Here is a 57,671-nt window from a genome sequence, read left to right on the forward strand (position 1 = left end):
GCTGGGGGCCGTGTGGTCGCAGGTTCAAATCCTGTCATCCCGACTAAATAGGTGTCAATTGACATTATTAAATAGGTAATTATATGATTTCAATGATTTGATTTGTTGTTGATTTCATATAATTCTATTTAAAGGCATATTCAAGGTATGCTAATTATTACAACTAGTATTATATCTGATTTTGAAGCGATTTAGCTTTCATTAACGAATTCATTCATTATCCAAATTCCCCCAAACCAAAGGCTGTTCACTAGTTAAATTCTGCTTCTGTTTCTTTCAAACATCTCGTGTCGTTTTTCAAGCTAAAGTCTTTTTAGAAAATAGATAAACAAATCACCATAAACCACTGAAAATTATTAAATTCACTTTGTAAAAGCAATCAAAAAATAATATACATTTGCGCAAATTTTTAAAAGCGCAGTGCGCTCGAAATGAACAAATACATTGTTGTAAATCAGCCTGAAAAATGGAATTTTTCAACTGATAATGTTACAGTAATTTCCTCTCAGGATTATCTTACTAATCCCGAGTATTCCCTTATAAAAAACGCACGAATTTTCAATCTCTGCAAGAATTACTCGTATCAATCTAAAGGGTATTACGTATCGCTTTTGGCTGAAGCCAGGGGGCATTTACCAATTCCCACCACTAAAAACATTGTGGATTTAAAAGCTTTAAAACTGGTTAGAATTGTTTCCGATGAATTTGATGATGTGATTCAGCAAAGCCTAAAAAATATCAAGTCGCAAGATTTTACCCTGAGTATTTATTTTGGGCAAAACGTGGCACAAAAATATAAAGCGTTGAGCGCGCTTTTTTACAAGCATTTTCAAGTGCCATTTTTACGTGTAAACTTTAACCATACAACAAAGTGGAATGTACAAAGTATTAAGGCGATTGCAGAATCTGAAATTCCTAAAGACCACATCCCAAGTGTACACGAATTTGCAAACGAGTATTTTGCAAAAAAACGTTACGATACGGCAAAAGTAAATAATTACGATTTCGACTTAGCGATTTTGGTAAACCCGAACGATGCTGCGCCTCCAAGCAATTCGAAAGCTTTAAAAAAGTTTGTGGATATTGCGGAAAAAATGAATATCTATGCCGAAATCATTGAACCCAAAGATTTAACACGTTTATCTTCTTTTGATGCTTTATTTTTAAGACAAAGCACCGAAGTGAATAACGAGGCCTACACCTTTGCCAGAAAAGCACAGCAAGAAGGTATCGCCATTATCGATTATCCTGATGCCATTTTAAAATGCTGTAACAAGGTTTATATGGCCGAAGCTTTAAATAACGCCAATATTGCTACGCCAAAAACCGTTATCGTCCATAGCAATAATCGCAATTCGGTTTTAGAACAAACAGGATTACCCTGTGTTTTAAAAGCACCCGATTCTACCTTTTCTTTTGGTGTGAAAAAAGCAAAAACGGAAGAAGAATACGATGCTTTGGTTACTGAAATGCTAAAAGAATCCGACTTGATCATTGCTCAGGAATTTTGTCCTTCAGACTACGATTGGCGCATTGGGATTATTGATAACAAACCATTTTACGCGTGTAAATATTACATGGCTAAAGGCCATTGGCAGATTTATAACTGGAAGGCAACCGACAAAAACGAACAAGATGGCGATGCCGATTGTTTGCCCATTGAAGACGTTCCGAAAAACGTTATTGATATGGCATTGAAATCTGCTAAATTAATGGGATTAGGGCTTTATGGCATCGATATTAAAGTGGTAGATGGTAAACTGATGGTGATAGAAATCAACGACAACCCAAATATTGATTTTGGTGTAGAAGATGCACATTATGGCGATTTGGTTTATACCGAAATTCTATCAGCATTAAAAAAACGACTGGACTAAACATGAAAAAACCATTTCACTTATTCGACGTTTACGGTATCGAACTCGAATATATGCTTGTAAATAAAGATACTTTTAAAGTTGCACCACAGGTAGATGAGCTGCTCACCAAAAAAGCTGGCGAGCTAAAAGCAGATGTTGAAAATGGAGACATTGCTTGGAGCAACGAACTTGTAGCCCATGTTATAGAACTAAAAACCAATGGTCCTACAGAAAACACGGACGATTTAGCGGAGAAGTTTCACGCTAATATTTTGGAAATTGATGCGCTTTTACAACCTCTAAATCTTCAGCTTTTAGGTTCGGCTTCGCATCCTTTAATGAATCCAAATACAGATACACAACTCTGGAAACACAGTTATAGTGAGGTTTATGCGCTTTATAATACTATTTTCAACTGTAAAGGTCATGGTTGGAGCAACGTACAAAGCACACATATTAACTTACCTTTTTACGACGATAAGGAATTTGAAAAACTGCATGCAGCCATTCGGATAATATTGCCATTATTACCGGGGCTTTGTGCGAGTTCGCCAATTCTCGAAGGGAAAATTACAGGGTTTAAAGACACGCGATTGGAGTTTTACAAAACCAACCAAAAGGAAATACCTGAGTTAACAGGTTTGGTAATTCCGGAACGGGTGTTTTCTAAATTAGATTATCACGCAACCATTTTCGAACCTATAAAAAAGGCCATCAGACCTTATGATAAAAATAAGATTTTAGACCAGCATTTTTTAAATTCCCGAGGCGCTATTGCACGTTTTGACCGTAATGCCATCGAAATTCGATTGGTGGATATTCAAGAAAGCCCAAAAGCCGATATTGCCATTTGCGCTTTGATTATTGAAGTTTTAAAAGCATTGGTTAAAAAAGAGTTTGCTGTTTTAAAAGAGCAAAAGAGCTGGATAAAAGAAGCCCTATTCACTATTTTAAATGATGCGATAAAACATGGTGAAGATTCTGTAATTGAAGATGAAGCCTATTTAAAATTATTCAATTTGAAGCCGACTGCATCAGTAAAAGACGTTTGGAAACATTTATACCAAAGCGTAAAATCGACTTTGCATAAATCGCATCACGAAGCTATTGAACTGATTTTAGAGGAAGGCACCTTGGCAACGCGTTTATTAAAAGCCGTTGGTAATGACACGTCTGAAAACCACATTGTTTCGGTGTATCGCGACATGCAAAAGTGTTTAAAAACCAATACGTTATTTAAGCCGTGAAACTTGTTTTAACTTGTGAGCACGGTGGAAATGAAATTCCTGAAGCTTATAGCGCATATTTCAAAAATAAAGACGTTTTAAAAACACATCGTGGTTTTGATTTGGGTGTATTGGATCTGTTTCAAACTTTAAAACCATTGGCCGATGCTTCATATTTCAGCACCACGTCTCGTTTGTTGGTGGAACTTAATCGTTCACGTCATCATAAAAACTTGTTTTCAGAATTCACAAAAAGCTTGCCTCGAAATGAAAAAGCTGAAATCATAAAAACACATTATTTGCCATACAGAACCGCTGTTGAAAATACCATAAGAACTTATATTGAAAATGGCGATTCTGTACTTCATTTATCCATTCATAGCTTTAAACCGGTTTTAAACAATATCAGAAGGAACTGTGATATTGGTTTGCTTTATGATTCTCAAAAAAAAACCGAAAAACAATTTTGCAAACAGCTTAAAGTCCAAATTTTAAGGCAAGAAGCTAACTTAAATATAAGATTCAATTACCCGTATTTGGGAAAAGCTGATGGCTTTACGACCTATTTGAGAAAACAAAGCCCTACTGATTATTTAGGCATTGAGATAGAAGTGAATCAAAAATATGCAAACAATAGCGTTATGGATTTAAAACTGAAACAAGCTCTGTATAAGGCCTTAAAGGAATTGGATTAACATTTCAAACCCTGTATCTCAGTCGAAAAAAAGAGGCTGTCTAAAAAGTCTAACTTCTTGCCGTATGGAGTGCTTCGACTGCGCCCAGCACAAGCTTTGTCGAAATAATTTAACTTATTGGCGACCAAGATTGGTTTTGACAAGCTCAACCTGATAAATTAAATTCAAAAAGACATTTTAGACAGCTTTTTATATTATTTATTCTCGATCCACTTTCTGGCATTAACAAAAGCTTCCAACCATGGCGATGCTTCGTCTTTTCTGTTTTCTGGGTAATGTGCCCAATTCCATTGGAATGTGGAACGCTCAATATGAGGCATCGTTACCAAATGACGCCCCGTTTTATCACACATCATTGCGGTATTAAAGTCCGAACCATTTGGGTTATGAGGATATGATTCGTAACCGTACTTGGCAACGATATTGTATTTGTTTTCAGGATAAGGTAAGCTAAATTTTCCTTCGCCATGAGAAATCCAAACCCCTAAGGTTGTGCCCGCAAGTGTTGCCAGCATCACCGAATTGTTCTCTTGAATTTTAACCGATGTAAACGCACTTTCGTGTTTTTTCGAATCGTTGTACGTTAATTTTCCGTGTACGTCGTGCTCTGGATTAACCAAGTCTAATTCCATCCAAAGTTGTGCACCGTTACATATTCCAACAGAAAGTGTATTTTCTCTATTGAAGAATTTTTTAAGTGCTGTATTTGCTTTTTCGTTGTACTTAAAAGCACCGGCCCAACCTTTGGCAGAACCTAAAACATCGGAGTTTGAGAACCCTCCAACGGCGCCAATGAATTGGATGTCTTCTAAAGTTTCACGACCGGAAATTAAGTCGGTCATGTGTACATCTTTTACATCAAAACCAGCTAAATACATGGCGTTTGCCATTTCGCGCTCGGAGTTACTTCCTTTTTCACGTAAAATCGCAGCTTTGGGTTTTGGTTTTTTCGAATCAATTATGGGGAGTTTTCCTGTAAAATGACTTGGGAAGGTGTATTGTAAAGGTTGATTTTTATAATTATTGAATCTGTCTTCTGCTAAACCATTTGCCGTTTGTTTTTGGTCGAGTAGGAAAGAGGTCTTGTACCACATATCCCTTAAACGGGAAACGGTCATGGTGAACACATCCGTATTGTTGATGATGCTCAATACATCGGAAGTCGTTACTTTTCCTATGTTAAAAAACTCAATGTTTGCCGCTTTTAAAGCAGTTTCAACAGAAGCATCTTTAGCTTGAAACACAATACCCGAATTTTCGGCAAACAACACTTTAAATGAGTCTGTTTCATTTAGTGCCGTAAGATCTAATTCTGCTCCAAGATTAGTGTCGGCAAAACACATTTCTAACAATGTTGTAATTAAACCACCCGAAGCCACATCGTGCCCTGCAACAATCTGTTCGTCTTTAATTAATTTTTGAATGGTGTTAAATACATTTTTAACATAAGATGCATTTTTTACATTTGGTGCATCATTTCCTATTTTATTTAGGATTTGAGCAAACGAGCTTCCTCCCAATTTAAAATCGTCTTGCGAAAGGTTGATATAGTAAATATCTCCGCCATTTCTTTGTAAAACGGGTTCAACCACTTTGTTGATGTCATTACAATTTGCCGCGGCTGAAATAATAACGGTTCCGGGAGAAATAACCTCTTCGTTTGGGTATTTTTGCTTCATGGAAAGCGAATCTTTCCCTGTTGGGACGTTAATCCCTAAATCGATGGCAAATTCCGAAATGGCTTTAACCGCCTCGTACAATCGCGCATCTTCACCTTCGTTTTTACAAGGCCACATCCAGTTTGCCGATAATGAAACGGATTTCAATTCTTCTTTTAAAGGTGCCCAAATGATATTGGTTAAGGCTTCGGCAATACTGTTTCTGCTGCCGGCAACGGGATTGATTAACCCAGAAATAGGCGAGTGCCCAATGGAGGTTGCAATTCCTTCTTTTCCTTTGTAATCCAATGCCATAACACCAACATTGTTAAGCGGAATTTGTAACGCACCAACACATTGTTGTTTGGCTACTTTTCCGCCAACGCATCGGTCAACCTTATTGGTCAGCCAATCTTTGCAAGCCACCGCTTCCAACTGTAAAACTTGGTCTAAATAATCATAAAAATTATCAGGATTATAAGTTAAATCACTGTAATTTCTTTTGATTGTTTTGTCGGTCATTACCGTTTTTGGCGAACTGCCAAACATGTCTTCCATAGCTAAATCCATAGGTTTATTGCCATGGGTTTTTGACTGAAATGTAAAGCGGTCGTCTCCCGTAACATCACCAACGGTGTACATGGGCGAACGCTCACGCGCTGCGATTTTCTGTAGTGTATCTATGTGTTTTTCAGCAATAACCAAGCCCATACGTTCTTGAGATTCGTTGCCAATAATTTCCTTATCGGATAATGTTGGGTCGCCAACCGGAAGTTTATCTAAATCGATATGTCCTCCCGTATCTTCAACCAGTTCCGACAAACAGTTTAAGTGCCCTCCAGCCCCGTGGTCGTGAATGGAAACAATGTGATTTTCATCACTCTCCACCATACCTCGAATAGCGTTTGCAGCACGTTTTTGCATTTCAGGATTGGAACGTTGTACGGCATTTAACTCGATACCAGACTCAAACTCGCCGGTGTCTGCCGACGATACCGCGGCACCCCCCATTCCAATACGGTAGTTTTCACCACCTAAAATAACTATTTTGTCACCTTTTTTGGGCGTGTCTTTTAAGGCTTGTTCCGCTTTGGCGTAACCAATTCCACCGGCTTGCATGATAACTTTATCGAACCCCAGTTTCCGCGCTTCTTCCTCATGCTCAAACGTTAATACCGAACCGCAAATTAAGGGTTGCCCGAACTTGTTTCCAAAATCGGATGCGCCGTTTGATGCTTTTATTAAAATATCAATGGGCGTTTGGTACAGCCATTTGCGTGCTTTAAATTTTTGCTCCCACGGGCGATTGGCTTCCAAACGAGAATACGATGTCATATAAACCGCTGTCCCCGCTAATGGCAGCGAGCCTTTTCCGCCAGCAAGTCTATCTCTAATTTCGCCTCCAGAACCTGTGGCAGCGCCATTAAAAGGTTCGACGGTAGTTGGGAAATTATGTGTTTCCGCTTTAAGCGAAATAACTGAGTTAAAATCCTGAGTGGTATAATAATCCGGTATATCGGCACGTTTTGGTGCAAATTGTTCCACTTTTGGACCTTTTATAAAAGCGACATTGTCTTTGTAAGCCGAAACAATATCGTTAGGATGTTGCTTCGAGGTTTCTTTTATAAGCTTAAAAAGCGATGTTGGCTTTTCTTCGCCATCAATAACAAAGGTGCCATTAAAAATTTTATGACGACAATGCTCTGAGTTCACTTGCGAAAACCCAAACACTTCCGAATCGGTTAATGGGCGCCCTATTTTCTTGCTCACACCGTTTAAATATGCAACTTCTTCATCGCTAAGCGCCAAACCTTCTTGTTGGTTGTAAGCCGCAATATCTTCAATGTCTAAAATAGATTCTGGTTGAATATCAATGGTAAACGACTCTTGATTTAACCCTTTGAATTTTTCAGAAATCATGGGGTCGAAATCCTTAAAATCTTCGGCAATCGCTTTAAATTCTTCAATTCTAAAAATACCATCAATACCCATGTTTTGGGTAATTTCAACGGCATTGGTGCTCCATGGTGTAATCATTGCAGCGCGAGGACCAACAAAAAAAGCATCTAAAGATGCTTGTTCCAATTTTGGTTCATTGCCAAAAAGCCAAGTTAATTTTAAAATGGCTTCGGTTGATAATTCTTTTGTTGTTTGAACAGCAAAAACTTTGCTATTTGCGTTTCCAAAGAAGTGAATCATTAGGTCTGGATTTGTTTGTGTTTAAAGAAAGTGCAAATTTACTTCTTTTTAGTGGAATTTTAAGCAAAAATATAATGCGGAAAATTTAGAGTTATTAAGGGGTTTTTAACAGGCGCTTTTGTTTTTGGGCGTTACCCGATGGGTCGGGCTTTCCGCTATATCTTTTTTGTGCTAAACTTGTTTCAGTATCTCGTCAAGTTTGTTTTCCAAATTGTAAATACGTTGTAACACAAACTTTATAGTTAAGCACAAAAAAGGATGCCGCTGCAATCCCTAACGCGCCTATCCGCCCATACGGTTGTTTAACCCATGATTTTGTCATTTTTGCGAAGACAGGAATTAAAATATACGAACTTTTTTTTCAGACCTAACAGGTTTCAAAAACCTGTTAGGTCTTACTGTTTAAGGTTTTTACTTAATTAGCTTTTTAGAAATACTGCCTTTGTCCGAATCCATTTTAATGATGAAAATACCTCGATTTAGGTTGGAAACGTTAATCGTTTGATTGTTTCTGTCCAAAACACCCGATAGTATTGGTTTTCCTAAAATATTGTAAATGGTGTATTTAATATTTTCAACCGTGCTAATATTTAAAATAGGGCCATTTAAGGGGTTTGGAAATATTTTTAAATTATTCAAATTTTCATCCTCTGTACTTAATGCCGGATAACAGGTCCATGTTAAATCATCTATAATTACCCGATCTCCCCCAGAAGTGGATTCGGAGATGGTTATAATTACATTTCCGGTAACATTTATGTCTGAAATTGTTGTGGTTTGTACGGTGTCGTCATAGGGTATAGTGCCTACTAAATTACCGTTTACTTCAACTTCCAAAGCGCCAGTGCCACCAGAAAACGCACGTTGGGTTGAAACCGTTAAACTACCCACGCCATTCGGTAAGTTAGGCGATGTAACAGAGCCCGCGGTCGAACCTCTAATATCTATGGCAATGGCCCTGTTGTTTAAGACCTGATCGGTTCTTGCTTCGGTAGCAACCCATGTTCCGCCATCGTCACCGGTCCACATTCTATCTAAATATTGGCTATGTGCTGCCGGCATATTTTGAAAAGTTTCAAAAGCACAAGCATTTCCGCCTCCAGCTGCTAAAGTTGTTGCATTTACCGGTTGGCTTAACGGGGAAGTGTTGTTTGCCAAATCTGTAGCTAAAACCGCAAACTCATAAGTTGTTTCGGAAGATAAACCTGTAACCGTAAAACTTGTTGCCGAAGAATTTGTGGATACATAATAAGCGTTGTCCACATATATGTTGTACGCCGTAACACCAACGTTATCCGTGGAGGCGGTCCAATCTAAATCTACCGTGGTGGCCGTCTCATTTGATGCCATTAAATTCGTGGGTGTTGTTGGTGCTTCGGTATCGGCGGGCGGATTACTGCCCCAGCGATTTGTAGCTGGACTGCCTCCCCATATTACCGTTGCTAAATAGGGGTTATCTATAAAAGGGTTTCTGTTACCTTGTGCATACGTATTGCTGGTATTTTCATGATAGGTATTTCTGGCATCTTCAATTGTTGAAACAGGATCGTCTGCATTCCATTGCAATAAAAGGTTAATCATATTGGAATCAACAGAATTTGTTGTGCCAACTGTCACATAAGAAGGTAAGCATTGCGAGCCATACCTCAAGTACATATACATAATTATTCGGGCAACATCACCTTTCCACTCATCTCCGGGATACCAATTACTGCCAACTTCAGTTGCATTGCCACTGCCGTCATCAAATTTTCTGTTACCTCTATCTTGATTCATTTGAATGTCAGACGGTCTTAAGTTATGCGCATCGGCATAAGGCGCATTGTTGGTTCCGTTAGTGTCTAATCTGGGGTTGCCTAATGAATTTGGAAACGTGTGTTCCCTATTCCAATGGACGCCATTGGTTCCTCCGTTTAGCGTTTTGCTCCTCGATCGGTCTGTTACATGATTTCCGTCGCCATCATTGTAGCCGTAAATCAATAATACGTTTGCGCTATTTAGTGGGTCTTCATCGGTAATTTTATCTGCTTCCCATATTCCCGGGGTGTACGAAAGAAAATTTGTGTGTTTTGCAACCGTTTTAGTGGCCAAATCATTAAACAAATCCATTTGCGTTTGGGAGAAATCAACATCCGTATAATAGGCCTGTAAGTTTGCAGGGGGCGTTAATTGCGCAAACGAAATGGAGGCAATTAAGAAAAACAGAAAGTAAAGATGCTTCATTTAAGATTAGTTTTTTCTTTCTAAAAGCGCCATATAAAAACCATCAAACCCAGATTTATGGGCCAACACTTTTTTGTCTTTTATAAAGATAAAACTTTTTCCGGCATCGGAAGTTAAAAATTTATCAACTTGTTTCTGATTTTCAGAAGGTAATACCGAACATGTCGCGTAAACCATTTGTCCGCCTACTTTTACCATTTTTGAATATTGCTGTAAAATATCTTGCTGCGTGGTTTTTATTTTTTCGATAAATTCGGGTTGTAATTTCCATTTGGCATCGGGGTTTCTACGCAGCACGCCCAAGCCCGAACAAGGGGCATCAATTAAAACACGATCGGCTTTATCATACAGTTTTTTTATGACTTTTGTCGATTCAATGGTACGGTTTTCAATGTTATGTGCACCGTTTCGTTTGGCACGTCGTTTTAATTCGTTGAGTTTGTTTTCGTAAATATCCAAGGCTATAATTTGACCTTTGTTTTCCATTAAGGATGCAATATGCAAGGTTTTTCCGCCGGCTCCAGCGCAAGCATCAACCACGCGCATACCGGGTTTTACATTTAAAAACTCAGCCACTAATTGCGACGAGGCATCCTGTACTTCGAAATGCCCTTTTTTAAACGCTTCGGTAGAAAATACGTTAGCACGTTCTTTAAGTTTTAATGCGCTTGGGTAATTATCTAAAAATTCGGTTTCAATATCCAAATCGAATAATTCGGTTTGAAGTTTTTCCTTGGTGGTTTTAAGCGTGTTTACCCTTAAAATAACATCGGCCTGTTCGTTTAAAGCCGTAATTTCCTTAGTCCAAACGGCATCGCCTAATTCTTTGCGCCCCATGTCGTCCATCCAATCGGGAATAGAAGCTGCGAATTTTCTAATTTTAGACAACTCATCAAAACGCCCTTTAATTTTACGCAAAGGGGTGCCCTCAAAATATTTCCAATCGGGCAGTTTTATGCCTTTTAGGGTCGCCCAAACAGCAAACATGCGCCACAAATTATCTCTGTCAAACGGTTCTTTTACATCAGCTATTTCGGCGTATAAACGCTTCCATCTAACAATATCGTAAGTGGTTTCGGCAACAAAACCCCTGTCGCGCGCGCCCCAACGTTTATCGCGTTTTAAAAGTTGCTGAATAACTTTATCGGCATACTTTCCTTCGTTAAAAATTAGGGTTAAACCATCAATAACCGCAAAGCTTAAATTTCTGTGTAATCGCATCGTGTGTAAATAAGGCTGCAAAGGTACGTTAAAAGTTTATGTGTTTAAAAATAATACCTATGGATTAGCTTTTTGTGAAGATAAAGAAGTTGAATATGGCTTTAAAAAACAACAAAGAAATCGCTAAACTGTTTAACAGCATGTGAATTTTGAAAATTAATTTTGAACGGAATTGAAAATTTATGACAGTTCAAAAAAACCAGTGCTGCCGCCCACCCAGGTTTTATCTTTATTGTATTTAACACCAATCATTTCGCCTTTGCTTAAACGCACCAGATTACTAACAATTTTAGTGGTATTCTCTTTTTCGCAATGTAGCAACATCATGCGTATTTCGCATTTTGCAGGCACGTCCAGAGTTTTTATAATAGGATGATAAGCCACTTTTTCTTGTAACAAATAATTGGATTTGTCTTTAATTTGGTCAATCATTTCTCGTGTTACGTGTATTTGAACTCCGGCACCAGCAAAAGAATAGAGCGGTTTTAAAACATAGTTTTCCAAATCTTTAGGAATGCTTTCCAATTGATTTAGATAATAGGATTTTGGCACATAATCGCCTTTTAACAAAGGCATGGTGTATTTGCTAATCCTGAAAAACCAATTGGGATGTCCAATCCATTCAATATCAACTTCATCTTTAAAATCGAATTCGCGTTTTAAATCGTCACGCTGATTCAATTCATCAAAAATAATACGGTTATAAATTTTTAAAACCTGAATTTCTTTACATTCATCATTTAAATAAAACAGTTTTTTGCCTTTTTTAATCAACTTGCTAATGCACAAAACCTTAATGCCCAACAGGTTTGCGGTACAATAAAAATCGATGGCAGTGGCTTGTTTTTCGGGTTCTATTTCCAATAAAATAACTTGATTGGGATCGGTGTCTCCAACGATTTCCGTACGTAACAACTCGACAAACTCAAGTGAGCTGATACCGGTTGGATGTATGGAAAGGTGTTGTGGAATATCATAATGTTTTTGATACATGGATTCTAAAAGATGCTGAAAACAGTACAGCGATGGAAACCCCTGTAACTCGATAAGCTTGGGTGTTGGCGTGCCATGTTCGTCTAAACAAATTCCGAAATCCAGTTGCACGAACTTTGAGTGCTCGTCTTCGTTGGGTACTTTGTTTTTTTTATCGAAAAAAGCACCTTCGGTTAAGGCTTTAAAATTGGGTTGATTGATAACCGACATAATATCGTTGCAAGCATCAACCAAACGTTTTTTTAAGTCGTTTGGAATAAATATAGGCGTTTCGGCAATTTTGAATGGTGCCGTATAATCAAATTTTTGATTGATACCATTCAATAAAGCTCGATACGTTTCTTCTTTAAAATTACTATTAAATGCTTTACGATATTTTTCTATCATTTCAACCTAAGATATTACGAGTTGTTGCTTGTTCTGTTTAATGGCCAAACGAATAAATGTTGGTAAAATATGGGCATACGTTTTAATGATTTTGTCTGGGTCGTCCATTCTTTCCATCATTCTTTTGTATTTGGCTTCACCAAAATTGGTAATTACAATTTGTTTATTGATATCTTCTGAAAAATGGGCCTGCATCCCGATAGGGTCTGCTTCGGGATGAAATTGGGTGCCCACAAATTCTTTAGAAAACCGAACCGCCATAATTGCACGTTCGTACTCTACGTGTGTTCGTATTTTTTCGAGACTCAATATGGATGCACCGTGCTCTTTAAAGACTTTTAAACGTGGTTGCACAAGCTGCCAATCGCGAGAATCTACGGCATAATACGGGTCGTTGAGTCCTTCCAAAAGAACATCTTTTTTTCCTGCCGCCGTTTTATGAATTGGTAAAATACCAAACGATGTGCTTTTGCGTGGTTTTAATTCGCCCAATTCAAAATAATGGCACACCACTTGAAAGGAGTAGCATATAAAAAACACGTGCTTTTTTTGGCTGTAGGATTTTAGGTTAAAATCCCAAAGCTGTTGTACTAAATTTAAGTAGGGTTGCCTCCAAGCGCCTTCTTCTAAAGGGCTATCGGGTCCACCACTTGAGATATAAATATCAAAATTTAAATCGGGCAATTCGTTTTTTGCCCTAACGTTAAAAACTTGGTAATCTACATCGTAGTTAAACGATTTAACAATATCAACAATACAACGTAAACCTTGATTGGGTTCATCGTTGTTCATGTCTAAAATTGCTAATTTTACTTTTTCATTCTGCATTATCATAATTTTAATCTGTGCCAAAAATAGTTTGTTCTATGATATAATCTACTACTTTGGTTAAATCTTTTGTTTCGTTAAAAACGGCAAGCTGCCTATCGGCACCCGTACCTGTTTTCATTATATTTCTTATATTTTCTATGTCTTTTCTCGAGCCTAATTCATCAACAACGTCGTCAACAAAATCCAATAATTCTTCAATAAGCAGTCGTGTTTCAACTTCACATTCTTTACCAAAATCTATCATTTTACCATCTAAACCATAACGGCCTGCACGCCATTTGTTTTCATTGATTAATGCTCTGTGATAAGTGATGAAATTTAAGTTTTGCATTTTCAATTTATAGAGTTTTGCAACAATAGCTTGAATTAATGCGGCAATGCTTATGGTTTCGTCGATAGACATTGGGACGTCGCAGATACGTACTTCCAGTGTTGGATAGGTAGGATGAATTCTAATATCCCACCATATTTTTTTAGGATTATCGATGCACTTCGTTTTTACCAACAGGTTTATATAGTTTTCGTAATCTGTTAAATTGTCAAACACGCCGGGGATTCCGGTTCTTGGGAATTTATCGAATACTTTAGATCGAAACGACTTAAACCCAGTGTTTCTGCCTTCCCAAAACGGTGAGTTTGTCGAAAGGGCATACAAATGCGGTAAAAAATAGCGCATGGCATTGGTAAGGTGAAGCGCCAATGCTTTGTTTTCTATACCAATATGCACGTGAAGTCCAAAAATTAAATTGGAACGTGCCGTATCTTGAAGCTCGTTTACAATTTCATCGTAACGCGGATTGGGCGTAATAAGTTGTTTTTCCCATTCTGAAAAGGGATGTGTCCCCGCGGCTCCAATTCTAAAACCTAAACCTTTGGCAATATCCGAAATGGATTTGCGTAAAAGCTTAATTTCAGCCCTGGCTTCGGTAACGTTTTTACACACATTGGTGCCCACTTCTACAACCGCTTGGTGCATTTCGGCCTTAACTTGCTCGTCTAAAACCTTTTCGGCTTCAACAACAATTTGCTGGTCGTGGGAAACCAATTCTCTAGTTACAGGGTCTATAACTTGGTATTCTTCTTCTATGCCTAATGTAAAATCCATGGACACAATTATTTAAGTGGTGTTTTTTTACCGGTAATCTGATTTTTAACAAAAGTACCCCATGTTAAATTCATTTTTCCCTTTTTGTATTGTTTCGCTTTTTCAATCGCCATATTTGCAGCATTTTCAACAATCCAATCAAAATTTTCTTGTCCCACCGAATGGATGTCTGCATCTGGCGCTGGATTACAAAAATCGATAGCGTAAGGAACGCCGTCTCTAATGGCGAACTCAACGGTATTGAAATCGTAGCCTAAGGCTTTGTTTAACCGAATACAATATTTTTCAACCAGGTCTAACGTGTCTTGTTTTACGGGAGATCCATCAATAACATAGCGTAAATGGTGCGGGTTGCGCGGTTCGTATTGCATAATATGAACCTTATCGGTATTTAAAACATAGCACCTAAAATACTCGGTAAAGTTGATTTCCTCTTGCAACATCATGACCAAATTTTCGGTTTCACCATGTTTTGTCCATAAATCTTCTGGACTTTCAACACGGTAAACGCTTTTCCAACCACCGCCATCGTGGGGTTTCATGTAAGCAGGAAAGCCAACGGTTTCAAACATTTTCTCCCAGTTAAAAGGGAATTTCATGTTTCTAAATGAGTTTTCATCGGTATCGGGTGGCCTGTGTGAAGTTGGTAATATAAAGGTTTTTGGCACCGGAACTCCAACTTTTTCGGCCAGGGCATTATTGAAAAACTTTTCGTCGGCACTCCACCAAAACGGATTGTTAATTACAGCGGTTCCTGTAATGGCAGCGTTTTTTAAAAAGGCTCTGTAAAACGGAACATCTTGTGAAATCCTATCAATAATTACAGCATATTCGTCTGATTTGGCCTGCTCAACAGTTTCAATTAAAACCGCTTCGGCAATCATGTTTTTAATGCCTTGATCTTTAATTTTTTCGTTTACACGATCAATAAATGCCTGTGGAAATGTGTTTTCCTGCCCAAATAAAATACCAATTTTTCTCATAAAATTATTGTTAGTAGTTAGTTATATTTTTGATAAATAGTGCGGAAACATTTGTCTCCAAATCGGCCAATCGTGTTCTGCCCATTTACGTTCGTCAAACCAAAACGGGATGTTTTTATCGCTCAATATTTTAGCCATTTCTTTATTGGATTCCAAACAGATATCCCATTCGCCCACGCCAAGGATAATTTTCAATTTCCAAAGATCGGGGTGATTGGCACCTGGTAAAAAATCTACAGGATTATTAAAAAACACATTGTCATCGTAATAACCATCTAAAAAAGATTTAATATCAAACGACCCACTTAAACTAAACATGTGGCTCACCTTATCGGGATGTTTAAAGGCGAAGTTTGCCGCCTGATAGCCGCCAAAACTTACGCCGGCAACGGCAACTTTGGCTAGCCCTTTTTCTTTGCAAATGGGGTGCACTATTTCGTTTAGTATAAACTCGTCAAACCAAATGTGGTTTTTTACCCGATCGGCGGGATGAATACCCTTATTGTACCAACTTAACTCGTTAATGCTGTCCGGACAATAAATTTGGACCAAACCTTCTTCTAAATACCACCTTACGGATTCAATGAGTTTAAAATCTTTACATTCGTAGTAACGGCCCGAGGTTGTTGGAAATAAAACGAGTGGATACCCTGCATGACCAAACACGAGCATTTCGGTGTCTTTACTTAAAGTAGGGGAGTACCATTTATGATATTCTTCTTTCAATAGATTGATTTTTAGTTAGATAAAAATTAAAGCCCGCGAAAGTACGATTAATTATAATAGCTGTGGAATTTATTTTTATTATTAAATATAAGGATTAAATAATTAGCTTTCAACAAGATAGTTTTTTTTTGAAAGTTTTAATTTTTTTGAATGCTTTTTTAAGACTGTTTAAATTTTATTTAAAACAGTCAACAAGCTATCACAGCTTTTAATGCCTCGCTCTGTGGCACTTTTTTTAATGATGAGCGAACCACTCATGCTTTGCAAAATATTTTTAAAAAGCTTTTCGTCCTTTAATCCGGATTCGCCTTTTCTCATGGCGCCAAAATCCATATTGAATACCATGTAATTTCCTAAATAGTCTTTGTGGATTATTTCTTGTCTTTCGTAATCCTTTAAAATAGACTTATAATTAGAATAGTGTTCTTCGATAGCGGTCTTTAATCCAAAATCATCAATGAGTTTAAAATCGCCCGAGTTTATCATCGTTTGATAGGTGATGTCTTTTGGGTAAAATTCTGTTAAATTGAACACATTGAATATTTTATAAATCGATTTTCCGCTTGCGGGAGTACCCGTATCCAATAAAGGAATCACCTCGTTTATGGTTTTAATTTTGGATTCGATGGCATCGGAATTGTTTTTTAGATGTTGTTTGTCAATTTCAACATCACTTTTAATGTTTTCTAAATATTGCTTTTTTAAGGCATCGTTTTTTTGAATTTCAGCGCACTTGTTCATGCTAAATGCAATGGAAATGCCAACAATGACAATGAGTATTTCGCCAATAGCATACTTAAACTGTTTTTTCATTTTTGATTAGTTTGTTTAAAGCTATGAAAATTTGGGCAATAAAAAACGCCTCAAAATCAATTGAAGCGTTTTTTTAATACTGAAAAAGTATCTATTATGATATAACAGTGTTCTCAATTTACATCATTCCTGGCATACCGCCGCCGCCCATTGGAGGCATAGCAGGGGCATCTTCTATAATGTCGATTAAAGCACACTCGGTTGTTAAAATCATTCCAGCCACCGATGCTGCATTTTCCAACGCAATACGCGTTACTTTTTTAGGATCGATAATACCCGCTTTAAGCATGTCTACAAAAGTTTCAGATTTGGCATCGTATCCAAAGTCTTTTTTACCTTCTAAAACCTTGTTGATTACCACACTGCCTTCGCCACCTGCGTTTTCAACAATGGTACGTAAAGGCGATTCAATAGCACGTGCTACAATTTGAATTCCTGTAACTTCATCAAGATTTTCGGTTGTAATTTTTTGTAAAACCGATATGGCTCTTACCAAAGCAACACCACCTCCGGCAACAATGCCTTCTTCAACGGCGGCTCTAGTGGCATGCAACGCATCGTCAACACGGTCTTTCTTTTCTTTCATTTCCACCTCACTGGCAGCGCCAACATAAAGTACCGCAACACCGCCAGCTAATTTCGCTAAACGCTCTTGTAGTTTTTCTTTATCGTAATCTGAAGTTGTGGTTTCAATCTGCGATTTAATTTGATTAACTCGCGCTTTGATGTCTTTGGCATTACCTGCACCATTTACAATGGTTGTATTGTCTTTATCAACAGTTACGGTTTCAGCCGTACCCAACATGCTTAAATCTGCATTTTCCAAAGTAAATCCTCTTTCTTCAGAAATTACGGTTCCACCGGTTAAAATAGCAATATCTTCAAGCATCGCTTTACGTCTGTCGCCAAAACCTGGTGCTTTTACAGCAGCAATTTTTAGTCCACCACGTAATTTATTAACTACTAAAGTGGCTAAAGCTTGTCCGTCTACATCCTCAGCAATAATCAATAATGGGCGACCAGATTGTGCCACAGGCTCTAAAATTGGAAGAATTTCCTGTAAGTTGGAAATCTTTTTATCGAACAATAAAATGTACGGATTTTCTAAATCGGCAATCATTTTATCGGCATCGGTTACAAAGTACGGAGATAAGTAACCTCTATCGAATTGCATCCCTTCAACAACATCAACATAAGTGTCCATGCCTTTGGCTTCTTCAACGGTAATAACACCTTCTTTACCAACTTTACCAAAAGCTTTCGCTATGAGTTCGCCAATAGTGTCGTCGTTATTTGCTGAAATAGCAGCCACTTGTTTTATTTTTTCAGAAGAATTACCAACTTGCTTAGATTGTTTTTCCAAATCTTTGGTAATAGCAGCAACAGCTTTATCGATACCGCGTTTTAAATCCATAGGATTTGCTCCGGCAGCTACGTTTTTTAAACCTTCTTTTACAATAGCTTGAGCTAAAACGGTAGCGGTAGTTGTTCCGTCACCAGCCAAATCGTTGGTTTTGCTCGCTACTTCCTTAACCATTTGTGCACCCATGTTTTCGTGTGCGTTTTCTAGTTCGATTTCTTTTGCAACCGTAACACCATCTTTGGTAACCTGTGGTGCTCCGAAAGATTTACTAATAATAACGTTACGTCCTTTTGGGCCTAAAGTTACCTTTACTGCATTTGCCAATGCGTCAACACCGCGTTTTAATCCGTCGCGTGCATCAATATCAAATTTTATGTCTTTTGCCATAATGAAAAATTTTGTTTAAAATTTTTAAAACTCAATGCTCAAATCTTAAATTCCAAAGTTGGAAAATGATTGTTTTGAATGAGATTTTATTGGATTTTGTTTTTTTAATTTATTGGAATTTGCAATTAAACAATTGCTAGGATATCGCTTTCGCGCATAATTAAATAATCTTTACCTTCTAGCTTAAGCTCTGTTCCTGCATATTTACCATATAAAACAGTGTCGCCAACTTTTACGGTAATAGGTTCGTCCTTTGTGCCTTTTCCAGCGGCTACTACTTTTCCTTTTTGTGGTTTTTCTTTAGCGTTATCCGGAATAATAATTCCCGATGCTGTTTTTGTCTCAGCAGGTGCAGGTTCTATAACAACGCGGTCTGCTAATGGTTTAATGTTTAAGCTCATTTTGATATTTTGTTTTTAATTAATTAAATTATGTTTAACGCCTTAGCGTTATGCTAAAAATGTGCCAATACTTTTTAACTGACAAACTTGCAGAAACAAAAAATGCCAACTGGTTGAGTTGGCATTTTTTTACAGCAATATTGAATTACTGCGCTGTATCTTTTGCTGTTGCCGGAGCATCATTATTTGTGGTTTGTAACGGTGTTGCAGATGGTAATGGCTGCGATGTTGTAGCATCGGCATCTAAAGCTTTAGAATCTAAAGTTTCTCCACCTCTGCTAATGGCCACGTTAGACACTAAAATTAAAACCAATAACAATGTTGCCAAAGTCCATGTGCTTTTGTCTAAAAAGTCGGTTGTCTTTTTTACACCACCTAATTGCTGTGTGCCACCGCCTCCAAACGACGACGATAACCCGCCACCTTTTGGGTTTTGTACCATAATTACTACTACTAGTAAAAATGCTACCACTACGATTAATGCTAAAAATATTGTAAACGTACTCATTATTCTTTATTATTTTGTTCTTGTAATTGTTCTACTGCCTTAATTTGGTTTGCAAAGAAACTACTTTTTTCTGGATATTTCAAACTTAAAATGTTGTAAGATTGAATTGCTTTTTTATAGTTTTTTTGCTCGACGTAAATCCGTGCTAAAGTCTCGGTCATTAAAGCTTCGGGCTGTATCATTTGCGCTTTGGCCAGATTGCCTTTTGAAGTGGACGTTTTAGTTGGATTTATTTTTGGGTTTTGGGTGATAAACTTATCGATTAATTCGAATTTCTTAGCCTTTTCGGTTTTATCTGAAACGCTTTTTTCGTCTTTATCAAAATTGGTTTTTTCTCTTTTGATTGGTTTAAAACGCGTTAATTTTAACCACTCGTTAAACGAATGGCTTTCTCTTTTATCAAATTGAAGCGGTTTTCCTAAATTTAAAATATCGGTGACCGAGGCTTCTTGTGTTTTGGTAGCTTCCGTAACGTTTTCAATAAGCTCCGAATCATCTAAAACAAACGCTTTTTTGGGACGCTCTTCTTTAGGCTGAAACAACGCGGGGTCTAAAACGCCATCGGTATCTTTAATTTGTTGTTTTAAGGCATCATCAATAGCCACGCTCTTGTTTATGGAAATATCTTCAACCGTAACATCGATAGCTTTTAAATGCGCCGTGTTTTGTTTGATGAATTGCGATATTTCATTTTGGATAAATGTTTCGGAGGTTATAAAATCGAATAAAATACTCCTGTCGGCGGTATAAGCGGCAGTGGTTTTAAGTTCTTGGTTGTATTTAAAACTGCTTTGGTCTTTTAAACCTTTAAGGTACACCGCGCGAGCCGATTGAAAAAACGGGAATTCATCAATGATGGATTTTATGGCTTCGGTTTGCTCATGCGATATGGCTTGAGGGTTTTGAAGGACATATGTAAAATCTGTTTGATTCATTGAAAATTTACTTTTTAGTTGGGTGATTTCGAGAACCTCAATCACCGATAACTTAATGTTTAATTTAAAAAACGGTAGCTGAGACTATCGAAGCTACCATTTAGCCAAGGTTGCATTAATTATGTCTTGCGTTAAGCGTTCAAAAATTTCCTCATGAGCGGTTGCTTTTTGAGCACCAACAAGTTGTGCGTTGGCCGGATAATCATAAAAGAACGAAAAGCTTTGATCTACATTATCTTCTTCGTTATTGGTATTGTAAAAGCTGATTTTTACGCCAACGGTTAATCGGTTTTGTGCCGCTTTGTTATCCGATGTCGCTGTGGTTGGAGAGATTCTGTAGGTTGTAATTTCGCCTTCGTAAACTAAATCGGCATTAGACGTTTCCAATTTATAATTGGTTTGATCTACTATTTTGTCTTGTAATGCTCTTTGAAAATCTTGATCTAAACCAGGTTCAAACAATAAGGCGCTATTTTCAATACGATTTACCTGAAAAGTATCGGCTTTTATCGAACTGGGTTGCGTAAATCCATAAAAACCACAAGACTGAAATGATATGGCCGCCAATAGTATAAAGATGTATTTTATGTGTTTCATTTTAATTTCCAAATTTTTTTACACTTCGGCTGCGTTCCGTGTGACATTGTAGGTTTTGTTTTTAAAACGATGACTTTTTTATATTGTTGTAATTTTCAATTGCTTACAGAAAACTGCGACTACCAACGCGATTAAAGATCATATTGTTTAATCTTTCGGTATAAGGTGCGTTCACTGATGCCCAATTCGGCTGCCGCTAATTTACGTTTTCCTTGATGACGTTCAAGCGATTTTTTTATTAATTCCAATTCTTTGTCGTGTAGCGATAAGGTTTCCTCTTCTTCAATTTCTTCGGCAAAGTGGTATTTGTCCTGCTTACTTGAGCTTTCGCCCTTCACATTTGAATGCTCGGGAATCGATATCACTTCAGTTTCTGTTAAGGCTTCTTCGTAATCTGTTTCGGTGTCATCATCATCGCCATAAATTTTTTGAATTAAACTGCCGTGGTCCTTTTCAACATCTTTAATGTTGCCATTTTTCATGAGTTCCATGGTGAGTTTTTTCAAATCGTTTAAATCACTTTTCATATCAAAAAGGACTTTATACAAAATTTCGCGCTCGCTACTAAAATCGCTTTCGGCTTTAGTTGTTTTAACAATGGCCGGTAAATTGCTGCCCGATGTTGGTAAATAACTTTTTAGTACTTCGGCGGTAATGATACGGTTTTCCTCTAAAACGGACACTTGCTCTGCGACGTTGCGTAATTGACGAATATTACCGTTCCAACGGTGTTTTAATAAAACCTGAATGGCATTATCGGTTAATTTTACCGTTGGCATTTTGTATTTTAATGCGAAATCGCTGGCAAATTTCCTGAACAACAAATGAATGTCTTCTTGACGCTCGCGCAATGGTGGTAAATGAATATCTACGGTACTTAATCTATAATATAAATCTTCGCGAAATTTTTCTTTTTGAATAGACTGAAACATATTCGCGTTGGTGGCCGCCACAATACGCACATCGGTTTTTTGAACCTTGCTGGAACCTACTTTTATAAATTCGCCATTTTCCAAAACACGCAACAAACGCACTTGGGTGGTTAGTGGGAGCTCGCCAACCTCGTCTAAAAAAATAGTGCCGCCATCGGCCACTTCAAAATAACCGCTTCGGGTTTGTGTGGCACCTGTAAACGCCCCTTTTTCATGCCCGAAAAGCTCACTGTCAATGGTGCCTTCCGGAATGGCGCCACAGTTTACCGCAATGTATTTATTGTGTTTTCTGTGCGATAATTGATGTATAATTTTAGGAATACTTTCTTTACCAACCCCAGATTCGCCAGTTACTAAAACCGAAATATCTGTGGGCGCCACTTGTATCGCTTTTTCTATAGCGCGATTAAGTGCAGTTGTATTGCCTATAATGCCAAAACGTTGTTTTATTGCTTGAACGGATTCCATAAGTAAGCCCCCTAGCCCCCAAAGGGGGAATTTAAAATGTTATTAATATTGTTTCGTTGTATTCTATTTTGAATCATTATTCTTTTGACTTTTTTATGCGTTTGAGTGAGCATTCCTCCCCTTTGGGGAGGTTAGGAGGGGCTTATTGCCTCCCCAATTAAAGTAGCACTCGTACAATCTGTAACCTTTACGTTTACAAAATCTCCAACCTTAAAATCTTCTTTTGGAAACACACAAACTATGTTTTGCGGTGTGCGACCAGACCATTGTGCATCCGATTTTTTTGATTCTTTTTCAATCAATACCTCTACCGTGGTGTTGAGCCATTCTTTGGTTCTTATTTCACTGTGTTCGCGTTGTAAATCTACAATGTCTTGCAGCCTTCGTTTTTTTGTGGCTTCGGTAACATCATCTTCCATATTACGGCCTGCCATTGTTCCGGGGCGTTCGGAATAAGTAAACATATAGCCAAAGTTATATTTTACGTATTCCATTAAGGAAACGGTATCTTGAAAATCGGCTTCGGTTTCGGTTGGAAAACCAACAATCATATCCTGACTTATAGCACAATTTGGGATCATTCTGCGGATATTGTCTATCAGCTCCATGTATTCCTCACGGGTATGCAAACGATTCATCGCTTTTAAAATACGGTCGCTTCCGCTTTGCACCGGTAAATGAATGTGGTTGCAAATATTATCGTATTTCGCCATGGTTTCAATGACATCCAAGGTTAAATCTTGTGGGTTTGAGGTTGAAAAACGAATACGCATTTTAGGTTGTGCTTTGGCACAAAGCTCTAATAACTTTGAAAAGTTTACGGCCGTGGCTTTTTGTAAATCGCTCGCTTTTGTAAAATCTTTTTTAAGGCCGCCGCCATACCATAGATAACTATCTACATTTTGCCCAAGTAAAGTAATTTCTTTATAGCCTTTGTTCCATAAATCGTTAACTTCTTCAATAATACTTTGTGGGTCTCGGCTGCGTTCGCGACCGCGCGTAAACGGCACCACGCAAAACGTACACATATTATCGCAACCCCGGGTTATCGAAACAAAGGCCGTAACACCATTAGTGTTTAAGCGCACGGGCGAAATATCGCCATAGGTTTCTTCTTTTGAAAGAATCACGTTTATGGCGTCTCTACCTTCGTCAACTTCGGCCAAAAGGTTGGGTAAATCCTTATACGCATCGGGACCAACTACTAAGTCTACAATTTTTTCTTCTTCAAGAAATTTCGTTTTTAAGCGTTCTGCCATACAGCCCAAAACGCCCACTTTCATTTTTGGATTATGGTCGCGTTTCACGGCGTTGTATTTTTCTAAACGTTTGCGTACGGTTTGTTCTGCTTTATCACGAATGGAGCAGGTATTTACCAAAACCAAATCGGCTTCTTCTAAACTTTGGGTGGTATTAAAACCTTCGTTGGTTAAAATGGAAGCTACAATTTCGCTGTCGCTAAAATTCATAGCACATCCATAACTTTCAATAAAAAGTTTACGCGTGTTTTCTTTTTTTTGTTCTAAAACCAAGGATTGGCCTTGTTTGTTTTCGTCTATTATCTTTTCCATAATTGATTGCTGCCTCTATCGCGGTCAATAAGTGTGCAAAGATACAACTTATTTATGTTTTTGTGACACAATGTCATGTTATTTTGTGTTAAAAATAACGCAACCTTTTGGAGTAAAATGCATCTTTAAAATAAATGTTGAAAATAATGAAAATCAAAGTTCTTTTTTTATTCGTCCTTTTAATATTTGCCTGTGATAGCAACGAGAATGTTATTCCAGATCCTGATAATTTGTTGATAGGTAGTTGGGTTGAGCCCAATTATAGTGAAGAACAAACCGTTTTTAAAAGAGCAGCGGATTTACCCGAAAATGCTTCGGGAATTATGTTTAAGTCCAATGGCGATTTTATTGAACGCTCTTCGGGTTGGTGCGGTACACCGCCTTTAACCTATTCCGATTATAATGGCAAATGGGAATTGGAAAACGCATTGGTTACCATCACCCAAGAATTTTATCCCATAAATTATGCATGGCGTATTGTATCGGTTAGCGAAACGGAATTGATTGTAGAAAGAGAACTGACCGAACAGGAAAAAGACCATCAAAAATTAATGGATCTGTACAATGAAATTTACAACCTGAGCATAAGCGTATCGTGTACCAATGCCGAGGATTGGACGTTTACCGCATACGGCGCTAAAGCCTGCGGTGGGCCACAGGGGTTTATAGCGTATTCAAATCAGATTGATACCGATGCTTTTCTGCAAAAAGTTCAAGCTTATAATGAAGCCGAAAACGCATACAATATAAAATGGGAGATTGTCTCGACCTGCGATGTGCCGCAACAACCAAAAGGTGTGACGTGCCAAAACGGATTCCCGGTATTAACCTACTAAAATAAAATTTTGTTATGATTAAAAAAATGCTGTTTTCCGTTTTGATTTGCTTCTGTTTTATGAATATGCAGTGCGAGGAAAATGACGATATTGTTGATTTGGATTGCGATTTTGCTGTTGCCATTGATAAAGAAAAATATGATGGTTTAGAAACTGCCAGTTTTAAAATTATAAGCGCTGAAATAATAGATGATTGCTTAGTTATAAAGATTGGCGCCTCTGGATGTAGTACCGATAATTGGAGTTTTAATTTGGTAGATTCTGGTGCAATAGCCGAATCATCTCCAGAGCAACGCTATTTAAAGTTTCAATTGATTAACAATGAAGTTTGTTTGGCCTATTTTGAAAAAACCATATCATTCAATTTAAAGCCTTTACAAATTGATAATAGTGTAAATGAGGTCATTCTGCATATTGAAGGATTGGAATCTTCATTGAATTATACGTATTAAATAAAAAATCAACTAAATAAAAAATACCATGAAATTAAAATTCCTTTTATTAAGCCTCATCTTTTTCGGCATGATGTCCTGTGATAAAGATAACATTGAATACGAGTTTGTTAAAGTTGCAACACCAGAATTAATGAGCAAAACAGCTTTTAGAAATTCAGTAAAAGCCGAAGCGCCCATTGAAATAAAAGAGGCCGGAAAAATTTATGCCTACAGCAACTTCATTTTTATAAACGAAGTAAACAAAGGCATTCACGTTTTAGATAATACCGACCCGAAAAACCCAGTAGCCAAAACATTTATAAACATACCGGGAAATGTAGATATAGCCGTAAAAGACAATCACCTGTTCGCCGATAGCTCCATAGATTTGGTGGTTTTTGATATTTCCGATATTAATAATATAACAAAAACCACAACCTTGGAAGATATGTTTTTGCCCATGCCCAATTACGATTTCCCAGAAGGTGTTCAAGCTGTTAGTTATAAGGATTATGACGCCAACGAGCATATTATTGTTGGGTGGTCGGCGGTTTTAGAGCGTCGGGAAGTTGGCATGCACCCAGGTTATTATGGGCCTTATTTTGACTTGGCAAATTCTAACTTTGCACCCAGCGCCGAATCCAACACCGGAACAGGAGGCTCATTGGCGCGCTTCCAAATCGTAAATAATTATTTGTACACTGTTGGAGAATCTAAAATGAAAACCTTTAATATTAGTAATTTGTCGCAACCCGCTTTTGAGAACGAGATTAACGCTGGCATTAATATTGAAACCATGTTTTACGCCGATAATCATTTGTATTTAGGCAGCACCAGAGGTATGTATATTTATAGTTTAGCAAATCCATCTTTACCGGAATATGTCTCAGAATTTGTGCATTGGGAAAGCTGCGACCCCGTTGTTGTTGATGGCGATTACGCTTATGTTACGCTAAGAGGCGGTAATTTGTGCGGGCAACAGGAAAGCGTTCTGGAAGTTATTGATATCAGCGATAAAACACAACCAACCCTAGCAGCAAGATATGGCTTAGAAAACCCTTATGGTTTAGGGATAAAAGGCCACATGCTTTTTGTTTGCGATGGTACGGCAGGGTTAAAACTGTTTGATAAATCGGATCCGTTAAATATTGAAATGGCTAAGTCGTTTAACGACATTCATGCCACTGATGTTATTCCTTTAGAAAACACGTTAATCATGATTGGCGGTGAAACCTTGTATCAATACGCGTATGGCAGTAATAATGATGTAACGTTAATAAGTACTTATTCGTTGAATTAAATAGGGCTTAAAATAGAATAAAAAAATCCTGCTTTTCAGCGGGATTTTTTTTGTTAAAAGTATATTGTTATATATTGCTGAAAAATTTCTTTTTAAACCTTAACCAAATACTGTTTCAACCAAAATGAATTCATTTCCCCAATTAGAAGAAAAGATAAACCATGTCAAAAGTTTGGATTTTGGCGACATAATTTCCGCATCAATTGATTTGTTCAAACACGTTTGGCTAAAAGGTTTTTTAGCAATCTTATTTTTAATGATTGGTGGTTTTGTTATTGCTTTTACGTTTTCGTTAATTGGATTGGCTCCAGAAAATTACCTGTTTGAAAACGGATTTGAAATGGAATCGTTTTTAACCTTCTATTCGGCAAATGCCCTTTATAGTGTGCCACAATCTATTTTAGCAAGTACGCTAACCATTGCCTTTTTATCGGCATTTTACAGAATATGCAAGAATTTTGTTTTAGGAAAGGATGAAGGCGATGATTATTTTTATTTTTTTAAAAAGGAATATTTTAGCAAAGTATTTATGCTCGGGTTAATTTATACAGGTATTTCAACACTTGCACAACTACTGTTTTTAATACCATATATATATGTGCTGGTGCCGCTATCTTATTTTTCAATCATATTTGCCAATAATCCAAATTTAACCGAAGGCGAAATTGTTAAAGCCAGCTTTAAGCTTGGTAATAAAAAATGGCTGATTACATTTGGAGCTATGTTTGTTACCGGCATTTTAGGAATGTTGGGGCTTTTGGCCTGCGGAATTGGTTTGTTCTTTACCATATCAATTGCTTATTTGCCTGTGTTTTTTATTTACAAAGAGGTTATTGGTTTTGAGGAAATTCATGAAATAGACCAAATAGGAATGGGCGACGAATCAAATTATTAAACTAACCATAAAACTAAAATAAATGAATACTATGAACACATTGTTGCAAAAAATTGAAAATGCCAAAGATTTGGATTTTGGCGATATTTTCGGTAAATCGATTGAGCTTTTTAAAAAGGTTTGGGTACAAGGTTTGGTAATGCTCTTACTAACAATGGTATTGATGATACCTATATATTTAATTACATTTTTACCCATGATGGCAATAGGGTTTATAGATCCAGAATCCATGCAACAGGGGCAAGAGCCAAATTGGGCGCTGCTTATACCTTTTTATCTCATTACGATAGTATTTAGTTTTTTTGCCATGATTATTGCTTTTGGGTTAAAATCTGCTTTTTACAGAATTTGTAAAATAAAAGATTTAAATGAAGCCGGATCCGACGATTACTTTTACTTCTTTAAAAAGCCCTATTTAGGCAAAACAATAAAATTAGCGGCCATGACTTTCGGAATTAGCCTGATAGCAACACTCCTTTGTGTACTGCCTATTTTTTATGTTATGGTGCCCATCGCACTAATCAATGTCATTTATGCGTTTAACCCGGATTTAACCGCTTCCGATATTGTAAAAATTGGATTTAAGTTGGGAAATAAAAAGTGGCTAATAACCTTTGGGCTGCTTATTATATCTAGTATTTTGGCTCAATTGGTTGGAATGATTATGTGTTTTATTGGGGTGTTCGTCACCGCATCTTTTGCATATTTACCAGCGTATTTTGTGTACAAGGAATCTATAGGTTTTAACGAAACAAGTGCTATTGAAGAAATAGGAACAACCGTAGAATAAATTTTATAACAACCGTAAAAGCCTGTGTTTATGCATAAAAATACAGGCTTTTTTTATGAATTAAATCACAGATTATCCATAAAAAGTTACAGATAAACTTTTTTTCATATACATTTGTAGCTTCAAAAAATCAAGTATGGCGAAGAATTTAGTAATTGTTGAGTCACCGGCAAAAGCAAAAACCATTGAAAAATTTTTAGGAAAAGATTTTAAAGTGGAATCGAGCTTTGGGCATATCGCCGATTTACCTTCAAAGGAATTGGGCGTTAATGTTGATGGTGATTTTAAACCAAAATACGAAGTTTCCAAAGATAAAAAAGCAGTTGTAAAAAAGCTGAAAGACTTAGCTAAAAAAGCAGAAATGGTTTGGTTGGCAAGTGATGAAGATCGCGAGGGTGAGGCCATAGCATGGCATTTAGCAGAGGCTTTAAAACTGGATAAAGAAAAAACCAAACGTATCGTTTTTCACGAAATTACTAAAACGGCCATTCAACGTGCTATTGATAATCCACGAGGTATCGATTACGATTTGGTCGATGCGCAACAAGCCCGCCGTGTGTTAGACAGAATTGTGGGTTACGAGCTCTCTCCCGTGCTTTGGCGTAAGGTAAAGGGCGGTTTGTCGGCAGGTCGTGTGCAATCCGTTTCAGTGCGGTTAATTGTTGAGAAGGAACGGGAAATCCAAGAGTTTAAACCGGTAGCGTCTTATAGGATTGATGCCGAATTTTCAAACGAAGACGGTCAAACCTTTAAGGCCAAATTACCTAAGAATTTTTCAACTAAAGCAGAAGCCCAAAAATTCTTGGAAAAAAATGCTTCAGCAGATTTTAAGGTAGCCGATTTACAAAAAAAACCAGCTAAAAAATCACCTGCAGCACCATTTACAACGTCTACATTACAACAGGAAGCCTCGCGTAAATTATATTTTTCGGTAAGCAAAACCATGACGATGGCACAGCGCCTTTACGAAGCCGGTTTAATTACTTATATGAGAACCGATAGCGTGAATTTATCCGACGAGGCCAGAAAGGGCGCAGAAGCAGAAATTAAGGCAGCCTTTGGCAATAAATACAGTAAACCAAGAAATTATAAAGGCAAAGCAAAAGGCGCACAGGAAGCACATGAGGCCATTCGTCCAACAAATTTTGCAACACATGCCGTTGATATAGATTACGACCAAGCCAGATTGTACGATTTAATTTGGAAACGCGCCATCGCCTCGCAAATGAGCGAAGCAGAATTGGAGCGTACCAATGTAAAAATTAGCGCTTCAACGCATAAAGAAGCCTTTACGGCAAACGGAGAAGTCATCACTTTTGATGGGTTTTTAAAAGTGTATTTAGAAGGTACAGATGATGAAGATGTCGAGCAAGAAGGTATGCTGCCGGCAATGAAAACCAACGAGACTTTGCTCAACAATTACATTACCGCAACCCAGCGCTATACGCGTCCGCCAGCGAGATATACCGAAGCTTCTTTGGTTAAAAAATTAGAAGAATTGGGTATTGGCCGTCCATCTACTTATGCACCAACCATTTCAACCATTCAAAATAGAAATTATGTTGAGAAAGGTACGGTTGAAGGCGAAGCGCGAAACTATACGCAGCTAACTCTTAAAAACGGAAACGTAAAAGATAAAACGCTTACTGAGAAAGTGGGCTCCGATAAAGGGAAACTCGTTCCAACAGATATAGGAATGATTGTAACCGACTTTTTGGTGAATCATTTTGAACATATATTAGACTATAATTTTACAGCAAAAGTTGAAGAAGATTTTGATGACATTGCTGAAGGGAAAGTAGATTGGACTAAAATGATGAAAGATTTTTATAAAGATTTTCATCCCACAGTTGAAGATGTTCAAGAAAATGCCGATAGGGAATCCGGAGAGCGTGTTTTAGGAAAAGACCCCAAAACAGGCAAACAAGTAAGTGTGCGCTTGGGTAAATTTGGCCCCATGGTACAAATAGGTACGGTTGATGACGAAGAAAAACCACAATTTGCAAGCCTAAGCCCCGACCAACAATTAAATACCATTACTTACGACGAAGCCATGGATTTATTCCAGCTTCCAAAAGATTTAGGAACTTTTGAAGGTGAAGACGTGCAAGTTAATAACGGCCGTTATGGCCCTTATGTAAAACACGGCGACGTATTTGTATCGTTACCAAAAGGCACCGATCCGTTAAGCGTAGAGCTGGACGATGCCATTGTTTTAATTAAGGAAAAGCAAAAAGCCGATGCACCAATATATATGTATAAAGATTTGCCGGTGCAAAAAGGTAAAGGGCGTTTTGGGCCATTTATTAAATGGAACAATATGTTTATTAACGTGAACAAAAAGTACGATTGGGATAATTTATCAGATGATGATATTGTTGAATTGATTGAAACCAAAATTCAAAAAGAAATAGATAAAGTCATCCATAATTGGGAAGAAGAAGGCATTCGTGTTGAAAAAGCACGTTGGGGAAGACACAACGTTATAAAAGGAAAAATAAAGGTAGAATTGGTAAAAACCATTGATGTGTCAGACATGACATTGGAAGAAGCCAAGGCCTTGATTGAAGCTAAAACACCCAAGAAAAAACCAGCAAAAAAGAAAGCAACCAAGAAAAAAACAACGGCTAAAAAGAAATAATTTATGAACTTTAATTTTCTCGCACCTGTTTCAGATTTGGTTGTAGCACATAACGAGTTACTTTCATCACAGGCTTTAGGACGGAAATTACGAATTCATTCTGCTCAAAATGGTATCCCCGATTTAGATGGTGTTGATATTGCTATTCTCGGTGTTTTAGAAAATAGAAATGACGTTAATTATATAGGTGAAGAATTTCAGCTTAACGAAATCAGAAAATCACTTTACGCACTTTTCCCCGGTAGTTGGAACACCACGGTTGCCGATTTAGGTAATATCAATAAGGGCGAAAGTGTTGAAGATACTTATTTTGCATTAAAAGAAGCCATTACCATATTGGTAAAAAAGAATATTATTCCACTTATATTGGGTGGCTCACAAGATTTAACCTATGCCAATTACAGGGCTTACGATGCCTTGATACCTATGGTTAATATCGTAAATGTAGATAGTAAGTTTAATTTAGGAGATTCGGCAAAACCCATAAAAAACAACAGTTTTGTGGGCAAGATTATTTTAGACGAACCCTACAACCTGTTTAATTACGCCACCATTGGCTATCAAACTTATTTTAATTCGCAAGAGGAAATCGATTTGATGGACAAACTGTATTTCGAATCGTATAGATTAGGTCAGGTGTCGAACGATATAACCATTGTGGAGCCCGTCCTGCGCGATGCCAATATTGTAAGCATCGATTTAAGTGCGGTAAAAGCGTCAGAGCTTAGCACAAACCAAAAGTTTTCACCCAATGGCTTAGATGGTAAGGAAATTTGTGCCATTGCACGTTATGCGGGTATAAGTAATAAGGTGTCGTCGTTCGGTATTTACGAATATAAGCCATCAAAGGACGATGAGATTACATCGCTGTTAATTGCCCAAATGATTTGGTATTTTATTGAGGGTGTTAACTTTAGAGTGAAGGATGATGATTTCTCAAACGAAAAGAACTATCAAAAATTCATTACTTTAGTGGATGAGCAAGAACTGGTATTTTACAAGAGTGTGAAAACCGGCAGATGGTGGATTGAGATTCCTTTTTTATCAGAAGTCAATAATAAATTAAAAAGGCATACGTTATTACCTTGCATGCATCAGGATTATATAGATGCCTGCAAAAATATGGTGCCAGAACGTTGGTATAAAGCATTTCAAAAGAATTGTGTCTAATAGACAAAGTATGGTCAAACTGTTTATTTTGTCGGTGAAATGTAATTTTTTCACGATGAAATGTAATTTTTTTGTAAAAAAAGTTGTTTTTTAAAAAATATATAAATATGTTTACGCTCTCGAATATGAAGCTTAAATAATTAACCTCGAGTTTTCTATGGATATGAAGAAGTTTATTTTATTAACCGCAGTATTAACATTACTAGCTAGTTGTGGCTCTAAAGATAGAGGGGAATTAGTTGGTGTTAAAGGTAAAAAATGGCACCCAGAAAAGCCGTATGGGATGGAACTTATTCCTGGTGGCGCATTTATAATGGGTAAAGCCGACGACGATCTTGCCGGAATACATGATGCTCCTGCAAAAACAGTAACTGTTAGAGCGCTTTACATGGACGCTACCGAAATCACCAATAGTGAGTACCGACAATTTGTTAATTGGGTAAGAGATTCTATAGTAAGAATGAAACTTGCTGTTTTGGCCGATGAGGTTGGAAAAATTCCAGAAGATGGAGGTATTGGAGAGTATGCGTTTAAAGATGCCGATACTGCAAACATGTCGGTTTACGAAAAATACATGTTCGAAAACTACACCGGTTTAGGACCAACAGGTTATGAAGGAAGAAAAATAAATCACGATGTCGATTTAATTTTTGATACCGCTGAATACCCAGATGAGTATTACACCGAAGTGATGGATACCATGTATTTGCCTCTAGAGGAGTCTTACAATGGGCAGCGTACTTGGGATGTTAAAAAGTTTAAGTTCCAATATAGCCACATGGATATCCAAGAAGCCGCTAGAAACAGAGGTGTAAAACGTAAAGACGTTATCATTAAAGAAGAAATTGAGGTTTACCCAGATACAACCGTTTGGATTAGAGATTTTGCTTATTCGTATAACGAGCCTATGCATAACGATTATTTTTGGCACGATGCCTATAGCGAATATCCAGTTGTAGGTTTAACTTGGAAACAAGCCAAGGCCTTTTGCGAGTGGAGAACCATTAACAAAAATGCTTACCAGAAATCTAAAGGGGCAGCCTTTGTTAATAGATTCAGATTACCATCTGAAGCAGAATGGGAGTATGCCGCTAGAGGTGGGCTGCAAGCCGCAACATATCCTTGGGGAGGCCCTTATACAAAAAGTGACAGAGGATGTTTTATGGCAAACTTTAAACCCGTTCGTGGCGATTATGCAGCAGATCAAGCGTTGTACACCGTAGAAGCCAAATCTTATGAGCCAAACGATTATAACTTATATAATATGGCCGGTAATGTTTCAGAATGGGTAAATGCATCTTACGATCCAAACTCATACGAGTACACATCAACAATTAATCCAAGTGTAAACGATAATAACAATCAACGTAAAGTTGTTAGGGGCGGTTCTTGGAAAGATGTAGCTTACTTTTTACAGGTAAGTACGAGAGATTACGAATATGCAGATTCTGCAAGAAGTTATATAGGTTTCAGAACAGTGCAAGATTACATGGGGACACAAGTAACAAGAAACGCTGGAAACAGATAAATATTAAATCAAATCAATAATAATAACTATTAATTAACCTACTTAAGTAATACTACTTAAAATTAAAAACCGAAAATTATGGCACAGTCAAAAGCAAGTAAAAGATTTATGAATATGGCTTACGGATTAGGAGCATCAATTGTAATAGTTGGCGCCCTGTTCAAAATTATTCACTTTGAAATAGGTCCTTTAACAGGTAACGTTATGTTAACCTTAGGCCTTGTAACCGAAGCAATTATTTTTGCAATATCAGCATTCGAACCCGTAGACGACGATTTAGATTGGTCGTTGGTGTACCCAGAATTAGCTGGTGGAACGTCAAGCGCAAAAGAAAAAGAAAACCCACAAGGGTTGTTGTCTAAAAAATTAGACGAATTATTAAAAGACGCCAAAATTGATGGCGAATTAATGGCTAGTTTAGGCGATAGCATTAAAAACTTTGAAGGTGCTGCAAAAAACATATCTTCAACTGTAGATTCTGTTGAGGCTACTAAAAAGTATGGCGAAGAGTTAACCCTTGCTGCTGCACAAATGGAGTCTTTAAACAGTTTATACAAAGTACAGTTGGAAAGCATCAATAAACAAGCAGCTATTAACGAAGAATCTGTAGAAAATGCTGCTAAATTAAAAGAGCAAATGCAATCTTTAGCGTCAAACTTATCGTCGTTAAACGGCGTATACGGTGGTATGTTAACTGCAATGAACAAAAACTAATTAGGGGGTTAACCCAAATTAATAATTAACCAAAAACCTAATTAGACATGGCAGGAGGAAATTTATCACCACGACAGAAAATGATTAATCTGATGTATTTAATATTTATAGCGATGCTAGCTTTAAATATGTCGAAAGAAGTGCTTTCAGCCTTCGGATTAATGAACGAAAGACTTGTAGAATCTAACGAAGCCGCCGAGGCACGTAACAATAGTTTTGTAGCAAGTTTAAACCTAAAGGCAGAAGAGCAGCCTGATAAGTATCTGCCTTTAAAGGCCGATGCTGAAAATTTGCATAAGTTGGCTACTGATTTTGATTCGTATTTATCAGAATTAAAAACAAAAATGACTTCTACGGTCGATGACCCTACCGATTATGAAATTATGGATAAAGGTGATTACCTAGACCAAAATTTCTTTAAAGGCGATAAGCTAAAACCAGAAGGGCAGGAGTTTTTAAGCCAAATAAATACCTTTAGAGAAGGTGTAGTAGCTTTGTTAGAGGATAAAAAAGGAATGGAAAACGTTATTAAAGACGTTAAGGAGAAGTTTAATACCGATCAAGAAATAAACAGGGACGGTATAAAAGTAGATTGGTTGGATTACCACTACAAAGGCTTTCCTTTAGTGGCATCTTTAACTAAAATGACACAGCTTCAAGCCGATATTAAAACGACTGAATCTGAAGTTTTAGGTAACATGTTACAAGGGACACTTTCAAGTGAGGTGTCCATGACCAACTATACAACATTAATGGAAACAACAAAATCGGCTTATTTTAACGGTGAGCAGTTTGATGGACAAATTGTGTTAGGTCGTAAAGATGCTTCTACTAAACCTACTAGAGTAGAATTAACTTTAGATGGCAGACCGTTATCTGAAAACCAATATTCTATTGAAGATGGTAAAGTAAAGTTGAAGATAGGAACTGGTGGTGTAGGCGAGCATAAAATTGAGGGTAAATTAATTTTTGCCCAAGATGGCGAGGAAATTGAAGTTCCTGTAAACTCATCTTTCGCAACCGTTGCTAAACCAAATGCGGCAACCATTTCAGCAGATAAAATGAATGTGGTGTATAGAGGTGTTAAAAACCCAATGACCATTTCATTTGCTGGTATTCCTGATAACAAAGTAACTGCAAGCGCTCAAGGTTTATCAAGAGGTTCTGGTAGTAGCTATGTAATGGATGCTACAAGAATTAAAGGTAGAGAAGTTACTATTAACGTTACCGGTACATTACCGGATGGCGGTAAAGTTAGCGATAACGCAAAATTCAGAATTAAAGATTTACCAAAACCAACAGGTACGGTAAGAGGTGAAGATGGAGCATTAAAAATGCAACGTAACAGTCTTGAAATATCGACTATTGGTGCTAAATTTGACGATTTCGATTTCGAATTGCCATTGCGTGTTACAGGCTTTAAATTTAAAGTTCCTGGGCAACCCACAATAAATGTTAACGGAAACAAGTTAGATAGTAGGGCAAAAGGTGCTTTACGTAAAGCTAAACGTGGTTCTGGAGTTCAAATATTCGATATTGAAGCTAAAGCCAGTGGTGTTAGCGTGATACTAAAAAAGGTATCTCCGGTATTTGTTGAGCTTACAAACTAGATAAAACCATTAGGGATAATTTTATTTAAAATTATCCCTAATAATTAAATTGTAAAATAAAAATTAAGATGAACTTAAAAAGTTTTTTATTAACCGTAACAGCTGTTTTTACAGTGTCTGGTGTAATGGCTCAAGCCAATATATTAAACGCTAAAAGCCCTGAGGAAATTGGGGTGAGAACAGAAGCCCAAAAAGCAGTCGATAACGATAAACCATTGGAATATGGGTACGTTGACGATAGAGATGTTCTTTTCGCTAAAATGGTTTGGGAAAAGATTGTTCTTGATGAGCGCTCTAATTTTCCGTTGTATTACCCTATCGATACCAACAATATTGGTAAAAATAGACGCTCGTTATACGACGTACTTATGAAAAGCGTAAAGGATGGAAAAATAAAAAACATTTACGATGATTCGTATTTTACAACTAAGAGAACTTTAAAGGATATTGAAGCGGCCTTAACCATGATTGATACTACCGAATTGGGTATCGAACAAATTAATGCTGGTGAGGAGTTATCGCCTGAATATATCAACAGACGTGATATAACAGCTGCTGATATTAAAGAGTATCATATTAAAGGACTTTGGTATTTTGATAAACGTCAATCTGAAATGAAATATCGTTTATTGGGAATCGCACCAGTGGCACCCGATGTGAATTTTATTGATACCGACGAGCCAGATTTAGTACCTCTTTTTTGGGTGTTTTTCCCAGATGCGAGAGAAGTGCTGCACGAGGCAAAATCGTTTAACAACGAGAACAGCTCCATTCCTTTTTCTTTCGATCATATATTGAATTCGAGACGTTTTCACGGATATATTTATAAAGAAGAAAATGTTCAAGGTGATAGAAAAATTAGCGAATATGTATCTGAAAATGCATTGATGCAATTATTGGAATCTGATCGTATTAAAGATAAAATTCGAGATTTCGAATTAGATATGTGGACGTACTAAGTCGCACAAAATATAATATCATAAAAATGAGGCTGCCTGAAAAGACAGTCTTTTTTTTGTTATTCCTTTAAAGATTGGAATCCATTTTCTGAGTATCTTCGCAACTTATGCAAGTAGATTACATTATAGTCGGTATCGGGTTGGCGGGCATTGGTTTTTGCGAGCAGTTAAAAGCCAATAACAAAACATTTGTAGTTTTTGATGATAAATCGCAGCAATCGTCTGTGGTTGCTGGCGGTCTGTACAATGCAATCGTGTTAAAGCGCTTCACACCGGTTTGGAAAAGCAAAGAACAATTGCAAATGGCATTACCCATATATGCCAATTTGGAGCGAAGCCTAAACGTTAAATTGGATTATAAAATTCCGGTATATCGGAAATTCGCATCGCTTGAAGAGCAAAACGATTGGTTCGCAGCATCCGATAAACCACAGCTGGCCGAGTATCTATCAACAAACATTATTAAAAACGAAAATGACGCCATTGATGCGCCTTTTGGTTTTGGTAAAGTATTGCGAACGGGTAGAATTGACGTAAAGTGTTTAATAGATGCTTATAAAAAACAGCTGATAAAAGAGAACTTGTTTTTTGAAGAAGCTTTTAATTATGAGGCTGTTGAACTTTTAGAAAATGGTATGGCATACCAAAACATAAAAGCAAAACACATTGTATTCGCCGAAGGTTTTGGAGTTGTTAAAAATCCTTTTTTTAATACATTGCCCTTAGTGCCAACAAAAGGCGAACTGTTAATAATTGAAGCTCCGGACTTAAAGATTGATTTTGTGTTGAAAGCCGGTGTGTTTTTAATTCCGCTGAAAGATGATTTGTATATTGTTGGCGCCACTTACGAGTGGGAGGATACCACAAATAAAACCACGGAGAAAGCCAAGAACGAGTTGTTACCCAAACTTAAAAAACATATTAATTGTTCGTTTAAAGTGGTTAATCAAGTTGCTGGCATACGGCCAACGGTAAAGGATAGGCGGCCTTTAGTGGGGCAACATGCTATACATAAAAACATGTATGTGCTAAACGGATTGGGCACCCGCGGGGTTATGATTGGTCCTTATGTGGCGCATCAGCTTTATAATTTTATTGAAAACGATGTGCCTTTGGATAATGAAGTTGATATTAAACGTTTTACCAATTTGAGTTGAGGTTTTGCGTTAGGGATAGTAGTGGAAAGCCCACAGCGACGCAGGAGCGAGGATTTGTAGCGGATAGCCCGACCACTTGCCCTGAGCGCAGTCGAAGGGTTGTGGTAACGCCCAAAAAGACATTATTTTTTAGCCAAATTTTTGTCGTAATGAATAAAAAGGTTAATCCAAATATTTCTGGAAACCCTTAAAATAACAGGCATAAAAACAATGAGTGTTGCTATTATGGAGATAAAAACGGTATGTATGCTGGCATTGAAAACAAAAAACGAAATGACAAAAGCTGCGGTTGCAAACGCGATACCAACGGCATAACTTACATACATGGAGCCGTAGAAAAATGACGGTTCCATTTTGTATTTGGTGCCACAATTCGAGCAATTTTCGTGCATGCTTAAAGCCTCGGTAAGTATGTACGGATTCTTGTTTTTAAACATAGATTCTTCGTGACATTTAGGGCAAGAGCCAGTAAAAATGCTATATAATTTTGTTCCTTTTTTAAACATATATTTTAATGTACTTTTGCATTCGCAATCGAAAAAATCATTTCTCTACCTTTTGTGGAGATTTACTTTTTAAAATTGTCATTCTCTCGAAAGCGGGAATCTGGTGCAAAAATAAACTTTAATAATAAAGAGTTAGTAATATAAGTTACATTTCTATGATGAACATTCATAATTTATCGATTTCGTTTCAAGGCGAATACCTATTTGAAGACATTACTTTTAAACTTGGTAATGGCGACAGGGTAGGTCTTATTGGAAAAAACGGCGCCGGTAAATCGACGATGCTAAAAATTTTATCGAAAGAAATGGAACCCGATTCTGGGCAGATTGCGGCCGATAAAGAACTTAAAATAGGTTTTTTAAAGCAGGACATTGATTTTGTTTTTGGAAGAACGGTGCTTGAGGAAGCTTACGAAGCATTTACCGAAATTAAAGAACTGGAAGCCAACATGGAAACGGTAAACACCCAAATGGCAGAGCGTACCGATTATGAAAGTGAAGGCTACCACCAACTTATGGTTGATATTAACGAGCTGCAGCATCAATATGAAATTTTGGGCGGTTACAACTACCAAGGCGATACCGAAAAGATTTTACAGGGTTTGGGTTTTAAGCGCGAAGATTTTAATATGCTTACCGATACCTTTTCTGGCGGTTGGCGCATGCGTATCGAACTCGCAAAGCTCCTGCTTCAGAATAATGATATATTATTATTAGATGAGCCCACAAACCACTTGGATATTGAATCTATTATCTGGCTTGAAGGTTTTTTAAAAAACTACCCTGGCGCTGTGGTTATTGTGTCGCACGATAAAATGTTTCTGGATAATGTAACCAACCGAACCATTGAAATTTCGTTAGGTAGAATTTACGATTATCCGAAACCTTATACCAAGTATTTGGTGTTGCGTGAAGAATTGAGGACCCAACAATTGGCATCCCAAAAAAATCAGCAAAAACAAATTGAGCAAACCGAGAAACTTATCGAGAAATTCAGGGCCAAAGCCTCAAAAGCCACCATGGCGCAATCTCTTATAAAAAAGCTTGATAAAATTGATAGGATTGAAGTTGATGAAGATGATAATAGTGTGATGACACTTAATTTTCCGGTATCGATTACCCCTGGTAAAGTGGTGGTTGAAGCTGAAGGTGTTTCGAAAAATTACGGCGACAACCAAGTTTTAAAAGATATAGATTTACTTATTGAGCGCGATAGCAAAACAGCATTTGTTGGACAAAACGGACAAGGTAAATCGACACTTGCAAAAATTATTGTTGGCGATATTAAATACAACGGTTATTTAAAGTTGGGCCATAATGTACAAATTGGCTATTTCGCTCAAAACCAAGCGGAGTATTTAGACGGAGGTAAAACGGTGCACGATACCATGGTTGATGCTGCAAACGAAACCAATAGAAGCAAAGTGCGCGATATTTTGGGCTCGTTTTTATTTAGGGGCGATGAGGTAGATAAGTACGTGCGCGTGCTTTCTGGGGGCGAACGCAACCGTTTGGCATTGGCTAAATTAATGTTGCAGCCTTTTAATGTTTTAATCATGGATGAGCCTACAAACCACTTAGATATTAAATCTAAGAATGTGTTGAAAGAAGCTTTGAAACGATTTGAAGGTACTTTGATTCTTGTTTCGCACGATCGAGACTTTTTACAGGGTTTAACCAATAAGGTTTACGAATTTAAAGACCATAAAATAAGAGAATATTTAGGCGATATCGATTATTATTTAGATCAGCGTAAAGTTGAGAGTTTGCGTGAAGTTGAAAAGCGCACTGTTGTTAAGGAAACGCCTAAAGTAAAAAAACAACAATCTTATGAAGACCAGAAAAAGCTAAAGTCTTTAAATAATAAATTGAGCAATGTCGAGTCGAAGATTAATCAATTGGAACGCGAGATAAAAGCTATTGACCAATCGCTCGAAATTAATTACGAAGAAGTGACATCTCAACCCAATTTCTTTGATAATTATCAGAAAAAGAAATCTGATTTAGAGGGTTTTATGCAAAAATGGGAAAATATCCAGCTTGAGATCGAGCAGTTTGCCGATTGAGATATGTTAAAATTTAATGCATTTCATCGATTAAAATAGTATTTAATCCATTAAACACCTATTTTCGTAAGTGAATTAATCCCAAATCTATTTAAGATGAAGACTTTAAAATTAATAGTTGCATGCTTTCTTGTGTCGGCATATTCTTTTGCCAACATTTCCTCAAACGAAAAAGACGCACTAATAGCCTTATATAATTCAACAAATGGCAGCGAATGGAACTCTTCGTGGGATCTGAATGCATCTATTGATTCGTGGTATGGTGTAACTATTGAGAACGAAAAAATTGTAGAACTTAATTTACCATTTAACAACCTTCAAGGAAATTTACCGAAAGAAATCGGAAACCTTGTTTCTTTGAGAAAGTTAAATTTTGGGTTTAATAAATTAACGGGAAAGATTCCATCCGAATTAGCGAATTTAAAAGCACTGACTTCTTTAGAATTGTTTATGAATAATTTTGAAGGCGAAATACCATCAGAACTTGGAAGCCTGAAAAAATTGGAATCATTAAAATTATACAGCAATAAGCTCACAGGAAATATCCCAATGGAGCTGATGGGTTTAACCAACTTAAAAGAGCTTTTATTGGGAAGCAATTTTTTAACGGGAACGATTCCTAACCAAATTTACGCTTTGTCAAAATTAGAAAAGCTAAGTGTTATGGACAATAGAATGGATGGCGAAATACCAGTTGAGATAGCACAATTAACCCAGTTACAAGAATTACTATTGTCGAGCAATAAATTTTCAGGCGATTTGCCAATGGAGTTTATGAACTTAACAAAGTTGAATACATTTATGGTAAGCGATAATAATTTAAATAAAGAGTACATAAGTGTTTCCGGAAAGAATCCACCGAGTTTAATGCATTTAGAATTACAGAATGCAACAGCTACAATGGATATTGAAAAAGATTAGTTAGAGTAAAGTTTGTTTCATAAATTAGTAAAATAGATAGCAAGTTATTGTTATCTATTTTTTTTAGTTTCTGTTTTGTATGAAAGAACATTATTTTACATGCCCGCATTGCTGGGAAAACATCTCAATGTTATTGGATAGCTCAATCGCAAACCAAAAATATATAGAAGATTGCGAGGTGTGTTGTAATCCCATTCAAGTCTCTGTACAATTTTCAAATTCGGAATTAATACATTTTCAGGCAGATAGCATCGGTCAATAATATTTTTGATTTTTATGTTTGCTAAAATTAAAAAGGGTTGTATATTTGCAGTCCGAAATGATTAGGTCGGCATTATGAACCGAAAGTTAAAAGCTAAGACAATCATTTTTTGGATTATATCGCGGGATAGAGCAGTAGGTAGCTCGTCGGGCTCATAACCCGAAGGTCACTGGTTCGAGTCCAGTTCCCGCTACAAAGAGAAAGTCCTCTAAAACAAACGGTTTAGTTCACTCTAAACCGTTTTTTTATGCAATCTATATACAATTTCATTACCTTCGATGTCGAAAATGAACACGATTTGGAACACGATTTAGAACACAAAACCTTATTTTCCACTCCCAAAATTTACGATGCTGACGGCGATCTTTCAAAACGTTGGTATGTCTATTTTTCATTTGTAAATCCGAAAACGGGAAAATTGAAACGGATGAAAAACATCTACGGAAAGACCAACCGATATAAAACCAAAGAGTCCCGGTATTTTTTATTGAGATTGTATAGAAAGCGGCTACTTAAATTGCTCCAACAAGGGTATAACCCTTTTGAAGACAACACTTGGTTGCTTGAAAAGTATAGTGGCCAATCCACCGAAAACGCTATTGAAAAACCCAAAAACACAAATAATGAAGTAAAAGCGGTAAAGATGTCGGAAGAAACATCTGTGCTAGAGGATGGAAAACAGAAATTAACCCCAAAGGAGGCTTTGGAATACGCCCTGAGGTTAAAAACAAATGTGGTTGGGGAACGAACCTTGGTTGATTACAAAAGCCGTTGCGAATTGTTTGAAAAATGGTTGACCGAGCATTCCAAAGAAACTGAAACCATTGATAAAGTAGGTAAAAAATTGGTGTCAGGGTTTTTAAACGACGTACAGTTGCGGACGTCACCTAGAAACAGGAACAATTACAGAACTTGTTTGAGCAGTATATTCCAGGTATTGGAGGACAACGATATCATAGATAAAAATTTTGTTAAAAGCATTAATACGTTAAAGACCAATCCGAAGCGCAATAAAACATATACGGAAAAGCAACATCAAGATATTTTTGAATATCTCGAAGAAAAAGACCCACTTTTGCTTCTCTATATCAAGTTCGTGTCCTATAATTTCCTGAGGCCCATAGAGGTCTGCAGGTTACGGGTAAAGGATATCGATTTAAATTCTAAAACACTCCAGTTCAAGGCCAAAAACAAGACCTTAAAAACCAAGCTAATCCCGGATTTACTGTTGAAAGAACTGAAAGACCTATCCGATATGGATGGAAGCTTGTTTTTGTTTACTCCCGATGGAATAGGAGGTAATTGGGAGGCTACACTAGGCAGTAGGAGCGGATATTTTAGTAAGCGATTCAGGAAGGTGGTCAAAGAGCATTTTGGTTTGGATAAAAATTATGGACTATATAGTTTTAGGCATACTTTCATAACAAAGCTATATCGATCATTAGTCGAAGAAACATCCCCTTTTGCGGCCAAGAGTGTTTTAATGCAAATTACTGGACATGCTACCATGTCTTCCCTTGAAAAGTATTTAAGGGATATTGATGCAGAACTGCCTAAAGATTATTCAATTTATTTAAAGTAAAAGATATGGAAGCAACTAAGGAAATGGAAGCGCTATTAAAGCGCATATATATGCCATCTGTATTTTATTTCCCAAAAGCGCTGTTTCCCAATTTATCTGCAGAAACCAAAAAGATGTTAATGGAGTATCGGTTTTTTGAGGATATTGGAATAATAAAGACAAACGAAGATATCCGTTCGCTTCGGATACCGACAAACGCTTTAGAAATATATAAAAAAGACAATGTTTTAGAAGGCAATCTTTTTCAGCTTTTGGAAATGAAAGATCGACTTGGACGTGAATCTTTTCGGTTTTTGTTTGATAAGTACCTCTCAAATGTGAAGGCATGGATTTTTGCCTATAAAAGGCTACTTGAGAATTTTGACAGTTGCATGCCCAAAACCTCCAAAAATAAAAAAATATTTTTCGAGTATCAGTGCAGGGCTCTAGATGACCATTTGATAAAACTCAATCAAAAATTCCAGTTTAATTTCAAAAACACCAAGACCACCAATTTGATTGATGTTTTATCAAAGCACAAAAGTGCATTTCCATTTAATAAATCGATTCATCACAGCTTAATAAGAAGTATTGAGAAAAATGATAATGAAAAAGAGCGTGAAACAAAGAAGCCAATAAAAAAACAATTATTGTTAACAGAAAAGGAAGCTGATGAATTTCTGCTAAAAACAGTTTTTAACGTTAAGACAGACCATAAATAATGTGATTAAAGAGACCATAAATGGTTTTTGAAATCAAATCATAAATAAAAACCATGAATAAACCCACAAGAACAGCTTCAATTAACCTAAAGTTGCCTGACGAACTAAAAGCAAAATTAAAAACCAAGGCGGAAATAAAACAGCAAACAGTTTCTAAATATATACGGGAATTGTTATCCAATTATTTTGATGGATCGTTGTGCAAAAATGAAATGGTCAGAGATGAAAAAAAATCTTTTATTAACTCTACGGGCTTTTTAAAACTCATTGTTTGGATGTATTCCAAAAAGCGTTCTGGAACAAAAATTGAAACCCAAACCGATCTTGATAATTACATGGGAACGCTAAAAAAAATCGAACAACATTTGCCGGAAAACTTGGTAAAAGAATTTGATAAAGTATTATTTGATCTTTTAAGAGTGGCTAATTTAAATTCGGATTGTTCTAGTGTTTTTCAATTTGCGGATGGTTCAAGCTCAACACCCCAATTTGACTTTGAAAAATTCGAAAAATACATATATCAGTTTGAAAAACCATTAACAATTCCAGATTCGTTAAAGAAAAGATTCTAAAAAAAGAAAATAATATAAAAGTGATAATTATCGTGATAAAAAGATGATAAAAAAATATCACGCTGTTTTTGCTCCATGGGTTTTTAATGGTTTTGTTATTTAATTCCCCATTTTAAAGGGGTTTTGGGGTGCAAATAAGAGTGCAAAATTCTTTTTGCAGCAAATGTGAAGTGATAATATTTTAGTGTTGTTATGTGTAAATTCAATAAATTATTGTTTTATACAACGTGTTTAAATAATTATACTTGGTTTTCTACATGTTTTAAGCACCTCATTTAGCAAATACAACAGAGCCCGAAAGTATGGCATTAATATATAGAATGGTAGCTTAAATGAAAAAGTGTAAAACTAGGGTTGATTGAACAAGGAATAATTTGCGAAAACAAGGTTATGCCATAGTGAAAGGAGTTGTCTTTTTAAGAGAACTTTGTTTCTAGTTTAGCTTAAAATTGCTTGTTTTTTAACTCAGTTCTTTGTTGTAAAACGTTATTTATTTTGTTCCGTTAAATTTATTCTTTTAAAAAATCCGTAATCAGACAATTCATTTACATACATTTTCTCTTTAGGGTAAAATTCAAAATTTATGCTACTATATTCAGGTCGATTGTCTTTTTCATTTTCTTTTAGTCTAAAGAATTGCAAATAATCTACTATTCCATCTGTTTCTCTAATCCAAATTCCGCCTTTTTGAATAGTTAGTGTGTCGGTTTGTAAGTTTCCGTGTTTTCTTTCGATTCCGTAAAAAGTAAGCTGGTATTTACTTTCTTTTACTTTATCAAAATAGTATAAATGTTTTTCATTCCAACCAGATTTATTCTGGTAATATTTTATGTTGACATTTATATCTTCATAGTTTTTGTTTTCTGTTTTTATATAACCATTGTCTGAATTTCCATTGTTTAGCGATAAATCAAGGGATTTAATAACATTGTTTGAATCAATTTCTGTAATGAGTCCAGTTTCAACTTCATAACTTTTTTTTGATGTAAAATTTGATGTTGAATCGAGAATCACAGTTCCACTTCTGTGACTATCATAATTTCCGCTATATGTGTATTTATAGATTACTTTTTCACTATTATGAATCTTCTGTATATAAACGCTTGCTAATTTTTCATTATAATCACAATTCGAAAGAATCAAGGTCATAAATAAAATGTACAGAAGTTTCTTCATAATGTTTTACAACGGTTGGTATAAGATTAGTGCGCCAACCAAAAAATAAGGTCGCTAATCGTTAATTTGCAACAGCGCATTAATTTTATACGATGTTGTACAATGTTTTTTTAAATCAGTTTATAATGTCAGATGTAGATTTTGATAAGTTATTCAATAAAGAACCTAAAGATGTTCGTTTTTTGTGGTCAAACAAAGAAAAGTCAGAGGTCAAAGCGTTTTATGAGCCAAAAGATGTTTTGAAAACTCTTATTGATGTTTTGGATAGTCCAAAATTCAATGAAAATGTTTTAGCAAATCATCTATTGATTCTATCGACAGCCTTTTCCATTCAACACCTTTCCCGTTTTGGACACGAAGATAAATTTTATCAAGAGCTATATCGTCTATGTCAAAACCATATTTCTGGTCAGACAACAAATCGTGAAAAATCAACAGGTCATTAAACTCAAATAGTTTGAAATCAATTCTGGTATATTCTCCGTCTTTAATTTTTAAAATCATTAGTTTTTTGTCTAATGACAAAGGTGGTAAAACGTATTCAGTTCCGTTTCCAACGTTCCATCGTGAGTATGTTACGTCTAAATCATTGTTTTCAAAATGTTTATTCATTTAATGTTCTGTTTTTAAATATTGTACAACGGTTGGTATAAGGATAGTGCGCCAATGAAAAGAAAGTCACTATCCATTAACTAAGCATCGTATGGCGCATTATTTTTATACGGTGTTGTAGCAAGTTTTTATTATGGAGTATAAAGATAAAGAAAACGAGTTGTTCTTTAAGTCATGTTTTGAATTAGATAAATGCACTGGTTTAATCAGTCCTGTTATTCAAAAGATGTTTTCGGCTCAAAAATTATTTGACAACAATGAATTAAATTACAGAGAGGCTATAAAAGACATTGAAGACAAGGAAAGGTTTTTAAGCATTCTTAATTGTCTTTCTTTCGCTTTAAAAGAGTTTGACTCCTTCTCATATAGTAGTCGTTAAGCTCAGGATTGTCTTTGTAAAGACTAGATAATTCGGCGGCTAATTTAGATGCGTTTTCTAATTCGTGGTTTCCGATTTCTCTTGAATCTAATCCGCCTAAAAGTGTCATTATGATTCTCTTGTCAGATTCCGAGTAAAATGAATTGTATTTCATGTCTGTTTCTAACTTTGTCATTTCTTTGTCTTTAATAGCAGATGCTAATTGTTTTATTCTATCCATTGGTGTTCTGTTTAAATTTGCTACAACGGTTGGTATAAGGATAGTGCGCCAATGAAAAGAAAGTCACTATCCATTAACTAAGCATCGTATGGCGCATTATTTTTATACGGTGTTGTAATTAGTTTAAATCCCATTTACCATGTCTATTGTAAAATCAGAGTGTGTTCAAGAAATAGATCTAATAAAAGGAGCTCTCCCTAGAGTAATTAAAAAAATCTTTCAGTCAGAGACTTATATTGTCAGTGACGAGCAATTTTTTAATATTGTGGTTAAAGACCCTGAGAAACTAAACGAATTATTGTCTAACCTTTTATCGTCTTTACAATCTTTTTCAGACGGTCTTGATAGTACTCTTTATTCTGGCTTTCGTGGTCGATAAAGTACTGTCCGATGTCTTGCGCTAATTTTCTCTCGCTATTGGAATAGTCACGCCCACCTAATACTAAGTACTTAAGGGCATTTCTTTTCGTAGCATCTTTAATTTTAGCATTGTCGAATACGGACTGTAATTGTCCGAAATCTAAATCTATGAATTGATCGCAAAAAACTTGAAATTCGTTTCTTTTCATTTGGGTTGGTTTAAATTAATTACAACGGTTGGTATAAGGATAGTGCGCCAATGAAAAGAAAGTCACTATCCATTAATTAAGCATCGTATGGCGCATTATTTTTATACGGTGTTGTGTGACGTTTTATTATGTTTAAGTCGGTTTATAATTTTATTAAATCAGTTTTCAATTCAGATAATTGGATTCCTTTTAGAACACATTATAAACGTGAATTTAAGTGTTATAAGTTCTTTTTCATTACTGTCGCTAAAATCAGTCGCAAGATTCATTAGGAAGCATTGCGATTTACAAATAAATTCGTCTAATTACATTCGTTATGGATTTAGTATTAAAAAAATTAAATAAAGCGAAACAACTTTTAAATCTGTCAGAAGATGAATTTAAAGGTATTTGTCTAGCTATTGAAGAAATGAAAATTAAAGAAAAACACGATTTATTTTATATAAGTCAACAATTAAATGACATTAAAGAGATTGAAGTTCTTTGTCAGCGTATATTAAAGCGTTCAGAAAAGCGAGAAAATTCAGGTCAACCGACAAGAATTTCCCTTGTAGAAGCGATGAACGATGCGATTGAGGAAGAGCTTTCAAGAAAGACATCGTAACTCTGTGTAATTTTTCGAGTTCTTCTTTTGTTTTGTTATTTTCATAGTTCAAAATTTTATTATTAACGTGTCTTAAATGACACACAACGGTTGGTATAAGGATAGTGCGCCAATGAAAAGAAAGTCACTATCCATTAATTAAGCATCGTATGGCGCATTATTTTTATACGGTGTTGTAAACAGTTTTTTTATGTCAGACAATAACTCGGTTTTCCAAGACGATTTAAATAAAATCAGACATGACATTGAGTGTTCATCAAATGAGATTAAGTTTTTAATTCCTAACTTAATTACTAAAATCGAATACAATAAAGTAGTCAATAGTTTGTCAAATCCGTTAAACCTGAATGAAGAACAGTTAAGAGAATACTTGAAAGAAACTAAATCCTTTGTTTCGCTTCTTGAATCTTACTGTAAATCTGTTTAAGTTCATTTTTTGCCATTGTATTGTTGTCTATTAACCTTGATACAACAATACCAATCGAACATAAAGGACCGAATGACATTTTTGAGATATCATTAAGCAAAGCATCTTTAAGGCGGTATTCAAATTCCGAAATGCTACTTGATTTTATTTCTAATACCATATAGTGCATATCGTCATAGGTTTTGTCTTTATATTTATTTATAAACCTCTGTAATTCGATTTCGTGCTTTTCTGTTGGACTTGAATGTTTGTTCATAAATGTATTGTTTTTAATTGTTTACAACGGTCTTGTATATGGCTCGTAGCGTGCAAATTATGAAATTATTTTCGGATTAAGCACGAGCCAAATTTTTTAATTTTCTTATTACCTTTTTCTCAATAAGCCAAATTAAAAAATTTGGCGGACTGGCAAATATGCCTTAACTTCGTTTAAGCAACTGATTAGCTATGAGCTATATACGTTGTTACCACCAGTTTTTTTATCCGATGTTGTTTGTGTTTTCCTTTACCCATTTTATCATAATTCCCAACGCCATTTTAAATTGAAAAATTTCGCCTAAATCAAAACTTGGTTCTGGACTTGACAAAGGATGTTCATAAAAGCACGAAAATATTTTACTTGGTACATTTTCAGGTTCTGAAAGTTGATTAAATTCATTAGCGTAGAAACCCAATCGGCTGACAATAAAACCCATCAGTTCGTTTTCAGCTGTCGGAATGTTATAAGTTCGTGCTTGGTCAACAATCTTCATTATATATTTTGGATTGTTTATTGGATTGTCAGGATTATTTTTTGAATAATACCACATTGCTATTGTTGAATTGAACAGAATAACTTCAAATTTACCTTCGTCAGTTAAATCTTTATATGCTTGTTTTAATTCTACAATTCCGCCTTTTGCAATCATAAATACTCTATCCTCAATGGTAAAATTTCCAAATGGTGTTTCTGTATATTTTGATTTGTTTTTAGCCGGTTCGTAGCTCTGATTGTTTAATGGATTTGAAGGGTCGTTTAAAGCATCTTTAATTTCTTTTTTTGATTTGAAAATGTCGAATAGTCCCATTTTTTAATTTATTAGTTAAACATTTGATTTGATTTCCACTCCATATATTCTCCGATTTCATCGAGCATTTTTTGTTGTGGATAGTTATGTGGATAAGTCCATTTGTGATTATGTTTCCCTAACATTGCCATTTGACCAACCCATTCAATTTCGGTTTTATTGAAGGTTTCTGTAATAATGAAATTTGTTGCAGTTGTTTGTCCTTCTGCTCGAATATGGATTTGGTCTCGCGTAACTTTTACAACTTTTGCGCTTGGTTCTTGAGTTAGCTTGCCAACAAGAAATTCATATTTTTTAGCCATTCCGCCTTGCATATCAACTTGGCGTTTTAGCATTTGGTCTTTATCACGAAAAAAATTATATAGAACAAAGCCAATAATTCCGATTATTAGTAAAATCCAAATCATATTTTAAATATTATCAATTAGTTGTGGTGGAATAGTTTTTTCAATTTTATAATATGCTGGACCTTTGTCTAAAACTTCTTGAACGATATTAGACATTTCGAGTTGTTCCGCCATAATATGTAATTTTCCGACTGTTTGTTGATAAGCATACATTATTGTTATAAAACCTCTTTGAATTGTTGGAACTATAATTTTCGCATCGATAGCTATATTTCCTTCTTCAATTCTGTCATCTACACCTTTAGATGCGATAAATGCAATTGCAAGTAATGTTTCTCCAAATTCGGAACGACTTGGATTTTGCTGAATTTGTGGATAGACGTCTTGAACCATAACATTAATTCCGTTGAAGGCTTTTGCTAATCGGTTAAATTCTTTTCCTTTTTTTAAAAAATTGAACATAGGCTTGAATTTTTTTCAAATTGGTGGTAACGGTTGGTATAAGATTAGTGCGCCAACCAAAAAATAAGGTCGCTAATCGTTAATTTGCAACAGCGCATTAATTTTATACGATGTTGTGTTTAGTTTTTATTCAATGTCGGAAGAATTAATTGTTTCCAAAGATGTAAAAGAATTAAGAAGTAAAAAACACATTAACGTAGCAATTACAATTGTTAAGTTATTAAAAGGTTATAGTGTTTCTGATATTAGTCAAATTATACGAGTAACAGAAACATTAGTTAAAGATAACTCTAAGTTATAACCTGTTTTCTATATTACTGTTTAACAATCTTAATTTACCTGATAAATCTTTGTTAGATTTTTTTAGGTTTTTTACTTCTGTTTTTAATTGTTCCGTTACAGAAACTAAATCGCTTATAGCGTCTAAAATGTTTTGTTCATTCATAGGTGTTGTTTTTAACATCGTATTTTTTGTCAGTCGCACGCAACAGTTGCGCTCTGCTAAGGTCAGTAAAAAGTTATGTCTTTAAAATCCGAAATAGAACCAAAAAAAAACGAGATAGCCAATGCCGATGCTATTAAAGAGTTTCTTTACCATAGCCTTAAAGAAAAGGACTTAAAAGAACTCGACCAAATGTTTACTTCTTTAGAGGGTCAGAATTTTACAAACTTTGATGATGATTGTATAAATGTATATTTAGCCAAAATTAAACTTTTAGGTCTTATTTGTTCCAAATCTCCAACAAGCCTTCGTTCAGTTCGTCTAAAAAATCCAAACATTTCTTTGCTTGTAACTGACCATTAGGTAATGATTCCATTCTTTCAAATTTAGGTACTTTATGCATAAACATAATAGGTAGTTTGGTTTTATTCTCTAATTGAAATTCTATTAATTTTTCTTTCGCATAATCTTTCACTTCTTTATATTTATCTTCTTGAAATACAGCATTTTGTAATCCGTCTGTTAAATCTTGATATATATTTATTTCTTTATAATTTTCGTCTTTCTCTTCCATGTTCGGTTGTTTTAAATTAAACACAACTTATTTATATGGGTTATTAAATGCATCATAATATTCCATTACGGCGGGATAACGATGTATTTTTAATAAAATTTCCATTGTTATTATTTTAAGTTCTTCATTGCAATATAATAAAATTCTTATAATGTGTCGAGGGGATTCTTAATGTCTTTTAAATTGGTTGTGGTAACATGGGTATAGATCATTGTGGTTTTTGGACTGTTATGACCCAGTAGTTCCTGAATATACCTTATATCCGTTCCACTTTCCAATAAATGTGTGGCAAAACTATGTCGTAAGGTATGTAACGTGGCATGTTTTTGTAGTTGAGCTTTTAGTAGGGATTTTTTTAAAACCTGTCGCGCACTGACTTGGGTATAAGGCGCTCCATCGCGTCCTTCAAATAAGTAAACTTTGGGTTTATAGTGATTGGTGTATGTAGTAAGTAATGGTATTAAAGAGTTCGAGAGTAATGTGTATCGGTCCTTTCTGCCTTTTGCAGCTTTAATGTGTATTAAATTTCGCTGATAATTTATGTCTTCTGGTTTTAGCGAAAGTGCCTCTCCAATTCTAAGACCTGCCGAATATATGAGACTTAAAAGTGTTTTATGTTTAATGTTTTTGGTATTGTCAAGTAAACTTTTTATTTCGTTCTTACTAAATACGGTTGGCAACTTTTTGTCCTTATCAGGGCGTTGTATATCCAGTGATTCTACATCAATATTTTTAAAAGAAAAAAAATGTTTAATGCCGCTAATACATTGATTTTGATAAGAAACAGATTTTCTCGATTTGAAGATAAAATCATAATTAAATTGTTCGATACTTCTAGTGGAAAGACTACTTATTTGCTTTAAATTCATGTACCGTATAAATAATACCGTTACTTCAACATAGGTGTTAACTGTGTTTAGACTAAAGCGTTTTTGCTCCAACCACCTTTTAAATTTGTCCATTTCTGTTTTTTGCTCAAAGTTTAAAACAGGCAATTTGGAAATGATAGTTGTCTTTTTTTGACTCGTCTTTTCTATAGATTTTGATATCGACTTAAAGGCACTATAGTCAACAAACCACTTTTGTGTTCTAAAATAGTTGAACAATTCTGAAATGGCATTTTTATGGTAAGGCAGGTAATACGTATTATGGGTTTTGCTATAATTTACATTGGGAAAAGATTTCACACAGTTCGCAACTTGTTTATTATCCTTAAAGTTAATTAGAATGTATTGTATTTCCTTCTTCCAAATAGGTTTTAGGGTTATAATGGTCATAAGTTTTTTCTTAAAAATACTTTTAATATTTAATTTATAAGTATATTAAACGAATATTATACGTGTAATATTCGACTAACTCATTTATATGAAAACAATAAAATGCCTAACATGCGCTAAGGAAATTCAAGGGAGGTCTGATAAAAAATTCTGCGATGTACACTGTAAAAGCTCTTACCATTACAAACGTGCTCAAGAAGAAGCACCACGCTTTTACAACAAGGTAGACAATCAGTTAAAACGCAATAGGCGTATTTTAAAATCCTATAATAAAGCAGGAAAAGCGACGGTGCGGGCCCAGGTTTTACAAAATCAAGGGTTTAACCCTAAATTTTTTACCCATTATTGGAAAAACCACAAAGGCGATGTTTATCTTTTTGTTTATGAATATGGTTTTTTAAGAAAAAATGAAAATAACATCGAAAAATATATTTTAATCCAATGGCAGGATTATATGGATTAAATGTTTTTAGCTAATTACCGAGTAATAATAAATACCAGGATTTGCATTTATTTATTTATTTGTAATGGCTCATCTGAATAGCTTGTAAACCTATTGAGATACTTAAACTCGTGTTAATTGTATACTGCCTTTTTTAAAAATTTTGTATTTTTGTAACCGGTATGAATAAAGTGTTCCATAAAATAGCGTCTTTTGCAATGGCCTTTGTAGTGTTGTTCTCTACAATGTCCTTTACCCTTAATATGCATTATTGTGGAGATACTTTGGTGGAAACTGCCATATTCCATAAAGTAAAAGGATGCGGCATGGAAATGGAAAAACCTTCTACCGAAGGATGTGCTATTACTAAAAAGGATTGCTGTAAAAACGAACAAACCGTAGTTGAAGGTCAGGATGAATTACAACTTCACGTTGATAAAATTTCTTTCGAACAGCAAGTATTTATAGCTTCATTTGTTTACGCTCATGTTAACCTTTTTGAAGATGTAAATAAAAAATCATCTTCGTTTGAACAGTACAAACCACCACTCGTCACAAAACAAATCTTCAAGATTGACGAGACCTATTTAATTTGATTTTAAACAGAAAACCGTGTTATCCTATGGCTGTAATGTTATACGGATAATTTGTTGTATTCGGTGTTTTCTTAACACCAATGTCTAACTGTTTAATTATCAATTTTTATGCTTAATAAAGCGATCAAATTCCTTATCGAGAATAAACTCGTAGCCGTTTTGTTACTCGCCCTTTTTATAGGTTGGGGAACAGTAAATGCCCCTTTTAATTGGAATACTGGATTTTTGCCTAGCAACCCAGTTGCGGTAGATGCCATTCCGGATATTGGAGAAAATCAGCAAATTGTTTTTACCAGATGGGACGGGATTTCGCCTCAAGATATTGAAGACCAAATTACCTATCCCTTAACCACAACATTGCTGGGAATTCCTGGGGTGAAAACCATCAGAAGTTCGTCTATGTTTGGTTTTTCGAGCATCTATATCATTTTTGAAGAAGATATTGAGTTCTATTGGAGCCGAAGTCGGATTCTTGAAAAACTCAACTCCTTACCAAGTGGTTTATTACCGGAGGGTGTTAATCCTGCTTTAGGGCCAGACGCTACGGGCTTGGGGCAAATTTATTGGTACACCTTAGAGGGGCGCGATGAAAACGGAAACGTTACAGGTGGCTGGGATTTACATGAGTTGCGAAGTGTTCAAGACTACTATGTAAAATATGCTTTGTCTTCGGCAAGTGGGGTTTCCGAGGTCGCTTCAATTGGTGGCTATGTTCAGGAATATCAAATTGATGTGAACCCAGAACTCATGCGCCAATACAATATTGGATTGAACCAAGTTGTAAAAGCTGTAAAGGAAAGTAATAAGGACATTGGTGCACAAACCTTGGAAATCAATAAAGCGGAATATTTAGTACGCGGTTTGGGCTATGTGAAATCCATTTCAGATATTGAAAATGCTGTGGTGACTTCAGAAGATTTCACGGCAATCAAAATTAAGGATATTGCTAAAGTAGCTTTAGGGCCTGCAGCTCGAAGAGGCATATTGGATAAAGAAGGTGCAGAAGTTGTTGGAGGTGTAGTTGTGGCGCGTTATGGTGCCAATCCGATGGAAGTGATTAACAACGTTAAAGAAAAAATCAGTGAATTAAGCACTGGATTGCCGTCTAAAATACTAAAGGACGGAAGAACATCACAACTAACCGTAGTACCTTTTTATGATCGTTCCGAACTCATTCAAGAAACCTTAGGCACCTTAAATGAAGCCTTAACTTTAGAGGTTTTAATTACCATTTTGGTGATTATCATTATGGTATTCAATCTTCGGGCATCCATTTTAATTTCCGGCCTATTACCCGTCGCCGTATTAATGGTATTTATCGCCATGAAACTCTTTAATGTTGATGCTAATATCGTGGCGCTTTCTGGAATTGCGATTGCTATTGGAACCATGGTGGATGTTGGGGTCATACTTTCAGAAAACATCATCAGGCATTTGGATGAGGACGATGGAAAAGAATCTATAAATACAGTGGTGTACAACGCTACCGCTGAAGTATCTGGAGCTATCGTAACCGCAGTAATGACCACCATTATCAGTTTCATCCCTGTGTTTACCATGATTGGTGCCGAAGGCAAATTATTCCGGCCATTGGCCTTTACCAAAACCTTTGCGTTAACCGCTTCCATTTTGGTGGCCTTGTTTTTGATTCCACCCTTTGCTGCGTTTTTATTCCGAAGAAAAAGCATTAAAAAAAGTTTCAGTTATATTTTAAATGCGGCTTTGGTTTTAGCAGGATTAATAGGTCTTTTTTATGGCTATTGGTTAGGCATTATTCTGATGGCTTTTGGTGTTACCGGCGTTTTAAAAGGTCAAGAGATAGTTAACGCAAAACGAGCAAATCTTATAAATATCATAATTTCTGCAACTGCCATTGTATTTCTTTTAGCGGAATATTGGCGACCATTGGGTGTTGATAAAAGTATTTTCTGGAACCTCATTTTTGTTGGGGTCATTTGCTTCGGATTGTTAGGTGTATTTGCCTTATTCATAAAGTTTTATACGCGAATTTTAAGATGGTGTTTAAATAACAAGTTGTTGTTTCTATCTGTACCAACAGCCATTGTGATTGCCGGTTTTTTCATCATGAAAAACACAGGTAAGGAGTTCATGCCATCGCTAAATGAAGGTTCATTTTTATTGATGCCGACCTCGATGCCACATTCTGGAGTTGAAGAAAACAAACGGGTTTTACAACAATTGGATATGGCAGTTGCCAGTATTCCTGAAATTGAAACCGTTGTGGGTAAAGCAGGTAGAACCGAATCGGCTTTAGACCCTGCGCCTCTCTCAATGTACGAGAATATTATTCAGTATAAACCAGAATATATGCTGAATGAAAAGAGAGAACGTCAACGCTATAAAGTAAATGATGATGGTGAATATGTATTAAAAAACGGAATGTCATTGCGAGCGGAACAAAGTGAAGCGTGGCAATCTGTTAATGTCAAAGAACAACTAATAGAAGATAACGACGGAGAATTCTACCGCAACTGGCGACCGGAAATTAAATCACCTGATGATATTTGGGACGAAATCGTAAAAGTTACCAAATTACCAGGAGTAACCTCGGCACCAAAACTACAACCTATTGAAACGCGACTGGTGATGCTTCAAACAGGCATGCGCGCTCCTATGGGAATCAAAGTAAAAGGTCAAGATTTAAAGCAAATTGAAGCCTTTGGAGTCCAATTGGAAGATATACTAAAGCATGCCGAAGGAGTTAAACAAGAAGCTGTTTTTGCAGACCGAATTGTTGGGAAACCGTATCTGTTAATTGATATCGATAGAGAGAAAATTGCCAGATATGGCATCACGATTGAAGAGGTTCAAAATGTACTAAAGGTTGCCATAGGTGGTATGGTGCTCACGCAAACCGTTGAAGGTAGGGAGCGTTATGGCGTTCGTGTGCGATACCCAAGGGAGTTACGAGGAGATCCTTCCGATTTAAAACAAATTTATATTCCAGTTGAAAAAGGCAGTCCGGTGCCGTTAAGCGAATTGGCAAGTATTCGTTATGAACAAGGGCCACAGGTGATTAAAAGTGAAGACACCTTTTTAGTGGGTTATGTGCTTTTTGATAAATTGGATGATTTTGCAGAAGTAACCGTTGTTGAAAACGCACAAGCTTTGATACAAAGTAAAATAGATTCCGGTGAACTCATCGTGCCAAAAGGCATTAATTACCAATTTACAGGAACTTATGAAAATCAAATAAGGGCCGAAAAAACCTTATCGGTAGTTGTGCCATTGGCATTGGCCATTATCTTTTTGATTCTTTACTTCCAATTCCGTTCCGTAACCACGTCTTTAATGGTGTTTACAGGAATTGCCGTGGCTTTTGCGGGTGGGTTTTTAATGATTTGGCTTTACGGTCAAGGTTGGTTTTTAAACTTCAATTTCTTTGGCGAAAATATGCGAGACCTCTTTCAAATGCATCCTATTAATTTAAGTGTGGCCGTATGGGTTGGGTTTATTGCACTCTTCGGAATCGCAACCGATGATGGTGTGGTTATGGCAACCTACTTAACGCAAACCTTCCGTAGAAATACACCCGAAAACAAGAAGGAAATTAGAGCATCCATTGTCGAAGCTGGAGAAAAACGAATCAGACCGTGTTTGATGACAACAGCAACCACCATTTTAGCTTTATTGCCCATTTTAACATCTACAGGACGCGGAAGCGACATTATGATTCCTATGGCAATCCCAAGTTTTGGAGGCATGCTTATCGCGTTAATTACCTTGTTTGT

Annotated in this window: 53 protein-coding genes and 2 tRNA genes (2 of these 55 only partly in view); 28 read left to right on the forward strand and 27 right to left on the reverse strand. The window is 36.2% G+C overall.

The window, feature by feature from the left end:
* The 4 genes from RNZ47_RS10425 to RNZ47_RS10440 form a co-directional block, all read left to right on the forward strand.
* Window positions 1–43, forward strand: a tRNA-Pro gene (locus tag RNZ47_RS10425) (it extends 32 nt beyond the left edge of the window).
* A gap of 388 nt (window positions 44–431) precedes the next feature.
* Window positions 432–1,877, forward strand: coding sequence for a RimK family ATP-grasp domain-containing protein (locus RNZ47_RS10430; RefSeq protein WP_311939685.1), 1,446 nt, complete (start codon window positions 432–434; stop codon window positions 1,875–1,877).
* A 2-nt stretch (window positions 1,878–1,879) separates the two neighbouring features.
* Window positions 1,880–3,106, forward strand: coding sequence for a glutamate-cysteine ligase family protein (locus RNZ47_RS10435; protein WP_311939687.1), 1,227 nt, complete (start codon window positions 1,880–1,882; stop codon window positions 3,104–3,106).
* Window positions 3,103–3,780 carry an N-formylglutamate amidohydrolase gene (locus RNZ47_RS10440; RefSeq protein WP_311939689.1) on the forward strand — a complete coding sequence of 226 codons (678 nt, stop codon included), beginning with the start codon at window positions 3,103–3,105 and terminating at the stop codon, window positions 3,778–3,780. The genes RNZ47_RS10435 and RNZ47_RS10440 overlap by 4 nt, the downstream gene beginning before the upstream one ends.
* Window positions 3,781–3,974: 194 nt before the next feature.
* On the opposite strand, the gene purL is transcribed toward RNZ47_RS10440, so the two are convergent.
* The 16 genes from purL to miaB all read right to left on the reverse strand — a co-directional run bounded on the left by purL (window position 3,975) and on the right by miaB (window position 24,081).
* On the reverse strand, window positions 3,975–7,637 hold the full coding sequence (gene purL / locus RNZ47_RS10445) for a phosphoribosylformylglycinamidine synthase (protein WP_311939692.1): 3,663 nt from the start codon (window positions 7,635–7,637) through the stop codon (window positions 3,975–3,977).
* A 411-nt stretch (window positions 7,638–8,048) separates the two neighbouring features.
* Window positions 8,049–9,860: an endonuclease gene (locus tag RNZ47_RS10450; RefSeq protein ID WP_311939694.1), complete on the reverse strand. Its 1,812-nt coding sequence runs from the start codon at window positions 9,858–9,860 to the stop codon at window positions 8,049–8,051.
* A 6-nt stretch (window positions 9,861–9,866) separates the two neighbouring features.
* Complete coding sequence (locus RNZ47_RS10455) at window positions 9,867–11,081, reverse strand: RsmB/NOP family class I SAM-dependent RNA methyltransferase (protein WP_311939696.1); 1,215 nt, start codon at window positions 11,079–11,081, stop codon at window positions 9,867–9,869.
* 180 nt (window positions 11,082–11,261) lie between these two features.
* Window positions 11,262–12,461: a hypothetical protein gene (locus tag RNZ47_RS10460; RefSeq protein WP_311939698.1), complete on the reverse strand. Its 1,200-nt coding sequence runs from the start codon at window positions 12,459–12,461 to the stop codon at window positions 11,262–11,264.
* 6 nt (window positions 12,462–12,467) lie between these two features.
* Window positions 12,468–13,289, reverse strand: a complete 822-nt coding sequence (locus tag RNZ47_RS10465) for a type 1 glutamine amidotransferase (RefSeq protein WP_311939701.1) — start codon at window positions 13,287–13,289, stop codon at window positions 12,468–12,470.
* A 10-nt stretch (window positions 13,290–13,299) separates the two neighbouring features.
* A complete protein-coding gene (locus tag RNZ47_RS10470) occupies window positions 13,300–14,397 on the reverse strand; it encodes a carboxylate-amine ligase (RefSeq protein ID WP_311939703.1) in 1,098 nt (365 codons plus the stop codon).
* 8 nt (window positions 14,398–14,405) lie between these two features.
* A complete protein-coding gene (locus RNZ47_RS10475) occupies window positions 14,406–15,380 on the reverse strand; it encodes an ATP-grasp domain-containing protein (RefSeq protein ID WP_311939705.1) in 975 nt (324 codons plus the stop codon).
* Between the two features lie 21 nt (window positions 15,381–15,401).
* Window positions 15,402–16,106 (reverse strand): esterase family protein, encoded by a 705-nt coding sequence (locus RNZ47_RS10480; protein WP_311939707.1) that lies wholly within the window; start codon window positions 16,104–16,106, stop codon window positions 15,402–15,404.
* Between the two features lie 168 nt (window positions 16,107–16,274).
* Complete coding sequence (locus RNZ47_RS10485) at window positions 16,275–16,919, reverse strand: DUF6090 family protein (protein ID WP_311939709.1); 645 nt, start codon at window positions 16,917–16,919, stop codon at window positions 16,275–16,277.
* A 118-nt stretch (window positions 16,920–17,037) separates the two neighbouring features.
* Entirely contained in the window at window positions 17,038–18,669 is a 1,632-nt protein-coding gene (gene groL, locus RNZ47_RS10490) for a chaperonin GroEL (protein WP_311939711.1), read from the reverse strand.
* 125 nt (window positions 18,670–18,794) lie between these two features.
* A complete protein-coding gene (locus RNZ47_RS10495) occupies window positions 18,795–19,070 on the reverse strand; it encodes a co-chaperone GroES (protein WP_311939713.1) in 276 nt (91 codons plus the stop codon).
* 145 nt (window positions 19,071–19,215) lie between these two features.
* Window positions 19,216–19,578 carry a preprotein translocase subunit SecG gene (gene secG, locus RNZ47_RS10500; RefSeq protein ID WP_311939715.1) on the reverse strand — a complete coding sequence of 121 codons (363 nt, stop codon included), beginning with the start codon at window positions 19,576–19,578 and terminating at the stop codon, window positions 19,216–19,218.
* Entirely contained in the window at window positions 19,578–20,513 is a 936-nt protein-coding gene (locus RNZ47_RS10505; protein WP_311939717.1) for a DUF8458 domain-containing protein, read from the reverse strand. The genes secG and RNZ47_RS10505 overlap by 1 nt, the downstream gene beginning before the upstream one ends.
* Window positions 20,514–20,606: 93 nt before the next feature.
* Entirely contained in the window at window positions 20,607–21,110 is a 504-nt protein-coding gene (gene lptE, locus RNZ47_RS10510; RefSeq protein ID WP_311939719.1) for an LPS assembly lipoprotein LptE, read from the reverse strand.
* 131 nt (window positions 21,111–21,241) lie between these two features.
* On the reverse strand, window positions 21,242–22,510 hold the full coding sequence (locus RNZ47_RS10515) for a sigma-54 interaction domain-containing protein (RefSeq protein ID WP_311939721.1): 1,269 nt from the start codon (window positions 22,508–22,510) through the stop codon (window positions 21,242–21,244).
* Between the two features lie 131 nt (window positions 22,511–22,641).
* Window positions 22,642–24,081 carry a tRNA (N6-isopentenyl adenosine(37)-C2)-methylthiotransferase MiaB gene (gene miaB / locus RNZ47_RS10520; protein ID WP_311939723.1) on the reverse strand — a complete coding sequence of 480 codons (1,440 nt, stop codon included), beginning with the start codon at window positions 24,079–24,081 and terminating at the stop codon, window positions 22,642–22,644.
* 146 nt (window positions 24,082–24,227) lie between these two features.
* Between miaB and RNZ47_RS10525 the strand changes: the two genes are divergently transcribed.
* From RNZ47_RS10525 to RNZ47_RS10580, 12 genes are all read left to right on the forward strand, one after another.
* Entirely contained in the window at window positions 24,228–24,917 is a 690-nt protein-coding gene (locus RNZ47_RS10525; protein ID WP_311939725.1) for a hypothetical protein, read from the forward strand.
* 59 nt (window positions 24,918–24,976) lie between these two features.
* Window positions 24,977–25,369, forward strand: coding sequence for a hypothetical protein (locus tag RNZ47_RS10530; protein WP_311939727.1), 393 nt, complete (start codon window positions 24,977–24,979; stop codon window positions 25,367–25,369).
* 28 nt (window positions 25,370–25,397) lie between these two features.
* Window positions 25,398–26,651, forward strand: coding sequence for an LVIVD repeat-containing protein (locus RNZ47_RS10535; protein WP_311939729.1), 1,254 nt, complete (start codon window positions 25,398–25,400; stop codon window positions 26,649–26,651).
* Window positions 26,652–26,775: 124 nt separating this feature from the next.
* A complete protein-coding gene (locus tag RNZ47_RS10540) occupies window positions 26,776–27,546 on the forward strand; it encodes a hypothetical protein (RefSeq protein ID WP_311939731.1) in 771 nt (256 codons plus the stop codon).
* 22 nt (window positions 27,547–27,568) lie between these two features.
* A complete protein-coding gene (locus tag RNZ47_RS10545; protein WP_311939734.1) occupies window positions 27,569–28,336 on the forward strand; it encodes a hypothetical protein in 768 nt (255 codons plus the stop codon).
* A 136-nt stretch (window positions 28,337–28,472) separates the two neighbouring features.
* Entirely contained in the window at window positions 28,473–30,977 is a 2,505-nt protein-coding gene (gene topA, locus RNZ47_RS10550) for a type I DNA topoisomerase (protein ID WP_311939736.1), read from the forward strand.
* 3 nt (window positions 30,978–30,980) lie between these two features.
* Entirely contained in the window at window positions 30,981–32,147 is a 1,167-nt protein-coding gene (locus RNZ47_RS10555; RefSeq protein WP_311939739.1) for a formimidoylglutamase, read from the forward strand.
* Window positions 32,148–32,310: 163 nt separating this feature from the next.
* Entirely contained in the window at window positions 32,311–33,675 is a 1,365-nt protein-coding gene (porK, locus tag RNZ47_RS10560) for a T9SS ring complex lipoprotein PorK/GldK (protein ID WP_446497230.1), read from the forward strand.
* Between the two features lie 78 nt (window positions 33,676–33,753).
* Window positions 33,754–34,389 (forward strand): type IX secretion system motor protein PorL/GldL, encoded by a 636-nt coding sequence (gene porL / locus RNZ47_RS10565; RefSeq protein ID WP_311939742.1) that lies wholly within the window; start codon window positions 33,754–33,756, stop codon window positions 34,387–34,389.
* Window positions 34,390–34,436: 47 nt separating this feature from the next.
* Entirely contained in the window at window positions 34,437–35,999 is a 1,563-nt protein-coding gene (gene porM / locus RNZ47_RS10570) for a type IX secretion system motor protein PorM/GldM (RefSeq protein WP_311939744.1), read from the forward strand.
* A 68-nt stretch (window positions 36,000–36,067) separates the two neighbouring features.
* A complete protein-coding gene (gene porN / locus RNZ47_RS10575; protein WP_311939745.1) occupies window positions 36,068–36,958 on the forward strand; it encodes a type IX secretion system ring subunit PorN/GldN in 891 nt (296 codons plus the stop codon).
* Window positions 36,959–37,065: 107 nt separating this feature from the next.
* Window positions 37,066–38,115: an NAD(P)/FAD-dependent oxidoreductase gene (locus RNZ47_RS10580; RefSeq protein ID WP_311939746.1), complete on the forward strand. Its 1,050-nt coding sequence runs from the start codon at window positions 37,066–37,068 to the stop codon at window positions 38,113–38,115.
* A gap of 122 nt (window positions 38,116–38,237) precedes the next feature.
* Here RNZ47_RS10580 and RNZ47_RS10585 read toward each other — a convergent pair whose 3' ends face one another.
* Window positions 38,238–38,621, reverse strand: coding sequence for a DUF983 domain-containing protein (locus tag RNZ47_RS10585; protein WP_311939748.1), 384 nt, complete (start codon window positions 38,619–38,621; stop codon window positions 38,238–38,240).
* A gap of 155 nt (window positions 38,622–38,776) precedes the next feature.
* On the opposite strand from RNZ47_RS10585, the gene RNZ47_RS10590 reads away from it, so the two are divergent.
* The 7 genes from RNZ47_RS10590 (at window position 38,777) to RNZ47_RS10620 (ending at window position 44,725) form a co-directional block, all read left to right on the forward strand.
* Window positions 38,777–40,687, forward strand: coding sequence for an ABC-F family ATP-binding cassette domain-containing protein (locus RNZ47_RS10590; protein ID WP_311939750.1), 1,911 nt, complete (start codon window positions 38,777–38,779; stop codon window positions 40,685–40,687).
* A 96-nt stretch (window positions 40,688–40,783) separates the two neighbouring features.
* The gene (locus RNZ47_RS10595) at window positions 40,784–41,608 is read left to right on the forward strand and encodes a Two component regulator three Y domain protein (RefSeq protein WP_311939752.1); all 825 of its coding nucleotides are present in this window, start codon (window positions 40,784–40,786) and stop codon (window positions 41,606–41,608) included.
* Window positions 41,609–41,687: 79 nt separating this feature from the next.
* Complete coding sequence (locus RNZ47_RS10600) at window positions 41,688–41,870, forward strand: CPXCG motif-containing cysteine-rich protein (protein ID WP_311939754.1); 183 nt, start codon at window positions 41,688–41,690, stop codon at window positions 41,868–41,870.
* 120 nt (window positions 41,871–41,990) lie between these two features.
* A tRNA-Met gene (locus RNZ47_RS10605) sits at window positions 41,991–42,063 on the forward strand.
* A gap of 54 nt (window positions 42,064–42,117) precedes the next feature.
* The gene (locus RNZ47_RS10610; RefSeq protein ID WP_311939756.1) at window positions 42,118–43,452 is read left to right on the forward strand and encodes a tyrosine-type recombinase/integrase; all 1,335 of its coding nucleotides are present in this window, start codon (window positions 42,118–42,120) and stop codon (window positions 43,450–43,452) included.
* Window positions 43,453–43,457: 5 nt separating this feature from the next.
* A complete protein-coding gene (locus RNZ47_RS10615; protein WP_311939758.1) occupies window positions 43,458–44,153 on the forward strand; it encodes a hypothetical protein in 696 nt (231 codons plus the stop codon).
* 53 nt (window positions 44,154–44,206) lie between these two features.
* Window positions 44,207–44,725, forward strand: a complete 519-nt coding sequence (locus RNZ47_RS10620; protein WP_311939761.1) for a hypothetical protein — start codon at window positions 44,207–44,209, stop codon at window positions 44,723–44,725.
* A gap of 486 nt (window positions 44,726–45,211) precedes the next feature.
* Here the strand turns inward: RNZ47_RS10620 and RNZ47_RS10625 are convergent, their stop codons facing one another.
* Window positions 45,212–45,901: a hypothetical protein gene (locus RNZ47_RS10625; RefSeq protein WP_311939764.1), complete on the reverse strand. Its 690-nt coding sequence runs from the start codon at window positions 45,899–45,901 to the stop codon at window positions 45,212–45,214.
* 125 nt (window positions 45,902–46,026) lie between these two features.
* Between RNZ47_RS10625 and RNZ47_RS10630 the strand changes: the two genes are divergently transcribed.
* Window positions 46,027–46,347: a hypothetical protein gene (locus RNZ47_RS10630; protein ID WP_311939766.1), complete on the forward strand. Its 321-nt coding sequence runs from the start codon at window positions 46,027–46,029 to the stop codon at window positions 46,345–46,347.
* 486 nt (window positions 46,348–46,833) lie between these two features.
* Here RNZ47_RS10630 and RNZ47_RS10635 read toward each other — a convergent pair whose 3' ends face one another.
* Together RNZ47_RS10635 and RNZ47_RS10640 are read right to left on the reverse strand one after the other, a co-directional pair.
* Window positions 46,834–47,067 (reverse strand): hypothetical protein, encoded by a 234-nt coding sequence (locus tag RNZ47_RS10635; RefSeq protein WP_311939768.1) that lies wholly within the window; start codon window positions 47,065–47,067, stop codon window positions 46,834–46,836.
* Between the two features lie 347 nt (window positions 47,068–47,414).
* On the reverse strand, window positions 47,415–47,681 hold the full coding sequence (locus tag RNZ47_RS10640) for a hypothetical protein (protein ID WP_311939770.1): 267 nt from the start codon (window positions 47,679–47,681) through the stop codon (window positions 47,415–47,417).
* A gap of 316 nt (window positions 47,682–47,997) precedes the next feature.
* Between RNZ47_RS10640 and RNZ47_RS10645 the strand changes: the two genes are divergently transcribed.
* Window positions 47,998–48,285 (forward strand): hypothetical protein, encoded by a 288-nt coding sequence (locus RNZ47_RS10645; protein WP_311939772.1) that lies wholly within the window; start codon window positions 47,998–48,000, stop codon window positions 48,283–48,285.
* Between the two features lie 380 nt (window positions 48,286–48,665).
* On the opposite strand, the gene RNZ47_RS10650 is transcribed toward RNZ47_RS10645, so the two are convergent.
* The 7 genes from RNZ47_RS10650 to RNZ47_RS10680 form a co-directional block, all read right to left on the reverse strand.
* Complete coding sequence (locus RNZ47_RS10650) at window positions 48,666–48,968, reverse strand: hypothetical protein (RefSeq protein ID WP_311939774.1); 303 nt, start codon at window positions 48,966–48,968, stop codon at window positions 48,666–48,668.
* A gap of 223 nt (window positions 48,969–49,191) precedes the next feature.
* Window positions 49,192–49,779, reverse strand: a complete 588-nt coding sequence (locus RNZ47_RS10655; protein ID WP_311939776.1) for a hypothetical protein — start codon at window positions 49,777–49,779, stop codon at window positions 49,192–49,194.
* A gap of 11 nt (window positions 49,780–49,790) precedes the next feature.
* The gene (locus RNZ47_RS10660) at window positions 49,791–50,186 is read right to left on the reverse strand and encodes a hypothetical protein (protein WP_311939778.1); all 396 of its coding nucleotides are present in this window, start codon (window positions 50,184–50,186) and stop codon (window positions 49,791–49,793) included.
* A 3-nt stretch (window positions 50,187–50,189) separates the two neighbouring features.
* Window positions 50,190–50,588: a hypothetical protein gene (locus RNZ47_RS10665; protein WP_311939780.1), complete on the reverse strand. Its 399-nt coding sequence runs from the start codon at window positions 50,586–50,588 to the stop codon at window positions 50,190–50,192.
* Between the two features lie 295 nt (window positions 50,589–50,883).
* Window positions 50,884–51,033, reverse strand: a complete 150-nt coding sequence (locus RNZ47_RS10670) for a hypothetical protein (RefSeq protein WP_311939782.1) — start codon at window positions 51,031–51,033, stop codon at window positions 50,884–50,886.
* A 277-nt stretch (window positions 51,034–51,310) separates the two neighbouring features.
* Complete coding sequence (locus RNZ47_RS10675) at window positions 51,311–51,604, reverse strand: hypothetical protein (RefSeq protein WP_311939784.1); 294 nt, start codon at window positions 51,602–51,604, stop codon at window positions 51,311–51,313.
* A 146-nt stretch (window positions 51,605–51,750) separates the two neighbouring features.
* The gene (locus RNZ47_RS10680) at window positions 51,751–52,881 is read right to left on the reverse strand and encodes a tyrosine-type recombinase/integrase (protein ID WP_311939786.1); all 1,131 of its coding nucleotides are present in this window, start codon (window positions 52,879–52,881) and stop codon (window positions 51,751–51,753) included.
* Between the two features lie 88 nt (window positions 52,882–52,969).
* On the opposite strand from RNZ47_RS10680, the gene RNZ47_RS10685 reads away from it, so the two are divergent.
* From RNZ47_RS10685 to RNZ47_RS10695, 3 genes are all read left to right on the forward strand, one after another.
* Window positions 52,970–53,344 carry a hypothetical protein gene (locus RNZ47_RS10685; RefSeq protein ID WP_311939788.1) on the forward strand — a complete coding sequence of 125 codons (375 nt, stop codon included), beginning with the start codon at window positions 52,970–52,972 and terminating at the stop codon, window positions 53,342–53,344.
* Window positions 53,345–53,505: 161 nt separating this feature from the next.
* Window positions 53,506–53,919: an HYC_CC_PP family protein gene (locus RNZ47_RS10690; RefSeq protein WP_311939789.1), complete on the forward strand. Its 414-nt coding sequence runs from the start codon at window positions 53,506–53,508 to the stop codon at window positions 53,917–53,919.
* 108 nt (window positions 53,920–54,027) lie between these two features.
* Window positions 54,028–57,671, forward strand: partial view of an efflux RND transporter permease subunit gene (locus RNZ47_RS10695; RefSeq protein WP_311939790.1) — the 5' portion only. It continues 55 nt past the right edge of the window; the window shows 3,644 of its 3,699 coding nt (coding positions 1–3,644); the start codon lies at window positions 54,028–54,030; its stop codon lies beyond the right edge, outside the window.

This window comes from Hwangdonia seohaensis, assembly GCF_031932625.1.
GTDB lineage: Bacteria > Bacteroidota > Bacteroidia > Flavobacteriales > Flavobacteriaceae > Hwangdonia > Hwangdonia seohaensis.

Excerpts from the sequence above, each read along its gene's own strand:
- RNZ47_RS10615 (WP_311939758.1), top strand. The coding sequence starts at position 43,458 with ATGGAAGCAACTAAGGAAATGGAAGCGCTATTAAAGCGCATATATATG.
- RNZ47_RS10555 (WP_311939739.1), top strand. The coding sequence starts at position 30,981 with ATGAACTTTAATTTTCTCGCACCTGTTTCAGATTTGGTTGTAGCACAT.
- RNZ47_RS10475 (WP_311939705.1), bottom strand. The coding sequence starts at position 15,380 with ATGAGAAAAATTGGTATTTTATTTGGGCAGGAAAACACATTTCCACAG.
- RNZ47_RS10640 (WP_311939770.1), bottom strand. The coding sequence starts at position 47,681 with ATGAAAAGAAACGAATTTCAAGTTTTTTGCGATCAATTCATAGATTTA.
- RNZ47_RS10450 (WP_311939694.1), bottom strand. The coding sequence starts at position 9,860 with ATGAAGCATCTTTACTTTCTGTTTTTCTTAATTGCCTCCATTTCGTTT.
- groL (WP_311939711.1), bottom strand. The coding sequence starts at position 18,669 with ATGGCAAAAGACATAAAATTTGATATTGATGCACGCGACGGATTAAAA.
- RNZ47_RS10495 (WP_311939713.1), bottom strand. The coding sequence starts at position 19,070 with ATGAGCTTAAACATTAAACCATTAGCAGACCGCGTTGTTATAGAACCT.
- RNZ47_RS10470 (WP_311939703.1), bottom strand. The coding sequence starts at position 14,397 with ATGGATTTTACATTAGGCATAGAAGAAGAATACCAAGTTATAGACCCT.
- RNZ47_RS10590 (WP_311939750.1), top strand. The coding sequence starts at position 38,777 with ATGATGAACATTCATAATTTATCGATTTCGTTTCAAGGCGAATACCTA.
- RNZ47_RS10435 (WP_311939687.1), top strand. The coding sequence starts at position 1,880 with ATGAAAAAACCATTTCACTTATTCGACGTTTACGGTATCGAACTCGAA.
- topA (WP_311939736.1), top strand. The coding sequence starts at position 28,473 with ATGGCGAAGAATTTAGTAATTGTTGAGTCACCGGCAAAAGCAAAAACC.
- RNZ47_RS10515 (WP_311939721.1), bottom strand. The coding sequence starts at position 22,510 with ATGGAATCCGTTCAAGCAATAAAACAACGTTTTGGCATTATAGGCAAT.
- RNZ47_RS10540 (WP_311939731.1), top strand. The coding sequence starts at position 26,776 with ATGAATTCATTTCCCCAATTAGAAGAAAAGATAAACCATGTCAAAAGT.
- RNZ47_RS10530 (WP_311939727.1), top strand. The coding sequence starts at position 24,977 with ATGAATATGCAGTGCGAGGAAAATGACGATATTGTTGATTTGGATTGC.
- RNZ47_RS10535 (WP_311939729.1), top strand. The coding sequence starts at position 25,398 with ATGAAATTAAAATTCCTTTTATTAAGCCTCATCTTTTTCGGCATGATG.
- RNZ47_RS10585 (WP_311939748.1), bottom strand. The coding sequence starts at position 38,621 with ATGTTTAAAAAAGGAACAAAATTATATAGCATTTTTACTGGCTCTTGC.
- porL (WP_311939742.1), top strand. The coding sequence starts at position 33,754 with ATGGCACAGTCAAAAGCAAGTAAAAGATTTATGAATATGGCTTACGGA.
- RNZ47_RS10460 (WP_311939698.1), bottom strand. The coding sequence starts at position 12,461 with ATGATAGAAAAATATCGTAAAGCATTTAATAGTAATTTTAAAGAAGAA.
- RNZ47_RS10595 (WP_311939752.1), top strand. The coding sequence starts at position 40,784 with ATGAAGACTTTAAAATTAATAGTTGCATGCTTTCTTGTGTCGGCATAT.
- RNZ47_RS10680 (WP_311939786.1), bottom strand. The coding sequence starts at position 52,881 with ATGACCATTATAACCCTAAAACCTATTTGGAAGAAGGAAATACAATAC.
- RNZ47_RS10525 (WP_311939725.1), top strand. The coding sequence starts at position 24,228 with ATGAAAATCAAAGTTCTTTTTTTATTCGTCCTTTTAATATTTGCCTGT.
- RNZ47_RS10660 (WP_311939778.1), bottom strand. The coding sequence starts at position 50,186 with ATGATTTGGATTTTACTAATAATCGGAATTATTGGCTTTGTTCTATAT.
- RNZ47_RS10645 (WP_311939772.1), top strand. The coding sequence starts at position 47,998 with ATGGATTTAGTATTAAAAAAATTAAATAAAGCGAAACAACTTTTAAAT.
- RNZ47_RS10505 (WP_311939717.1), bottom strand. The coding sequence starts at position 20,513 with ATGAATCAAACAGATTTTACATATGTCCTTCAAAACCCTCAAGCCATA.
- RNZ47_RS10685 (WP_311939788.1), top strand. The coding sequence starts at position 52,970 with ATGAAAACAATAAAATGCCTAACATGCGCTAAGGAAATTCAAGGGAGG.
- RNZ47_RS10430 (WP_311939685.1), top strand. The coding sequence starts at position 432 with ATGAACAAATACATTGTTGTAAATCAGCCTGAAAAATGGAATTTTTCA.
- RNZ47_RS10485 (WP_311939709.1), bottom strand. The coding sequence starts at position 16,919 with ATGAAAAAACAGTTTAAGTATGCTATTGGCGAAATACTCATTGTCATT.
- RNZ47_RS10620 (WP_311939761.1), top strand. The coding sequence starts at position 44,207 with ATGAATAAACCCACAAGAACAGCTTCAATTAACCTAAAGTTGCCTGAC.
- purL (WP_311939692.1), bottom strand. The coding sequence starts at position 7,637 with ATGATTCACTTCTTTGGAAACGCAAATAGCAAAGTTTTTGCTGTTCAA.
- RNZ47_RS10600 (WP_311939754.1), top strand. The coding sequence starts at position 41,688 with ATGAAAGAACATTATTTTACATGCCCGCATTGCTGGGAAAACATCTCA.
- porN (WP_311939745.1), top strand. The coding sequence starts at position 36,068 with ATGAACTTAAAAAGTTTTTTATTAACCGTAACAGCTGTTTTTACAGTG.
- miaB (WP_311939723.1), bottom strand. The coding sequence starts at position 24,081 with ATGGAAAAGATAATAGACGAAAACAAACAAGGCCAATCCTTGGTTTTA.
- lptE (WP_311939719.1), bottom strand. The coding sequence starts at position 21,110 with ATGAAACACATAAAATACATCTTTATACTATTGGCGGCCATATCATTT.
- RNZ47_RS10465 (WP_311939701.1), bottom strand. The coding sequence starts at position 13,289 with ATGCAGAATGAAAAAGTAAAATTAGCAATTTTAGACATGAACAACGAT.
- RNZ47_RS10630 (WP_311939766.1), top strand. The coding sequence starts at position 46,027 with ATGTCAGATGTAGATTTTGATAAGTTATTCAATAAAGAACCTAAAGAT.
- RNZ47_RS10655 (WP_311939776.1), bottom strand. The coding sequence starts at position 49,779 with ATGGGACTATTCGACATTTTCAAATCAAAAAAAGAAATTAAAGATGCT.
- RNZ47_RS10545 (WP_311939734.1), top strand. The coding sequence starts at position 27,569 with ATGAATACTATGAACACATTGTTGCAAAAAATTGAAAATGCCAAAGAT.
- RNZ47_RS10675 (WP_311939784.1), bottom strand. The coding sequence starts at position 51,604 with ATGGAAGAGAAAGACGAAAATTATAAAGAAATAAATATATATCAAGAT.
- RNZ47_RS10650 (WP_311939774.1), bottom strand. The coding sequence starts at position 48,968 with ATGAACAAACATTCAAGTCCAACAGAAAAGCACGAAATCGAATTACAG.
- RNZ47_RS10665 (WP_311939780.1), bottom strand. The coding sequence starts at position 50,588 with ATGTTCAATTTTTTAAAAAAAGGAAAAGAATTTAACCGATTAGCAAAA.
- porM (WP_311939744.1), top strand. The coding sequence starts at position 34,437 with ATGGCAGGAGGAAATTTATCACCACGACAGAAAATGATTAATCTGATG.
- porK (WP_446497230.1), top strand. The coding sequence starts at position 32,311 with ATGAAGAAGTTTATTTTATTAACCGCAGTATTAACATTACTAGCTAGT.
- RNZ47_RS10625 (WP_311939764.1), bottom strand. The coding sequence starts at position 45,901 with ATGAAGAAACTTCTGTACATTTTATTTATGACCTTGATTCTTTCGAAT.
- RNZ47_RS10690 (WP_311939789.1), top strand. The coding sequence starts at position 53,506 with ATGAATAAAGTGTTCCATAAAATAGCGTCTTTTGCAATGGCCTTTGTA.
- RNZ47_RS10610 (WP_311939756.1), top strand. The coding sequence starts at position 42,118 with ATGCAATCTATATACAATTTCATTACCTTCGATGTCGAAAATGAACAC.
- RNZ47_RS10670 (WP_311939782.1), bottom strand. The coding sequence starts at position 51,033 with ATGAATGAACAAAACATTTTAGACGCTATAAGCGATTTAGTTTCTGTA.
- RNZ47_RS10635 (WP_311939768.1), bottom strand. The coding sequence starts at position 47,067 with ATGACAAAGTTAGAAACAGACATGAAATACAATTCATTTTACTCGGAA.
- RNZ47_RS10455 (WP_311939696.1), bottom strand. The coding sequence starts at position 11,081 with ATGCGATTACACAGAAATTTAAGCTTTGCGGTTATTGATGGTTTAACC.
- secG (WP_311939715.1), bottom strand. The coding sequence starts at position 19,578 with ATGAGTACGTTTACAATATTTTTAGCATTAATCGTAGTGGTAGCATTT.
- RNZ47_RS10580 (WP_311939746.1), top strand. The coding sequence starts at position 37,066 with ATGCAAGTAGATTACATTATAGTCGGTATCGGGTTGGCGGGCATTGGT.